At 67.4% G+C, this 41,900-nt stretch carries 39 protein-coding genes (1 of these 39 cut by a window edge); 27 read left to right on the forward strand and 12 right to left on the reverse strand.

Annotated features, from left to right (window positions below; translation table 11 throughout):
- Positions 1-183, forward strand: partial view of a hypothetical protein gene (locus AB4Z37_RS10825; protein ID WP_441516725.1) — the 3' portion only. It extends 18 nt beyond the left edge of the window; only the last 183 of its 201 coding nucleotides appear in the window; its start codon lies off the left edge, out of view; the stop codon is at positions 181-183.
- 30 nt (positions 184-213) lie between these two features.
- Here the strand turns inward: AB4Z37_RS10825 and AB4Z37_RS10830 are convergent, their stop codons facing one another.
- Both AB4Z37_RS10830 and AB4Z37_RS10835 read right to left on the reverse strand, forming a co-directional pair.
- Positions 214-1,908, reverse strand: coding sequence for a cisplatin damage response ATP-dependent DNA ligase (locus AB4Z37_RS10830; protein WP_441516726.1), 1,695 nt, complete (start codon positions 1,906-1,908; stop codon positions 214-216).
- On the reverse strand, positions 1,905-2,957 hold the full coding sequence (locus tag AB4Z37_RS10835; RefSeq protein WP_441516774.1) for a ligase-associated DNA damage response exonuclease: 1,053 nt from the start codon (positions 2,955-2,957) through the stop codon (positions 1,905-1,907). The genes AB4Z37_RS10830 and AB4Z37_RS10835 overlap by 4 nt, the downstream gene beginning before the upstream one ends.
- Positions 2,958-3,012: 55 nt before the next feature.
- Between AB4Z37_RS10835 and AB4Z37_RS10840 the strand changes: the two genes are divergently transcribed.
- The 3 genes from AB4Z37_RS10840 to pdeM all read left to right on the forward strand — a co-directional run bounded on the left by AB4Z37_RS10840 (position 3,013) and on the right by pdeM (position 7,578).
- Positions 3,013-3,939: a methyltransferase domain-containing protein gene (locus AB4Z37_RS10840; RefSeq protein ID WP_441516727.1), complete on the forward strand. Its 927-nt coding sequence runs from the start codon at positions 3,013-3,015 to the stop codon at positions 3,937-3,939.
- Positions 3,940-4,237: 298 nt separating this feature from the next.
- Entirely contained in the window at positions 4,238-6,784 is a 2,547-nt protein-coding gene (locus AB4Z37_RS10845; RefSeq protein WP_441516775.1) for a ligase-associated DNA damage response DEXH box helicase, read from the forward strand.
- A gap of 95 nt (positions 6,785-6,879) precedes the next feature.
- Positions 6,880-7,578, forward strand: a complete 699-nt coding sequence (pdeM, locus tag AB4Z37_RS10850) for a ligase-associated DNA damage response endonuclease PdeM (RefSeq protein ID WP_441516728.1) — start codon at positions 6,880-6,882, stop codon at positions 7,576-7,578.
- Positions 7,579-7,778: 200 nt separating this feature from the next.
- Here the strand turns inward: pdeM and AB4Z37_RS10855 are convergent, their stop codons facing one another.
- Positions 7,779-8,642, reverse strand: a complete 864-nt coding sequence (locus tag AB4Z37_RS10855; RefSeq protein WP_441516729.1) for a LysR substrate-binding domain-containing protein — start codon at positions 8,640-8,642, stop codon at positions 7,779-7,781.
- 97 nt (positions 8,643-8,739) lie between these two features.
- Here AB4Z37_RS10855 and AB4Z37_RS10860 point away from each other — a divergent pair, with 97 nt between their 5' ends.
- Genes AB4Z37_RS10860 through AB4Z37_RS10875 form a run of 4 tightly spaced genes read left to right on the forward strand, consistent with a single transcriptional unit; the run spans position 8,740 to position 11,346 of the window.
- Entirely contained in the window at positions 8,740-9,690 is a 951-nt protein-coding gene (locus tag AB4Z37_RS10860) for a DMT family transporter (RefSeq protein WP_441516730.1), read from the forward strand.
- A complete protein-coding gene (locus tag AB4Z37_RS10865; RefSeq protein ID WP_441516731.1) occupies positions 9,687-9,842 on the forward strand; it encodes a hypothetical protein in 156 nt (51 codons plus the stop codon). The genes AB4Z37_RS10860 and AB4Z37_RS10865 overlap by 4 nt, the downstream gene beginning before the upstream one ends.
- A 57-nt stretch (positions 9,843-9,899) precedes the next feature.
- Complete coding sequence (locus tag AB4Z37_RS10870; protein ID WP_441516776.1) at positions 9,900-10,679, forward strand: IclR family transcriptional regulator; 780 nt, start codon at positions 9,900-9,902, stop codon at positions 10,677-10,679.
- A gap of 40 nt (positions 10,680-10,719) precedes the next feature.
- Entirely contained in the window at positions 10,720-11,346 is a 627-nt protein-coding gene (locus tag AB4Z37_RS10875) for a 2-dehydro-3-deoxy-6-phosphogalactonate aldolase (RefSeq protein ID WP_441516732.1), read from the forward strand.
- A 15-nt stretch (positions 11,347-11,361) separates the two neighbouring features.
- Here the strand turns inward: AB4Z37_RS10875 and AB4Z37_RS10880 are convergent, their stop codons facing one another.
- From AB4Z37_RS10880 to AB4Z37_RS10890, 3 genes are all read right to left on the reverse strand, one after another.
- Positions 11,362-12,150, reverse strand: a complete 789-nt coding sequence (locus AB4Z37_RS10880; protein ID WP_441516733.1) for a TIGR02186 family protein — start codon at positions 12,148-12,150, stop codon at positions 11,362-11,364.
- Complete coding sequence (locus AB4Z37_RS10885; RefSeq protein WP_441516734.1) at positions 12,147-13,073, reverse strand: sulfite exporter TauE/SafE family protein; 927 nt, start codon at positions 13,071-13,073, stop codon at positions 12,147-12,149. The genes AB4Z37_RS10880 and AB4Z37_RS10885 overlap by 4 nt, the downstream gene beginning before the upstream one ends.
- Positions 13,074-13,174: 101 nt before the next feature.
- Positions 13,175-16,714: a hypothetical protein gene (locus AB4Z37_RS10890; RefSeq protein WP_441516735.1), complete on the reverse strand. Its 3,540-nt coding sequence runs from the start codon at positions 16,712-16,714 to the stop codon at positions 13,175-13,177.
- Positions 16,715-17,085: 371 nt separating this feature from the next.
- On the opposite strand from AB4Z37_RS10890, the gene AB4Z37_RS10895 reads away from it, so the two are divergent.
- From AB4Z37_RS10895 to AB4Z37_RS10905, 3 genes are all read left to right on the forward strand, one after another.
- Positions 17,086-18,873 carry an acyl-CoA dehydrogenase C-terminal domain-containing protein gene (locus AB4Z37_RS10895; RefSeq protein WP_441516736.1) on the forward strand — a complete coding sequence of 596 codons (1,788 nt, stop codon included), beginning with the start codon at positions 17,086-17,088 and terminating at the stop codon, positions 18,871-18,873.
- Between the two features lie 72 nt (positions 18,874-18,945).
- The gene (locus AB4Z37_RS10900; RefSeq protein WP_441516737.1) at positions 18,946-20,154 is read left to right on the forward strand and encodes an acetyl-CoA C-acetyltransferase; all 1,209 of its coding nucleotides are present in this window, start codon (positions 18,946-18,948) and stop codon (positions 20,152-20,154) included.
- Positions 20,155-20,264: 110 nt separating this feature from the next.
- Positions 20,265-22,481 (forward strand): 3-hydroxyacyl-CoA dehydrogenase NAD-binding domain-containing protein, encoded by a 2,217-nt coding sequence (locus tag AB4Z37_RS10905; protein WP_441516738.1) that lies wholly within the window; start codon positions 20,265-20,267, stop codon positions 22,479-22,481.
- A gap of 75 nt (positions 22,482-22,556) precedes the next feature.
- Here AB4Z37_RS10905 and gstA read toward each other — a convergent pair whose 3' ends face one another.
- Positions 22,557-23,156, reverse strand: coding sequence for a glutathione transferase GstA (gene gstA / locus AB4Z37_RS10910; RefSeq protein ID WP_441516739.1), 600 nt, complete (start codon positions 23,154-23,156; stop codon positions 22,557-22,559).
- Positions 23,157-23,370: 214 nt separating this feature from the next.
- Between gstA and AB4Z37_RS10915 the strand changes: the two genes are divergently transcribed.
- The 3 genes from AB4Z37_RS10915 (at position 23,371) to AB4Z37_RS10925 (ending at position 26,096) form a co-directional block, all read left to right on the forward strand.
- Positions 23,371-23,865, forward strand: coding sequence for a MarR family winged helix-turn-helix transcriptional regulator (locus AB4Z37_RS10915; protein WP_441516740.1), 495 nt, complete (start codon positions 23,371-23,373; stop codon positions 23,863-23,865).
- 93 nt (positions 23,866-23,958) lie between these two features.
- Positions 23,959-25,329 carry a glutamate--cysteine ligase gene (locus AB4Z37_RS10920; protein WP_441516741.1) on the forward strand — a complete coding sequence of 457 codons (1,371 nt, stop codon included), beginning with the start codon at positions 23,959-23,961 and terminating at the stop codon, positions 25,327-25,329.
- A 206-nt stretch (positions 25,330-25,535) separates the two neighbouring features.
- Positions 25,536-26,096 (forward strand): PAN domain-containing protein, encoded by a 561-nt coding sequence (locus tag AB4Z37_RS10925; protein WP_441516742.1) that lies wholly within the window; start codon positions 25,536-25,538, stop codon positions 26,094-26,096.
- On the opposite strand, the gene AB4Z37_RS10930 is transcribed toward AB4Z37_RS10925, so the two are convergent.
- Genes AB4Z37_RS10930 through tldD form a run of 3 tightly spaced genes read right to left on the reverse strand, consistent with a single transcriptional unit; the run spans position 26,093 to position 28,668 of the window.
- A complete protein-coding gene (locus tag AB4Z37_RS10930; RefSeq protein ID WP_441516743.1) occupies positions 26,093-26,440 on the reverse strand; it encodes an MmcQ/YjbR family DNA-binding protein in 348 nt (115 codons plus the stop codon). The genes AB4Z37_RS10925 and AB4Z37_RS10930 overlap by 4 nt on opposite strands.
- 18 nt (positions 26,441-26,458) lie before the next feature.
- Positions 26,459-27,247: a signal peptidase I gene (lepB, locus tag AB4Z37_RS10935; protein WP_441516744.1), complete on the reverse strand. Its 789-nt coding sequence runs from the start codon at positions 27,245-27,247 to the stop codon at positions 26,459-26,461.
- On the reverse strand, positions 27,244-28,668 hold the full coding sequence (gene tldD / locus AB4Z37_RS10940) for a metalloprotease TldD (protein ID WP_441516745.1): 1,425 nt from the start codon (positions 28,666-28,668) through the stop codon (positions 27,244-27,246). The genes lepB and tldD overlap by 4 nt, the downstream gene beginning before the upstream one ends.
- Positions 28,669-28,830: 162 nt before the next feature.
- On the opposite strand from tldD, the gene AB4Z37_RS10945 reads away from it, so the two are divergent.
- Positions 28,831-29,322, forward strand: a complete 492-nt coding sequence (locus AB4Z37_RS10945) for a GNAT family N-acetyltransferase (protein WP_441516746.1) — start codon at positions 28,831-28,833, stop codon at positions 29,320-29,322.
- A gap of 12 nt (positions 29,323-29,334) precedes the next feature.
- Here the strand turns inward: AB4Z37_RS10945 and AB4Z37_RS10950 are convergent, their stop codons facing one another.
- Complete coding sequence (locus AB4Z37_RS10950; RefSeq protein ID WP_441516747.1) at positions 29,335-29,724, reverse strand: winged helix-turn-helix transcriptional regulator; 390 nt, start codon at positions 29,722-29,724, stop codon at positions 29,335-29,337.
- Positions 29,725-29,854: 130 nt separating this feature from the next.
- Here AB4Z37_RS10950 and AB4Z37_RS10955 point away from each other — a divergent pair, with 130 nt between their 5' ends.
- Complete coding sequence (locus AB4Z37_RS10955; RefSeq protein ID WP_441516748.1) at positions 29,855-30,349, forward strand: DsrE family protein; 495 nt, start codon at positions 29,855-29,857, stop codon at positions 30,347-30,349.
- A gap of 13 nt (positions 30,350-30,362) precedes the next feature.
- A complete protein-coding gene (locus AB4Z37_RS10960; RefSeq protein ID WP_441516749.1) occupies positions 30,363-30,986 on the forward strand; it encodes a TlpA family protein disulfide reductase in 624 nt (207 codons plus the stop codon).
- A gap of 7 nt (positions 30,987-30,993) precedes the next feature.
- On the opposite strand, the gene AB4Z37_RS10965 is transcribed toward AB4Z37_RS10960, so the two are convergent.
- The gene (locus AB4Z37_RS10965; protein ID WP_441516750.1) at positions 30,994-31,545 is read right to left on the reverse strand and encodes an invasion associated locus B family protein; all 552 of its coding nucleotides are present in this window, start codon (positions 31,543-31,545) and stop codon (positions 30,994-30,996) included.
- Positions 31,546-32,049: 504 nt separating this feature from the next.
- Between AB4Z37_RS10965 and coxB the strand changes: the two genes are divergently transcribed.
- The 10 genes from coxB to AB4Z37_RS11015 all read left to right on the forward strand — a co-directional run bounded on the left by coxB (position 32,050) and on the right by AB4Z37_RS11015 (position 41,766).
- Positions 32,050-32,889 (forward strand): cytochrome c oxidase subunit II, encoded by an 840-nt coding sequence (gene coxB, locus AB4Z37_RS10970; protein ID WP_441516751.1) that lies wholly within the window; start codon positions 32,050-32,052, stop codon positions 32,887-32,889.
- A gap of 64 nt (positions 32,890-32,953) precedes the next feature.
- On the forward strand, positions 32,954-34,570 hold the full coding sequence (gene ctaD / locus AB4Z37_RS10975) for a cytochrome c oxidase subunit I (protein ID WP_441516752.1): 1,617 nt from the start codon (positions 32,954-32,956) through the stop codon (positions 34,568-34,570).
- A gap of 117 nt (positions 34,571-34,687) precedes the next feature.
- Positions 34,688-35,623: a heme o synthase gene (locus AB4Z37_RS10980; RefSeq protein WP_441516753.1), complete on the forward strand. Its 936-nt coding sequence runs from the start codon at positions 34,688-34,690 to the stop codon at positions 35,621-35,623.
- A gap of 3 nt (positions 35,624-35,626) precedes the next feature.
- Complete coding sequence (locus tag AB4Z37_RS10985; RefSeq protein WP_441516754.1) at positions 35,627-35,806, forward strand: CoxF protein; 180 nt, start codon at positions 35,627-35,629, stop codon at positions 35,804-35,806.
- A 15-nt stretch (positions 35,807-35,821) separates the two neighbouring features.
- Positions 35,822-36,448 (forward strand): cytochrome c oxidase assembly protein, encoded by a 627-nt coding sequence (locus tag AB4Z37_RS10990; protein WP_441516755.1) that lies wholly within the window; start codon positions 35,822-35,824, stop codon positions 36,446-36,448.
- Positions 36,449-36,533: 85 nt separating this feature from the next.
- The gene (locus AB4Z37_RS10995) at positions 36,534-37,388 is read left to right on the forward strand and encodes a cytochrome c oxidase subunit 3 (protein WP_441516756.1); all 855 of its coding nucleotides are present in this window, start codon (positions 36,534-36,536) and stop codon (positions 37,386-37,388) included.
- A gap of 88 nt (positions 37,389-37,476) precedes the next feature.
- A complete protein-coding gene (locus AB4Z37_RS11000; protein ID WP_441516757.1) occupies positions 37,477-37,860 on the forward strand; it encodes a DUF983 domain-containing protein in 384 nt (127 codons plus the stop codon).
- Entirely contained in the window at positions 37,860-38,585 is a 726-nt protein-coding gene (locus tag AB4Z37_RS11005) for an SURF1 family protein (protein WP_441516758.1), read from the forward strand. Before AB4Z37_RS11000 ends, AB4Z37_RS11005 begins: the two co-directional genes overlap by 1 nt.
- 476 nt (positions 38,586-39,061) lie before the next feature.
- Complete coding sequence (thrC, locus tag AB4Z37_RS11010; RefSeq protein WP_441516759.1) at positions 39,062-40,480, forward strand: threonine synthase; 1,419 nt, start codon at positions 39,062-39,064, stop codon at positions 40,478-40,480.
- On the forward strand, positions 40,477-41,766 hold the full coding sequence (locus tag AB4Z37_RS11015; RefSeq protein WP_441516760.1) for a M16 family metallopeptidase: 1,290 nt from the start codon (positions 40,477-40,479) through the stop codon (positions 41,764-41,766). Before thrC ends, AB4Z37_RS11015 begins: the two co-directional genes overlap by 4 nt.
- Positions 41,767-41,900: the final 134 nt, after the last annotated feature.

Consider the following 41,900-nt stretch of genomic DNA (forward strand, 5'->3'; position numbering starts at 1 on the left):
ACCAGGGCACCGGCCGACCGGCTGTGGGCGTATGAATTCGTTGGCGTCTTCCGGTCGCTGCCGGAAGCGGAGGCGTCGGTTCATTTCAGCGCCGGCACCTACACCATTGCCGAGATGGAGGTCGGTCGGCGCTATGCCGGAGACGTGCGCAACATCGTGGTCATCGAAAAGGCGCTGAAGTAAGCAGCGCGCGATCGGCCGGGGCTCGGCCGCTCAATCGTCCGCGGGTGCAGCAGCGCGCTCGCCGCCAAACTCCCCGGCATCGTCTCCCGCCGTCTTCAGCATCCGCTCCAGCGTCTCCAGGCGATCGGCGTCGCGCGGCGGCTTGTCCCAGCGCAGGCGGCTGATGCGGGGGAAGCGCATGGCGATGCCCGACTTGTGCCGCGTCGAGCGCTGCAGCCCTTCGAACGCGACTTCGAACACCAGGCCCTCGTCGCCCTTGTGCACGACCTCGCGCACCGGGCCGAAGCGGTCGATGGTGTTGCGGCGGACATAGCGGTCGATCTGCAGCAGTTCCTCGTCGGTGAAGCCGAAATACGCCTTGCCGACCGGCACCAGCTCGTCGCCGGTCTCGCCTGCGGTCCACACCCCGAAGGTGTAGTCGGAGTAGTAGGATGAGCGCTTGCCGTGGCCGCGCTGGGCGTACATCAGCACGGCGTCGACGATGTGCGGGTCGCGCTTCCACTTCCACCACGGGCCCTTGGGGCGGCCGGGCAGGTAGGGCGCGCCGCGACGCTTGAGCATCACGCCTTCCACGGCCTCCGCATCATGGCCGGCGCCGGCCGCGGCCGGATCGGCGCGGGCGGCGGCGAGCTCGGCCCAGCTCGCGAACGGCACCTGCGGCGACAGGTCGACCCGCGCCGTGTTGAGGCGGGCGACGAAATCGACGAGGCGTGCGCGCCGTGCCTCAAACGATAGCTCGCGCAGGTCGTCGTCGCCGTCACCCAGCAGGTCGTAGGCGCGCAGGTGGATCGGAAACTCGCGGATCAGCTTCGGCGTCACCGTCTTGCGGTTCAGCCGCTGCTGCAGCACGTTGAAGCTCTGCACTCGTCCGTCGCGCACCACCAGCAGCTCGCCGTCGAGCGCGCCGGGCCGGTGCAGCGCCGGCAGCAGGTCGGGAAAGGCGGGCGTGATGTCTTCACCGGTGCGGGAGTAGAGCCGCGTCAGCGGTGCGCCGTCTTCGGTGCGGCCGGTTACCGCCTGCACGCGGATGCCGTCCCATTTCCATTCCGCGGTGAAGTCGGCGGCATCGAGCTTGTCGAAGTCGGCATCCTCGATCGCATGCGCCAGCATCACCGGGCGGAACGGCGCCGGATCGCGGCTCACCGGCTTGTCGGCGCCGCCATCGAGGCAGGCGAACAGCTCGAGATAGGGCGGCGCAAGGCCGGGCCAGATCAGCTCGACCTCGTGCGCGTCCTTGTCGCCGAGCGCCGCCGCGGCGGTCTTGGCGAGGCGCGCGGAGATGCCGATGCGCATCGCGCCGGTGACCAGCTTGAGCAGCGCCCAGCGCCCGGTGTCATCGAGATTGTCGAGCCAGCGCGCGAGCTGCGCCGGCAGCTCCTTCTTGGGCAGGGTGTCGAGGGTGGTGACGACCTCGGACAGTGTCGGCGGCGGCGGCATGTTGGTGGCGCGCGCATCCACCGGCCACATCAGCGCGACGGTCTCGGAGAGGTCGCCGACATAGTCGTAGGACAGCGCGAACAGCACGGGGTCGGTGCGAGCCGCAATCAGCTCGCGGATCATCGCCGGCTTGGCATGCCTGAACGACAGTGCGCCGGTCAGYGCCGCCAGTGCGTAGCCGCGGTCGGGATCGGGCACCTCGCGAAAATAGCCGGTGATCAGCCGCAGCTTGTTGTTGCGGCCGGGCTCGTCGGCGAGGCGGTCGAGCAGGTGGGCGAAGCGGTTCATGCGCCGGTGTCTCCCGCGGCAGCCTCACCCTCGGCCGTCGCATTCTCGGCGTCCTCATCGCCATAGCCGACCAGCGCCAGCGGCCGCGCGGTCAGGCCTTGCGTCGTGCACCAGTGCACCAGCGCGTCTTCCTGGCCGTGGGTGACCCAGACCTCGCCGGCGCCGGTCGCAATGATGGTGGCGCACAGGCCGTTCCAGTCGGCATGGTCGGAGATTACCAGCGGCAGCTCGACGCCATGCTGCCGGCCGCGCGCGCGCACCCGCATCCAGCCGGAAGCGAACGCGGTCACCGGATCGGGGAAGCGGCGGGTCCACACATCGGTGGTGGCGGAGGGCGGCGCCAGCGTGATGGTGCCGGCGAGATCGGCCTTTGCCACGCCCTTGGCGAGACGCACGTCGCCGAGATCGATGCCGCGGCTCTGGTAATAGCGGGTGATCGCCTCCATGGCGCCGTGCAGGTAGACCGGCGCGTCATAGCCGGCCTGCCGCAGCAGCGCGATGATGCGCTGCGCCTTGCCGAGCGAATAGGCGCCGACAAGGTGGGCGCGCTCCGGAAACAGCGCGACGGAGGCCAGCAGCTTACGGATCTCGGCATCGGCGCTGCCGTGCCGGAACACCGGCAGGCCAAACGTCGCCTCGGTGATGAACACGTCGCAGGGCACCACCTCGAAGGTCGCGCAGGTGGGATCGGGCACCTCCTTGTAGTCGCCAGAGGCGACGATGCGCGTGTCGCCATGGGTGACCGCGATCTGGGCCGATCCCAGCACATGGCCGGCGGGATGGAACGTGACGCTGACGCCGTCGAGCACGATCTCTTCGCCATAGCGGACCGCCTGGGTCGACCGCGCAAACCCCTCGCCATAGCGCAGCCGCATCATGTCGAGGGTTTCCTGCGTCGCCAGCACGGCGCCATGGCCGGGGCGGGCATGGTCGGAATGGCCGTGGGTGATCAATGCCCGCGGCACCGGGCGCACCGGGTCGATGTGGAAGCCCCCCGGCTTGCAGAACAGGCCGGCGGGCTGCGGCGTCAGGATGTCTTGCGGGCGCATTTTCGTTATATAGAGCCACTTTCGTCCCATTCGAGTATTTCCGCGTTCGGTTTCCATGTCCGCCCGTCTGTTCCTGTCGTCCGGCGACGTCATCGCCGACCGCCGCTTCGATTTCGCCCGCGACCTGCAGCTGCGCGGCGATCTGTTCGCCGCCGCCGAGCTGATGGAGCAGGCGGTCGAGCTGGCACCCAACTTCGCTTCCGCCTGGTTCGCGCTCGGCGAGCTGCGCCAGGAGCTCAATCAACATGATGCGGCGATCTCAGCCTATCGCCGTGCCTGTGCCACTGACCCGGACGACCGGCACGGCGCACGGCTGCGGCTGATCCGGCTTGGCGCCGAGCCGCTCGCCGAGATGTCGCCGGGCTATGTGAAGGCGCTGTTCGACCAGTATGCGCCGAAGTTCGAGACCGCGCTGCGCGGCGACCTCAGCTATCGCGGGCCGGAGATCCTGCAGCGTGCCGTGATCGCGGCCCGCCATGCGGCGCAAGAGCCTGCGACATTCCGCCATGCGCTCGATCTCGGCTGCGGCACGGGGCTCGCCGCCGGCGTCTTCGCCGCGATGGTCGAGCGCATCGATGGCTTCGACCTGTCACCGCGCATGCTGACGCAGGCGCGTGCGACGGGGCGCTATACCCGGCTGGTCGAGGCCGACATGGTGGCCGCGCTGCGCGGTGAGCCGGATGGCAGCGCCGATCTCGTGCTTGCCGCCGACGCCATGGTCTATCTCGGCGACCTCGCGCCGCTGTGCCGCGAGGTCGCCCGCGTGCTGGCGTCAGGCGGCCTGTTCGCCTTCACGGTCGAGGCCCATGATGGTGAAGGGGTCAGTCTCGGCGCGACGCTGCGCTATGCCCACAGCGAATCCTACCAGCGTGCCGTGATCGCGGCCGCGGGTCTTACGCTGCGCGATGTGTCGCAGGCCTCTATCCGCACCGATGGTGGTGTTCCGGTGCCGGGCTACGTGGCGGTTGCGGAAAAGCCGTGACATGTCGGGTTCCGCCGGATTTGTTCCAGTTGGCATTCCGCCGAAACGGCCTATAGTCATGTTTCCGTCAACAAACGAAAGGAGGTGATCCAGTGTCTCATTCGAAACGCTGTCACCTCGCTGGGGACGCCCGCTAGGCTCGGTTGAGAGCGGCAAACGGGCGCCCTCGGCGCCTGGACCAGCGAGATAGAAGGGAAGGGCGCGTTGCGGCTTTCGCGGCGCGCCCTTTTCTGTTCCGCAGTTTTCTGCTCCACCTGCGCCCTCGACGGTTCCGACAAGAAGGCCTACCTCTGTGGGCGTGAGTCTCCTCGACGATGATACGCGTCCGCAGGCGCTGCCCGATGCGTTCGCACGCTGGTTTGCGGCGCGCGGCTGGGTGCCGCGTGCGCACCAGCTCGCGCTGCTGGACAAGGCCGCGGATGGCAAGTCGTCGCTGCTGATCGCGCCGACCGGTGCCGGCAAGACCCTCGCCGGCTTCCTGCCGACACTGGTCGAACTCGCCGGCGGCGTGAGCCGCGGCCGCGTCGTCTCCACCGGCCGCGGCATCACCCGCAGCGACGGGCTGCACACCCTCTACATCTCGCCGCTCAAGGCGCTCGCCGTCGACATCGCGCGCAACCTCGAGACGCCGATCGCCGAGATGGCGCTGCCGGTGCGTGTCGAGACCCGCACCGGCGACACGCCGGTGTCGCGCCGCCAGCGCCAGCGCAAATATCCGCCGGACATCCTGCTCACCACCCCCGAGCAGCTCGCGCTGCTGCTGGCGTCGGACGATGCGCCCTACCTGTTCTCGTCGCTGCGGCGGGTGGTGCTCGACGAGCTGCATGCGCTGGTGACGTCGAAGCGCGGCGACCTGTTGTCGCTTGGCCTCGCGCGGCTGTTTCGCCTCGCGCCGCGGCTCGCCACCACGGGGCTGTCGGCCACCGTCGCCGATCCCGATGCGCTGCGCCGCTATCTCGTGCCGCAGGTGCCGGGCGAGCGCCGGATGGCCGACCTCGTCATCGCCGACGGCGGCGCGGCGCCGGTCGTGGAGATGCTGGACACCCGCGAGCGGCTGCCGTGGGCGGGACATTCGGCGCGGCATGCGCTTCCCGAGATCTATGATCTCGTCAAGCGCAACAAGACCTCGCTGATGTTCGTCAACACCCGCAGCCAGGCCGAGATGCTGTTCCAGGAGCTGTGGCGGATCAACGACGACGCGCTGCCGATCGCGCTGCATCACGGCTCGCTCGACGTCGCGCAGCGCCGCAAGGTCGAGGACGCCATGGCGGCGGGGCGGCTGCGCGGCGTGGTCTGCACCTCCTCGCTCGACCTCGGCATCGACTGGGGTGATATCGATCTCGTCGTCAATGTCGGCGCGCCGAAGGGGGCCTCGCGCCTGATCCAGCGCATCGGCCGTGCCAACCATCGTCTCGACGAGCCGTCGCGCGCGGTGCTGGTGCCGGCCAATCGTTTCGAGGTGCTGGAGTGCCGCGTCGCCATCGACGCCATCGCCGAGAATGCGCAGGATACGCCGCCGCTGCGCACCGGCGGGCTCGACGTGCTGGCGCAGCATGTCCTCGGCTGCGCCTGCGCGGCGCCGTTCCTCGCCGACGAGCTGTACGACGAGGTGCGTGCGGCGGCGCCCTATGCGGAGCTGTCGCGGCGGGATTTCGACGACGTCGTCGAATTCGTCGCCACCGGCGGCTATGCGCTCAAGACCTATGAGCGCTTCGCCCGCATCAAGCTCGACAAGCAAGGCCGCTGGCGCGTCGCCAACCCGGCGGTGCGCCAGAGCTACCGCCTCAATGTCGGCACCATCGTCGAAGAGCAGATGCTGAAAGTGCGGCTGATGCGCTCGCGCCACCGCGGCGGCGGCGTCACCGGCACCATCGCCCGCGGCGGCCGGCTGCTGGGCGAGATCGAGGAGTATTTCATCGAGGGCCTCGTGCCCGGTGACACCTTCGTGTTCGGCGGCGAGATCGTGCGCTACGAGGCAATGATGGAGGACGAGGTCTACGTCTCCCGCGCCAACGATGCCGATGCCAAGGTGCCATCCTATGCCGGCGGCAAGTTTCCGCTGTCGACTTATCTAGCCGAACGGGTGCGGCTGCTGCTCGCCGATCAGCGTGCGTGGCGCGGCCTGCCGGACCAAGTGCGCGAATGGCTGCAGCTGCAGCACAAGCTGTCGCGGGTGCCCGGGCCGCGCGAGCTGGTGGTGGAGACGTTCCCGCGCGGGCGGCACTACTTCGTGTGCTATCCGTTCGAGGGCCGCCTTGCGCACCAGACGCTCGGCATGCTGCTGACAAGGCGGCTGGAGCGCGCGCGCATCCATCCGCTCGGCTTCGTCGCCAACGAATATGCACTGGCGATCTGGGCGGTTAACGACATGTCGGCGGCGGTCGCGCGCGGCGAGCTCGATCTCAATGCGCTGTTCGATCCGGATATGCTTGGCGACGACCTCGAGGCCTGGCTCGCCGAATCGGCGCTGATGAAGCGCACCTTCCGCAGCTGCGCCATCATCTCCGGGCTGATCCCCCGCCGCTTCACGGGCGAGGACAAGAGCCGCCGCCAGGTGCTGTTCTCGACCGATCTCGTCTACGATGTGCTGCGCAAGCACCAGGCCGACCATGTGCTGCTGCGTGCGGCGCGCGCCGACGCTTCGGCCGGGTTGCTCGACCTGCGCCGACTCAGTGATATGCTGCTGCGGATCCAGCGCCACATCACCCACCGCGCCCTCGACAAGGTGTCGCCGCTCGCGGTTCCGGTGATGCTGGAAATCGGCCGCGAGGCCGTCTATGGCGAAGCCTCGGACGAGCTGCTGGCGGAAGCGGCCGAGGACCTGGTCAGGGAAGCGATGTCGTAAGGTCACATGCGGCGAACGGGATGCGGGCAGACGATGGGAACAGTTGCGGCCTTCAGTCGGGCACAGGCGCGCGCCTGCGCCGCGGAGCTGCGGCCATGACCGCGAGCGCCGCGCTCACCCATCGTCCGCCGGCGACGATTCATGTCGCGGGCATCGACCTCGTCGCCGACGTGGCCGGCGTGTTCGTGTGGGAAGCGGAACGTCTGCTGGTCGTCTCCGACATGCATCTGGAGAAGGGCTCGAGCTTCGCCGCGCGCGGCGTGCTGCTGCCGCCCTACGACACCCCCGCGACGCTGGCGCGGCTCGCCGCCGTGGTGGCGCGCTACAATCCAAAAACCGTGATCGCGCTCGGTGACAGCTTCCACGATCGCGACGCCCACGAACGCCTTGCCGCCCCCGACCGCGCGACGGTCGATGCGCTGCAGGTCGGCCGCGACTGGATCTGGATCGCCGGCAACCACGATCCGGCGCTGCCACCGGACATCGGCGGCACGGTCGCGCACGAGGTGTCCATCGGGCCGCTGGTGTTCCGGCACGAGCCGACCGGCGCGGTCGGCGAGATCGCCGGCCATCTGCATCCCAAGGCGCGGGTGCCGACACGCGGCCGCGCCATCGACCGGCGCTGTTTCGCCTGCGATGGCCAGCGCGCCGTGATGCCGGCATTCGGCGCCTATGCCGGCGGCCTCAGCATCCGTGATCGTGCGTTCGCGGCGATCTTTCGCTCGCTGGTCTTCACGGCGCACGTGCTCGGGGACACCAAGCTGCACGCCATTGCCGCGTCGCGGTGTTATTGACGTTTCGAGCAGATTTCCCTGAGCCAGTTTCTGTCATTCCGGACGCCGCGCCGGCGGCGATCCGCAATCTCGCATTCTCCTTCGGGGCGAGGTCGAGATTCCGGGTTCGGCGCTGCGCGCCGCCCCGGAATAATGACGCGGAAAGGCGTGTTGCGCCGTTTCAACGTCAAACGTCTCGTCAACGTCGGACGTCTTGCCCCTCACGCCGCCTCGCGCTGCACCTCGTCGCAGAATTCGGCAAGGCGGTCGGCGAGGCGCAACGTCGCCGGGCTGGCGTTGGGCGCGGCGACCAGCGCGACCTCGGTCTTGTCGATCGGCGCAAAGCCGTCCTTCTCCGTCAGCACGCGATGCCCCGGCTGGATCGCGATCGCGGGCAGGATACTGAGCCCGAGCCCGGCGGCGACGGCGGCCTGGATGCCGGACAGCGACGAACTGGTATAGGCCATGTGCCAGGCGCGGCCGGCGCTCTCGATGGCGTGAATGGCACGGGTGCGGTAGAGGCAGCCCGACGGGAAGAAGATCAGCGGCACCGACTTCGCTTCGGGATCAATCGGGCTCGTCTTGCTGGTGACCCAGTGCACGCGCTCGGGCCATATCGCGATGCCGCCCTTCTCGCCGGCGTCGCGCTTGAGCAGCGCAAGATCGATCTCACCGCGCTCGAGATCGCGCCGCAGGATCGTGCTCTGGTCGGCGCGGACGTCGAGCCGCAGGCCCGGGCGTGCGCGGGCGAAGCCGGCGAGCAGCTGCGTCAGGCGGTAGGCGGCAAAATCCTCGGGGATGCCGAGCCGCACCGCGCCTTCGGTTTTCGGCCGGGTGAGAACGTCGCGGGCTTCCTCGGCGAGCGCCAGAATCCGCCGCGCATAGGACAGCAGTCGCTCGCCGTCCTCGGTCGGCGTCACGCGCTTGCCGACGCGGTCGAGCAGGATGCAGCCGAGCTCATCCTCCAGCCGCTTGATCTGCTGGCTGACGGTCGACTGGGTGCGGTGGACCCGTTCGCCGGCGCGGGTGAAGCCGCCGGCATCGACCACCGAGACGAAGCTGCGCAGCAGGTCGAGATCGAGCATGGAGTCCATCCATTCATTTTTCCACTGATGATGATTTTATCATTTAATTTCAAAATAGGTAGGCGGGAACCTAGATCAAGGGCGAAGGAGATCTGCCATGTCCTCGCCTGTCGTGCCCCGTCCCCGCGCCAACCTGCTGCCTCTCTACGTCACCGTGTTCTGCCTGCTGTGGAGCGGCGCCTTCGTCGCCGGCAAGGTCGGGGTGACCGACTGTCCGCCGCTGATCTTCCTCACCATCCGTTTTCTCGCCGCGGGCCTGCTGGTGTTCGGCCTCGCGGCGCTGCGCCGCGAGAGATGGGACCTGTCGCGCCGTGACGTGATGGCCTTCGCGGTGATCGGCATCGCCAACAACGCGCTCTATCTCGGCCTCGGCTATGTCGGCCTGAAGACCATCTCCGCCGGGCTCAACGCCCTGATCGTCAGCGCCAATCCGGTGTTCGTCGCCGTGCTGGCCTCGCTCGTGCTCGGCGAGCACATGACCTGGCGCAAGGCCATCGGCCTCTTGCTCGGTGTCGCCGGCGTCGGGATGATCGTCGCCCATCGCATCTCGGTCGGCTCCGACAGCCCCGTCGGCATTGCGTATTCGGTCGGCGCGCTCGTCGCCATCGTCTCCGGCACCATGCTGTTCAAGGTGCTGGCGCCGAAGGGCAACCTGCTGCTCGGCAACGGCGTGCAGAATCTCGCCGGCGGCCTCGCGGTGCTGCCGTTCGCGGCGATGACCTCCAGCCTCGATGACATCGTGCCGAGCGGCCGTCTGCTCGCTGCGCTGGCCTTCCTCGTCGTTCTCGGATCGATCGTGGCCTACATGCTCTGGTTCCACCTGCTCACGGTGTTCGGCGCCACGGCCGCCAGCGCCTATCACTTCGTGATGCCGCCGCTCGGCATGCTGTTCGGCTGGATGATTCTCGGCGAGCATGTCGCGGCTCGCGATCTGCTCGGCATCATCCCGGTGGCGCTCGGCATCTATCTCGTCACCCGTCCGGCACGACCGTCGAACGCCGTCCCATCTTCTGCTGCCAAGCCGTCCCAGGAAGGAGCTTCCGCATGATCTCGCGCATCACCCTGATGGGCGGCGGGGAGACCCCCATCGCCCTGATCGAGGTCGGCAGCCCCAGTGCCTCGATCGAACTCATCGCGCGTGAGGACCGGGCTTGCGGCGCGATGGATGCCCAATATATGGGTTATAAACTTATATATTGACTTGTGATCACACGCTCCTATCCTCCCTGAAAACTCAGGGAGGAGCTCGACGTGACGATGACGATCGAGAGTACGGCCGGCACCCAGACGCTGTTCCGAGGTCTCGCCGTGGTCGAGGCCGTGGCACGCGGTGTGCCGAACCTGCCGGCGCTGAGCCGCACGCTGGGGCTCAGCCGCAGCACCACCCAGCGTCTCGCGGCGGCCCTCGTGAAGGCCGGCTACCTGCGCAGCGAGGACGACACCTACACCCTCGGCGCCAAGCTGATCGAACTCGGTTTCACCGCGCGTGAGCAGGTGCCGCTCGCCAAGCTGGCGCGGCCCCATCTCGAGGCGTTGTCCGCCCGTACCCATGACACCGTGCATCTGTGCGTGCCCGAGGGCGCCGAAGTGCTCTACCTCGACAAGATTACCGGCCAGCGCGGCCTCGAGATGCGCTCGCGCATCGGCCATCGCATGCCGATGGCGCTGACCGGCGTCGGCAAGGCGCTGATGCTCGACATGTCCGAGGCGGAATGGCAGTCGCTCTACACCAGCGGCCTGTCGCACGCCGGCAATCGCGGCACGCCGCGCCCGTGGGACGCCTATCGCGGCGACATGCACAAATATGTGACGCAGTCGGCCGCCCTCGATCTTGCTGAAAACGAGATCGGCATTCACTGCGTCGCCGCGCCGATCCGTGACGCCGGGCGTCACATCATCGCGGCGATCAGTGTCACTTCGGCGTCGCAGTACATGCCTGAAGAGCGCATGCAGGCGTTGGCACCCGAAGTGATCGCGGTGGCGGAAGCGATTTCTGGCAGCCTCGGCTGGCGCGGCGGCGCATCGAGACTGATCTGATGCCCCCGCACGCCGAGACGCCTCGTACCGGATCCCGTCGATGACGCCGCTCGACACCGCGCTGGAACGGCTGCCGCTGGTCGCCATCCTGCGCGGCATCACGCCGGAGGAGGCGGTGCCGGTCGGCGAGGCGTTGATGCGCGCGGGCTTTTCCCTGATCGAGGTGCCGCTGAACTCGCCGCAGCCGTTCGACAGCATCCGCCGCCTTGCGACGGCGTTCGGTGAGGCGGCGGTGATCGGCGCCGGCACCGTGCTGTCGTCGCAGCAGGTGACGGAGGTGAATGCCGCCGGCGGCCGCCTCATCGTCATGCCGCATGCTGACCTGGCGGTGATCCGCGCCGCGAAGGCGGCAGGGCTGTGGTGTGTGCCGGGGATCGCGACCCCGACCGAAGCATTCGCCGCGCTCGCCGCCGGCGCCGACGCGCTGAAGCTGTTTCCCGCGGAGCTGCTGACACCGCCCGTCCTCAAGGCGATGCGCGCGGTGCTGCCGCGCGAGGTTCGCGTGCTGCCGGTCGGCGGCATCACGCCCATGCGGATGAAGGAATTTGTCGTCGCCGGCGCCGCGGGCTTCGGGCTCGGCTCGGCGCTGTACATGCCGGGCATGGATGCCGCCGTGGTCGGCGATCGCGCCCGGGCCTTCGTCGAAGCCTGGCGCGCGCTCGGCTAGCGAGCTGTGTTCGAGCTAGTCGCGCCGGAAGATCTCGGACGCCAGCCAGCCGGTGAGGAGCGCCATCATCACCGTGATCAGGCCGTAGAGCAGCGGCTGCTGCCGCGCGGCGGTGGCGACGAATTGCTCGAAGCCGACCTTGACGATCTCGAACGCGGTTTCGGTCTTGGTCACCAGCGCGCCGTCGGCGAGCAGCTTGATCTCGACATCGTAGCTGCCGATCGGCACCTCGGCCGGCAGCGGGATGGTGGTGCGGAACAGGGTCGGCGTCAGGAATGTGACCGCGTGGGTGTCCTCACGGTAGAGGCCGTGCTCGCCGCGCAGCCGCACATAGGCGCTGCGGAACGGATCGCTCGCCACCACGTCGGCATAATCCGGGCCGACCCGCTGGGTCAGCAGCACATGGTCGAGCCCGAGCTGCAGGCGGCGTTGCAGCTCCGGTGCGGCCATGGCGTCGAATGGCCGGTTGGCGAACACCGCGAGATACGACGGCACCTGCAGGAACTGGCGTGAATCGACATTGACCCAGATGCCGAACTTGCGCTCCTTGCGCCGGGTGACGAGGTCGGTGCGGGGGCCGCTGACCGTGACCACGAGATCGTAGCTGCTCCGCGCCGCCGGCGTCTGCGCGTCGCGCTCGACGGAGCCGAACAGCACCAGCTGTTCGCCGGTGTAGTTCGAGGTCACGGTGACGCGATGATTGGACACCGACACGATCAAACGTTCCGCGCGGGCCGCGCCGAGCGTCCCGAGGCCGAGCACGAATGCGGTGGCGAGAACCGCGAGCCGGCCGGCCCATGTCATTGTCCGCCCCCGATCTCGCGGATGGTGAACAGGTCCTGCGGGCGGATCACCAGTTCGACGGCAAAGCGGACGCCAACAGCGAGAATCAAAAGGCCGAGCAGCATGCGCAGATGCTCGCCGCGGATGCGCTGGCCGGCGCGGGCGCCGAACTGCGCGCCGGTGACGCCTCCGACCATCAGAATCAGGGCCAGCACGGCATCGACCAGATGGTTGGTCAGCGCGTGCAGCAGGGTAGCGATCGCCATGGTGGCGAGGGTCAGAACCTGCGCGGTGCCGATCACCGTGCTGGTCGGCACTCGCAGCAGATAGATCATGATGGGGATCAGCAGGAACGCGCCGCCGATGCCCATCACCGCGCCGACGAAGCCGATCAGGAGGCCGACCGCGGCGATCGGGATCACCGACAGGTAGATCTTGGAGCGCTTGAAGCGCATCTTCAGCGGCAGGCCGTGGATCCAGCCATGGCCGCCGGACCGGCGCAGCGTCACCTTTTCGCCGCGGCGCGCCCGCCGCATGGTTGCAAGGCCTTCCCACAGCATCAGGCCACCGACGCCGGACAGCAGCACCACGTAGGACAGCGCGATCATCAGGTCGAGCTGGCCGAGCGAGCGCAGCGTGGTGAACAGCCAGACGCCGAGCGCCGTGCCGAGGAGACCGCCGGTCAGCAGCACCAGCGCCAGCGCCGGGTCGATGGCGCGGCGGCGCCAGTACGAGATCGCGCCGGAAAACGACGAAGCGGCGATGTGGCTCGACACCGACGCCACTGCGACCGCGGGTGAGATGCCGACGAAGATCAGCAGCGGCGTCATCAGGAAACCGCCGCCGATGCCGAACATGCCGGACACGAAGCCGACCGCCATGCCCATCGCCAGCAGCAGGAACATGTTGACCGGCAGGTCGGCGATCGGAAGGTAGATCTGCACGCGCGAGGGCCCTTGGCGGCGCAGCCGGGGCGCCCCCGGCCTGCTCAGCGGCAACCGATAGCAGGTCGGGCTAAAGATTCCATGGATGAGATCGGCGCGGGTTAGCGCGCCGCCGTGGTCAGCGGCTTGGCAGCCGGCTTGATGTGGCGCTTGGCGGCGGCCGGCGCCGGCGCCGGCGCGGGGGCGCTGGAGACTGCATCCCAGCCGCCGGCGGGCGCAGGCACGTTGATGGCGTCGCCCGGCTGGATCTCCGGGGTGAAGGTCTGCAGCGCGAGCTTGGCGGCGGCCAGCGACTGCGGGTCGAGGCGGCGCGCCACGTCGTCGCGCTTGCGGCTGGAGTCGGCGTCGCCCTGCGAGGCGGCGAGGCTGAACCACTTGTAGGATTCGGCGAGATTCTGCTCCACGCCGATGCCGCGGGCATAGAGGATGCCGAGGTTGTACTGGCTGTCGGAGACGCCATAGTCGGCCGCCTTGCGGAACCACTGCGCCGCGCTCTTGTAGTTCGGGCCCTTGCTGCCGCCGTCGGCGTCGAGCACCGCGAGGTTGTGCATTGCCTTGGCGTTGCCGTGCTCGGCCGCGCGGATGTAATAGCGGCGGGCGGCATCGACGTCCTTGGCAACGCCGAGGCCCTTCTCATACAGCGTGCCGAGGCGGAACATGGCCGGCACGATGCCGCCGTCGGCGGCGCGGTCGTACCACTTCACCGCCTCGTCGTAGTTCACCGCCACGCCCTTGCCTTCGGCATAGCGCACGGCGACCTCGTAGGCCGCGGCCGGGTCGCCCTTCAGCGCGGCGCTGCGCAGCACCGGACCGCCGATCGCGGCCGGCAGCGGCTCGGATACCGGGTTGAGCGCCATCGGCTTGTAGGGAGCCGCGGGCTTCGCTGTCGCGGCTGGCGGCGCGGAGATGCTGCCGGTCACGTCGGGTGGCGCGGTCTTGTCGTCGGCGGGCGGAGTGGCGGCATTGCTGTCGGGCGTGGCCTGGGCCGGTGCAGCCGCGGGGGCGATCGGCGCCATCGAGCTGGCCTGGCGGTTGATCGGGGTCGGCGAGGTCATCGACGGCAGCGTCAGTTGCTGCTGCGGCTGCGCGCGGTTGGGATCGAACAGCACAGGCGGCGTGGCGTCGCTGGATTTCTCCAGCGGCTTGTCGGCGGGCTTGTCCACGGCGGCGGCGGGCGGCGTGTCGTGGCCGCCGCCGTCGAACATGTTCATGGCCATGCGGAAGCCGCTGAGCACGATCACCACCACGCTCGCGCCGACCAGCAGCGAGCGGATGCGCGACGACATCTTGGTCTCGCCCTTCGCCGCCTGGGCGGTGCGCGCGGCATTGTCGAGCGCTGCGACCCGGCCCGACTTCTCCTTGGCCTTGTCCTTCGGCTTGTCCTTGGCGGGATTGGCGGCGGCCTGGGCGGCGCGCCGTGCCGCGGCGATGAAGCTCGAGGTGCTGGCCGCCTCGCGCGCGGGGTTGGGAATTTCGTTCAGCACGCTTTCGGATGCGGCGATGCGCTGCGACGGCGTCACCGGCGGCGCGGCGCGCTCCTGCGGCCGGGTGCCCGGCTCGAGCGGGAAATCCGGCGGCAGGTCAGGATCGATCGGGCGTGCGGCCTGCGCGGCCGGGGCGCCCTGCGGCGCGGCTGCCGTGGCCGGGCGTTCGGGATGGGCGGCTGCGCTGAGAATCTCCTGGACCGCTTGCGGAGCCGGGCCCGGGGTCGGCGCGGGCCGGTCGGCGGCGACCTGCAAAGCGGCCGGGTTGGGCAGCTCGGGACGCGGTGGCGGCGCCATCACCGGCCGTGACGGCGCCGGCATCGGCGCGGAGATCGCGGTCGACGACAGGATCGGGGCGAGCGGCGGCGCCGCGTCGCGCGCCAGCGGCATCGGCATCGGCTCGGTGAACACGGGCTGTGCCGGCCGATCGGGGAATGCCGACTTGTCCGGCGTCGCCGCGCGCGCGGTGCGGCTCTCGCGCAGGTCGGTCTCGATCATCGCCAGACGATCGACCACATGGCCGAGGGTGTTGTGCACGCTTTCCAGCGCATCCTGGGTGTTGCGATCGGTCTCCGACTGGCTGTGCCGGAGATCGGCGATCTCGCGCCGGATCACGCCGACCGCATCCTGCTCCATCGCCGACGCTGCGCTGCGATGGTCGCTGAGCGCGGCAAAGCTGAGCCGCTGGTCCTCGAGATGGCGCAGGATGTCGGCAAGGCCGCTCTCGACGCGGCTGAAATTCGCGGTGCGCGAATCCACCATCTCCAGCCGCTCCATCAGCTGCTGGATGCGCTGCTCGACATGGGCGAAGGCGGACGACGTGTCCTGGCCGACCTGCAGGTGGTCGATGCGGTCCGACAGCAGCCGCACCGCGGCCTCGAGCTGGCTGCAGTCTTCGGCCGGCCGCTCGCGGCTCTCGAGCGCGGTGGTCAGCACGGCGATGCGCTGCTCCAGCGCGGCCAGCGAACCGGCGAAGCCGGCATGGGTGGCCTGGTCCTGCGAGACCTGGTCGATCTTCGTCGCGAGACCGTGGACGTCGTCGCTGAGCCGCGCCAGCGCCTCGTTGGAGGCGACATTGGAGACGATCGCGCGCAGCGCGCCGATCGCGCCCTCGAGCTGCTGAACCGATCCGGTGTCCGGACTGGCGCGCACCAGCAGGTCCATCTTGTCGCCGAGGTTGCGGATCGCCTCGTCGAAGCCGGTAAGCTGCTCGGCGGGCGTCAGCTTCTGCAGCGTCCCGTGAATGTCGCGCAGCGCGTGCTCGATGTTCTGCAGGGCCTGCCCGTCGACGCCGCTCTGGCGGCTTTCGTCGATGCGGCGCGCCACCGCGCGGATCTCGTTCTCGAGCGATTCCAGCGCGCGGCGCGGCAACGCCTCGGTGATGATGCTGCGAATCTCGGACAATTCGTTGCGGAACGCGGCGATCGCCTGCTCGGCGCCATCCGGCCGGCGCAGGCTCTCGATCTGGCTGGTGAGGTGCTGCAACTGCCGCTCGAACGCGGACATGTCGGGGACTGCAGGCGCCTCCACGGCCGCGGCGGCCGGCGCAAGGGCTGGAGCAGGTGTCGGGGCCGGGGCGGGAGCCGGCTGCGCCAGCGCGGCGGCGGCCGCGGCGGACAGGCGTGCCGGCGGCGCCTCGCTGTTGAGCTCGGCCTGGCGTGCGCGGATCTCTGCGATGTCGAAGTCGAGCAGCTCGGGGATCGTGGTCGCGGCGCGGCGCGGCGCGGGCGCGCTCTCCGGCGGTGGCGCGGCCTCGGCTGCCGCGCGGCGCGGCGGTTCGGGCTGCAGCGGGGCGGCGTCCTGGCGCGGCGGTGCAGGTGGCGGCAGCGGTGCGGCGGCCGGCGCGTTGATCTGGGCGATGCGCGCATCGAGGCGGGCGATTGCGTCGTTGAGCTCGCGCGCAGCGCCAGGCGTTTCCGATTTCGGCGCTGTGGCCGCAGCCTGCGAGATCCGCTCAATCTGGCGCGTGATGGAATCGAGGCGGTGATGAATCTCGGCGACGTCGGCCGCCGGGCTCCGCGCAGCGGCCGGCTGCGTGCCGCCGGTGGTCGCCAGCCAGTCGTTGAGCGACATGCCCGCGCGGCGCGCCGCGGCCTCCGCCCGGTCGTGGGCGGACGGGTCGATCGCTTCAACGCTTCTCGGTACGCGAGATGTCATGCCAAGGTCCGGTGTTCACCGGCGCTTTCCAGCGCCCTCGGGCTCGCCGCGCTGTCCTTGAAGATAAAAGCGAATTTCGCGGCAGCGTGCCCGTTTCCAGACCTGACTTTTTCGCGTTACGGTAAACAACGGGTTAAGGCTCCGCCCGCCAGGGCCGAAAAATTCTCGAACCGGGACAGATATTTGCCGGCCGCGACCGGCGCCGGATGTGATCACCGCCAGCGTGAGACGGCTTGCCTGGAAAACAGGCAGGGCTGCCGCCCCCGTTCTTTCGTCTGATTTTTTCTGTCAGTTCCAAAATGGTATTGCTGCGCTGCAAAATTTTTCTTAATGAGTCTTCCAAGATTTCGAACCAAGGGAGAGTAACGCACATGCCAAGCTACCGGGCGCCCGTCGAAGACATGACCTTTCTGCTCAACGACGTTTTCCAGTTCGACCGCTACAACAACCTGCCTGGCTTCAGCGATGCGTCCGCGGATGTGCGCGAGGCGATTCTCTCCGAAGCCGCCAAGTTCAGCGAACAGGTGCTGCAGCCGCTGAACCGGGTCGGCGACCTCGAGGGCTGCACCCGCCACGACGATGGCCGCGTCTCGACGCCGAAGGGTTTCAAGGAGGCTTATCACCAGCTCGGTGATGGCGGCTGGATCGGCCTTGCCGGCCCGGTGAGCCATGGCGGCCAGGGCCTGCCGGCGACGCTGGCGCAGAGCGTCAACGAATTCATGATCTCGGCCAACATGGCGTTCTCCATGTATCACGGCCTCACCCTCGGTGCCGTTGCGGCACTGATGGTCCACGGCACCGAGGAGCAGAAGAACACCTTCGTGCCGAACATGCTGGCCGGCAAATGGGCCGGCACCATGAACCTGACCGAGCCGCACTGCGGCACCGATCTCGGGCTGCTGCGCACCAAGGCGGTGAAGCAGGCCGACGGCAGCTACAAGATCTCCGGCACCAAGATCTTCATCTCGGGCGGTGATCAGGATCTCACCGAGAACATCGTGCATCTGGTGATCGCCCGCATCGAGGGCGCGCCGGCGGGCGTCAAGGGCATCTCGCTGTTCGTGGTGCCCAAGCGCCTCGTCAATGCCGACGGCACGCTCGGCGCTGCCAACGGCGTGACGTGCGGCTCGATCGAGCACAAGATGGGCATTCACGGCAATTCCACCTGCGTGCTGAACTACGACAACGCCACCGGCTGGCTGGTCGGCGAGGAGAACAAGGGCCTCAACGCCATGTTCGTGATGATGAACGAGGCGCGGCTCGGCGTCGCCGTTCAGGGGCTTGCGCAGTCGGAGGTCGCCTACCAGAACGCGGTGGCCTACGCCCGGGAGCGCCTGCAGGGCCGTTCGCTGTCGGGCGCCAAGGCGCCGGACAAGCCCGCCGACCCGATCATCGTGCATCCGGACGTGCGCCGCACGCTGCTGACCATCCGCGCCTTCAACGAAGCGGCGCGCGCGCTGGTGCTGTGGACCTCGCTCAAGAGCGATGTCGCCCATCGCTCGGACAACGCCGCCGACCGCCAGGAAGCCGACGACCATATGAGCCTTCTCACCCCGGTGCTGAAGGGCGTGCTGACCGACATCGGCTTCGCCAATTCGGTGGCGGCGCAGCAGATGTTCGGTGGCCATGGCTACATCGCCGAGTGGGGCATGGAGCAGTTCGTGCGCGATGCCCGTATCGCCATGATCTATGAAGGCGCCAACGGCATCCAGGCGCTCGACCTCGTCGGCCGCAAGCTGCCGCGCGACGGCGGCCGCGCCGTGACGGCGTTCTTCAAAGAGGTCGGCTCCTTCGCCAAGGAGAACGGCGACGAGGCGATGAAGCCCTATGTCGCGCCGCTCAGCACCGCGCTCGGCCACCTGCAGCAGGCCACCATGTGGCTGATGCAGAACGCGATGGGCAAGCCGGACAATGCCGGCGCCGGCTCCGCCGACTACATGCATCTCTTCGGCCTTGTGGTGATGGGCTACATGTGGGCGCGGATGGTCAAGGTGGCGCAGGCCAAGATCGCCGCCGGCGACACGTCCACCCACGTCGCCACCAAGCTCGTCACCGGCAAGTTCTTCATGGAACGGATGCTGCCGGAGACGGCGACCCACCTGGCGCGTATCCAGGCCGGTGCCGCAACCGTGATGGAACTGCCCGCCGAGGCGTTCTGACGACATCTGCAAGGCCGCGCCCGATGGCGCGGCCTTTTTTTCGGAATCAAGATGGATCGAAGGGAGGGCATCATGCCTGAAGCGTTTATCTACGATCACGTCCGCACGCCGCGCGGCAAGGGCAAGTCCGATGGTTCGCTGCACGAGGTCACGGCGCTCGCGCTCGCGACCGTGCCGCTCAAGGCGCTCAAGGAGCGCAACAATCTCGGCAAGGACAGCATCGACGACGTGGTGCTCGGCGTCGTCGATCCGGTCGGCGAAGCCGGTGGCGACATCGCGCGTTTCGCCGCCATGAACGCCGGCTTCGGCACCTCGGTGCCGGGCGTGCAGATCAACCGCTTCTGCGCTTCGGGCCTCGATGCGGTGAACTTCGCCGCCGCCCAGGTGATGTCCGGCCAGCACGAATTGACCATCGGCGGCGGCGCCGAATCGATGAGCCGCGTCGGCATCATGTCGTCGGGCGCGGCGTGGCCGATGGATCCGTCGATGGCGATCCCGACCTATTTCATGCCGCAGGGCGTCGCGGCCGACCTGATCGCGACCAAGTACGGCTTCTCGCGTGACGACGTCGACGCCTATGCGGTGCAGAGCCAGCAGCGCGCGGCCAAGTCGTGGGAGGAAGGCCGCTTCAAGAATTCGGTGGTGGCGGTCAAGGACATCAACGGCCTCACCATTCTCGACAAGGACGAGCACATGCGTCCGTCGACGACCATGCAGTCGCTGGCGCAGCTGCAGCCGTCGTTCGCGGTGATGGGCGCGATGGGTGGCTTCGACGCGGTGGCGGTGCAGTCGCATCCCGAGATCGAGGGCGTCAACTACGTCCACCATGCCGGCAACTCGTCGGGCATCGTCGACGGCGCCGGTGCGGTGCTGCTCGGCAACAAGGAAGCCGGCGTCAAGCATGGCCTCAAGCCGCGTGCCAAGATCCGTGCCTTCGCCAACATCGGCTCCGAACCCGCGATGATGCTGACCGGTCCGGTCGACGTCACCAAGAAGGTGCTCGAGCGCTCCGGCATGAAGCTCTCCGACATCGACCTGTTCGAGCTCAATGAGGCGTTCGCCTCGGTGGTGCTGCGCTACATCCAGGCGTTCGACATCGACAATGACAAGATCAACGTCAATGGCGGCGCCATTGCGCTCGGGCATCCGCTCGGCGCCACCGGTGCGATGATCCTCGGCACCGTGCTCGACGAACTGGAGCGGCGGCAGCTGTCCACTGCGCTGGTGACGCTGTGCATCGGCGGCGGCATGGGCACCGCCACCATCATCGAGCGGGTCTGATTTTCAACCTGGACGCCGGCCGCTCCCCGCGAGCGGCCGACGCCGGAGCGCGCCGCGGCTCGCTGCCGCCGCGCCCGGCGATTGAACCGAGGGATTGAAGGAGCTTTCAAATGGCATTCAAGAATTTCAAGGTCGAGACCGACGCCGACGGCATCGCGCTGGTGACATGGGACATTCCCGGCCGCTCGATGAACGTGCTCGATCAGACGTCCGTCGAGGAACTCGCGGCGATCGTGCAGCAGACCACCGCGGACGCGGCGGTGAAGGGCGTGGTGATCACGTCGGGCAAGGAGGCGCTGTCCGCCGGCGCCGACCTCACCATGCTCGAGAGCATGAACCGCACCTACCTGGAAACGCTGAAGCAGAAGGGTGAAGTCGCCGCCAACCAGCTGCTGTTCGACGAGAGCCGCAAGCTGTCGCTGACGCTGCGCGGCATCGAGACGTCCGGCAAGCCGTGGGTCGCGGCCATCAACGGCCTCGCGCTCGGCGGTGCGTTCGAGCTGACGCTCGCCTGCCACTACCGCGTCGCGGCGGAGAATCCCAAGACCCGTCTCGGCCTGCCCGAGATCAAGGTCGGCCTGTTCCCCGGCGCCGGCGGCACCCAGCGCCTGCCGCGCATCATGCAGACCCAGGACGCGCTGCAGCTGCTGCTCAAGGGCGATGCCGTCGATCTCGCCAAGGCCAAGTCCATGAAACTCGTGGATGCGGTGGTGCCGGCGGCCGACCTGATCAAGGCCGCCAAGGACTGGATCAAGGGTGGCGGCAAGGCGGTGGCGCCGTGGGATGAAAAGGGCTTCAAGCTGCCGAACGGTCCGGTCTATTCCAAGGCCGGCACCATGACCTTCCCGCCGGCCAACGCCATCCTGCGCCGCGAGACCTACGATAACTATCCGGCGGCGCGCGCCATCATGCAGTGCGTCTATGAGGGGCTGCAGCTGCCGATCGACGCGGCGCTGCGTGTCGAGTCGCGCCACTTCGCCAACATCCTGCGCAGCAAGGAGGCGGCGGCAATGATCCGCAGCCTGTTCGTGTCGATGCAGGAGCTCAACAAGGGCGCCCGCCGGCCGGAGAACGTGCCGCCGACCAAGGTCAAGAAGCTCGCCGTGATCGGCGCCGGCTTCATGGGCGCGAGCGTCGGCTATGTCTCGGCCAAGGCCGGCATCGAGGTGGTGCTGATCGACCGCGACCAGGACAGCGCCGACAAGGGCAAGGCCCACGCGAAGTCGGTGATCGACGGCCTCGTCGCCAAGGGGCGCGCCAAGGAGGCCGAGCGTGACGCGCTGCTGGCGCGCATCACCGCGACCGCCGACTACTCCGTCATCAGGGATTGCGACCTCGTGATCGAGGCGGTGTTCGAAGACCGCAAGGTCAAGGCCGAGACCTACGCCAAAGCGCAGGAATTCCTGCGGCCGGACGCGATCTTTGCCTCCAACACATCGACGCTGCCGATCAACTCGCTGGCGGAAGAGTTCAAGGACCAGGGCCGCTTCATCGGCATCCACTTCTTCTCGCCGGTCGAGAAGATGATGCTGGTCGAAATCATCGTCGGCAAGAACACCGGCGATGTCGCGCTCGCAACCGCCCTCGACTACGTTCGCCAGATCAGCAAGACGCCGATCGTGGTCAACGACTCCCGCGGCTTCTTCGCCAACCGCTGCGTGCTGCGCTTCACCGCGGAAGGGCTGGAGATGCTGATGGAGGGCGTGCCGCCGGCGATGATCGAGAACACCGCCAAGATGGCCGGCATGCCGGTCGGCCCGCTGTCGCTCAGCGACGAGGTCGCGCTCGACCTCGTGCTCAAGATCATGAAGGCGACGGAAGCCGACCTCGGCCCCAACGCCATCGACCAGTCGCAGAAGAAGCTGATGGTCGAGATGGTCGAGAAGGAGGGCCGCTTCGGCCGCAAGAACGGCAAGGGCTTCTACGACTATCCGGAGAAGGGCAAGGGCCAGAAGCGGCTGTGGAGCGGTGTCGCGCCGCTGCAGCCGAAGTCGCTCGATCCCGACACGCTGGATGTCGAGGAGCTGAAGCAGCGCTTCCTGGTGGTGCAGGCGGTGGAAGCCGCGCGCACGGTCGAGGATCATGTCATCACCGATCCGCGCGAGGCGGATGTCGGCTCGATCCTCGGCTTCGGCTTCGCGCCGTTCACCGGCGGCACGCTGTCCTACATCGACTTCATGGGCACCAAGAACTTCGTCGCGCTGTGCCACAAGTTCGAGGCCAAATACGGCTCGCGCTTCACGCCGCCGAAACTGCTGGTCGAGATGGCTGAGAAGGGCGAGACCTTCTACGGCCGCTTCCCGCCGAAGAAGTCCGCGGCAGCCTGACGGCCGTTCGCCACGAACAAAACGAAAGAGGCCGGATCACCGATCCGGCCTCTTTGTCATTGGACTGCGGGAGGCTCAGGCCTCGGCCTGCACCGCCGCCTGGACCTGCGGACGGGCGGCGACACGCTCCTTGTAGGCCGTGAGGTGGGGGAAGGCGGAGAGGTCGACCTTCATCCGATCGGCCCAGCGCAGCATGGTGTAGAGATAGCCGTCGGCGACGGTGAACTGCTGACCCATCAGGAAGTCCTGGCCGGCTAGCTTGCTGTCGAGATACCTGAATTTGCCGGCGAGACGGTCGCGAAACACCTGCTTGGCTTCGTCCGTCAGCGCCGGGTTGAACAGCGGGCTGAAGGTCTTGTGGACCTCGGCGCTGATGAAGGTCAGCCACTCCTGCAGGCGGTAGCGCTCCGGCGTGCCGTTGGCCGGCGCGAGCTTCTTGTCGGCGGCCTTGTCGGCGATGACCTGCACGATCACCGGACCTTCCGTGAGCAGGTCGCCATTGTCGAGCGCGAGCGCCGGCACCTGGCCCTTCGGGTTGATCTTGCTGTAGTCCTCGCCGCTCGCGAGTGTCTTGGTCCTGAGGTCGACCTTGACGAGCTCATGGGGAATTCCGGCTTCCTTCAGCGCGATGTGGGGCGAGAGTGAGCAGGCGCCCGGTGTATAGTAGAGTTTCATGTCGTCCTCCTTGTTCCGTGCTGTTCCTCAGCGGACCCGGGGTCCTTGGGTCGGGTATTGGGCCTGGCCTCGCGCTCAGCCCTGAATTTAGTCTTGGCCCGGATCCCGGCCCAGCGTGCCCGCGGTGGCCGAACTACATGCGTTTGCATGAAATTGTCAATGTTGATGCAGATGCATTCAGTGACGTATAGTCCGGCCCGAGGGACTATCGCGCATGAAACGGAAGCCGTCGACTGAAGCCACTGCCGCCTGGATTCGCCTGATGCGGGTCCAGAGTCGTGTGCTGGACGCGGTCGAGCAGGATCTGAAGAAGGCCGGCTTTCCGCCGCTGGCGTGGTACGATGCGCTGCTGGAACTGTCGCGCGCGCCGCGGGGAGAGCTGCGGCCGGTCGAGCTCGAGCGGCAGATGTTGATTCCGCAGTATTCGACCTCGCGCCTGATCGACCGTCTGGTCGATGAGGGCCTGGCGCTGCGGCGGGAGTGCGCAGCCGACCGGCGTGGCCAGTTCGTCGAGATCACGGAGGCGGGCCGCGAGTTGCAGAAGAAAATGTGGGGCGCCTATTCGGCCGCCATCGAGCGCCATGTCGGATCAAAGCTCACCGACGGCGATGCGATGAAGCTGTGCGGCCTGCTCGACCGGCTCGGCTGCTCCTGCGCCGAGGCGCAGCAGCAGGTGATCGGCAGCAAAGAAGTCGCGCCCGCGCGATGATCCTCTCTTCACCTTTTGCCGCTACCGCAGGCGGCAATCCTTGTTCCTGTCCGCGTGCGTGCAATGTCGCCGCGGCTTTGCTTCGGACCTCTTATGGCGCGTGACCAGATTGATATGACGCCGCTGCACTCGCGCGACGAACTCGTCGCGTGGCTGGCAGCCGGCGTGAAACCGAAGGACGCATTCCGGATCGGCACCGAGCACGAGAAGACGCCGTTCACGCTGGAGGGGCACCATCCGGTGCCCTATGCCGGGCCGCGCGGCATCGAGGCGCTGCTGCAGGGCATGCGCCACCTGCTCGGCTGGGAGCCGATCATGGAGCAGGGCAACATCATCGGCCTCTATGACGTCACCGGCGGCGGTGCGATCTCGCTGGAGCCGGGCGGCCAGTTCGAATTGTCCGGTGCGCCGGTCGAGACCGTGCACCAGACCACGGCCGAGGTGATGGCCCACCTCGCCCAGGTGCGCGAGGTGGCGACGCCGCTGGGCATCGGGTTCCTCGGCCTCGGCATGACCCCGACATGGTCGCGCGAGCAGATTCCGGTGATGCCCAAGGGGCGCTACAAGATCATGACCAACTACATGCCGAAGGTCGGCCGCTACGGCCTCGACATGATGTACCGGACCTGCACGGTGCAGACCAACCTCGACTTCTGCTCCGAAGCCGACATGGTGCTGAAGCTGCGCACGTCGCTGGCGCTGCAGCCGGTGGCGACGGCGCTGTTCGCCAACTCGCCGTTCACCGAAGGCAAGGCCAACGGGCTGTTGTCGTTCCGCTCCGAGATCTGGCGCGACACCGACAATGCGCGCGCCGGCATGCTGCCGTGGGCGTTCGAGGACGGCATGGGCTTCGAGCGTTGGGTCGACTATGCCCTCGACGTGCCGATGTATTTCGTCAAGCGCGGCGATGACTACATCGATGTCGCCGGCTCCTCGTTCCGTGACTTCTTCGACGGCCGCAATGCGCGTCTCCCCGGCGAACGGCCGACGCTGTCGGATTGGGCCAACCATCTCTCGACCATCTTCCCCGAGGTCCGCCTCAAGCGCTATCTCGAGATGCGCGGTGCCGACGGCGCGCCGTGGGACCGCCTGCCGGCGCTGTCAGCGTTCTGGGTCGGCCTGCTCTATGACGACGACAGCCTCACCGCCGCATGGGACATCGCCCGGCGCTGGACCGCGGAGGAGCGTCAGCAACTGCGCGACGACGTGCCCCGCCTCGGCTTCAAGGCCAAGATCGGCAACCGCTACCTGTTCGAGATCGCCAGGGAGTGCCTGGTGCTGGCGCATGCCGGTTTGCGGCGGCGGGCGCGCATCGATCATCTCGGCCGCGACGAATCGCGCTACCTCGAACCGCTCGACCGCATCATCGAATCCGGGCGCACGCCGGCAGAGGATATGTTGCTGAAATTTAATGGACCGTGGGGCGGCAGCGTCGAGCCGGCCTATGATCAATACGTGTTCTGAATCAGCGCGTTGATGCCGTTGCGTGGCACACGGGCACCGTTCATCTGCCGTACAGAAATCTGATACTTTAATGGGCAGCGCGGCGGCGCGTGCGATCGTTCGTTTTCTGCGGGCGGTCGGCGGTGCGGTCGTGTGTGTTCGATCGCAGAACTGTGCGTGCCGGCGATGTCCCTCGCGGCAGCGATCTTGATGGAAAGTTGTCCGGCATGGTCCGTGCCCGTCGCCTGAGAGCCTGCCTCGCGGCTGTTGCCGCTTTTGCCGCTCTGATCGTCGCGATGCCGCAGTCGCTGCTGGCGCAGACCAATTTCGATCGCCCGGGAGGGGATTACATGCACTCGCCGGTGCCGTCAGGCGATCCGGCGGACTGCGCCCTGCAGTGCGAACGCGACCGCCGCTGCCGCGCCTGGAGCTTCAACTATCCGACCTATGCGGCGGCCGAGGCGGTGTGCTGGCTGAAGAGCAGCGTGCCGCCGCGCGTGGCCAACAATTGCTGCGTGTCGGGCGTGCGCGGCGCCGGCGTGCTCGAGCAGCGCACCGGGGCGGTCGAGATGTCGACCGACCGGTTCGGCGGCGACTACCGCAGCTTCGAGCTCAAGGGCAGCGAGCACGACGACGCCTGCAAGGAGGCCTGCGAGGCCGACAACAAATGCCGGGCCTGGACCTATGCGCGCCCTGGCTATATCGGCAAGGACGCGCGCTGCTTCCTCAAGAGCCAGATCAAGCCGCCGCACCGCAAGCCGGGCTTCGTCTCCGGCGTCGTGCGCTAGCCGCCGTTCTCCCGCTCATAGGCCTTGAGCGCGGCCTTGGACGCCAGTGCCTTCCAGCGCCGCCGCAGCAGCGGCTCGAGCACACCGCGCGGGCAGGCGGACAGGCGCACGAGAACGTTCGGCCAGTCGCGATAGTGCTCGGTGATGTAGAACACCCGCGGCCGGGCCTCCATCATCATGGCCCGCTCGTCAGGCTCGATGCCGGTCAGCACCAGGCTGTCGTTGTCTTCTTTCAGCCGTGCCAGCAGCTTGGTACGAACCTTGAGCGCAGGCGTGCCATAGGACGTGCCGTCAGCGACGTCCGGCCAGGTCAGGGCAAAGGCGCGGACGTCGTCAAAGGTCATGGCCGGGCCCCTCGGGCGTCAGTTGACGCCTGTCATGAAGCGGGAGGGGCGCAGGCCCGACAGCCAGCTCGTGATCGGGCGCTGGCTCATGGCGAGATCCCACGATCCCAGCACCGCTTCGACACGGCCCACCAGGTTGGCGGCAGGCAGCATGCCGACGCCGCCGTCGGCGACCGGCACCCGGCTGTCAGCGGAGTTGTCGCGATTGTCACCCATCACGAACAGGTGGTCGGGTGGCACGGTCATCTCGGCGGTGTTGTCGTAGAAGCCGTGGGCGCGCAGTTTGAAGATCGGGTGGCTGCGATTGCCGGGCAGCGTCTCGATATAGCGCGGCGCCGGGACGTCGGCGCCGTCCTCGGTCTCGGCCTTGCCGATGCCGTCGGATTGCAGTGCCGCGGCGACGCCGTTGATGAAGAGCTGGCCGTTGCGCATCTGGATACGATCGCCAGGCAGGCCGACCACCCGTTTGACCCAGACCTGGGAGCGGTCGCCGGGCCAGCGGAACACGACCACGTCGCCGCGCTCCGGCAGCGCGCCCAGTACGCGCGCGGTCGAGGGCAGCGCAATGTTCAGCGGCACCGAGGCGGCGCTGTAGCCATAGGGATATTTGCTGGCGAGCAGTGCATCACCGATCATCAGCGTCGGCTCCATCGAGCCCGACGGGACATAAAAGGGCTCGGCGAGCGCGCCCTTCGCCGCCATCACCACCGCAAACACGGCGGCCATCTGGGTGATCGCGCTCGCCCAGGAGGCTGCAGTCTTCTTCATCGTCGAGGCCTCGTGCTGAGGGAGAGTGTTGTCGCTCATGCGCCGGTGCCTCCGACCGTGATGCGGTCCATGCGCAGCGTCGGCTGGCCGACGCCGACCGGGACGCCCTGGCCGTTCTTGCCGCAGGTGCCGATGCCGGCATCGAGCTGCAGGTCGTTGCCGACCATGGTGATGCGGTGCAGGTCGGTCGGGCCGTTGCCGATCAGCATGGCGCCCTTGACCGGCGCGCCGAGCCTGCCGTTCTCGATACGGTAGGCCTCGGTGCACTGGAACACGTACTTGCCGGAGGTGATGTCGACCTGGCCGCCGCCGAAATTGGCCGCGAAGATGCCGTTCTTCACCGAGGCGAGGATCTCCGCAGGATCGTGCCCGCCGGCCAGCATGTAGGTGTTGGTCATGCGCGGCATTGGCACATGGGCGTAGCTCTCGCGGCGGCCGTTGCCGGTCGGCTTCATGTTCATCAGGCGGGCGTTCTGGCGGTCCTGCATGTAGCCGACCAGGATGCCGTCCTCGATCAGCACGGTGCGGTTGGTCGGCGTGCCCTCGTCGTCGATCGACAGCGAGCCGCGGCGCGCCGCGATGGTGCCGTCATCGACCACGGTGACGCCCCTGGCCGCCACCTGCTGGCCCATCAGCCCGGCGAACGCCGAGGTCTGCTTGCGGTTGAAGTCGCCCTCGAGGCCGTGGCCGACCGCTTCGTGCAGCATCACGCCGGGCCAGCCCGGGCCCAGCACCACGTCCATCTCGCCGGCCGGTGCCGGCACCGATTCCAGGTTGATCAGTGCCTGGCGGATGGCGCCGTCGGCGGCCTCACGCCACGCCTTGGTCTCGATGAAGCGGGCATAACCCTCGCGGCCGCCATAGCCCTGACTGCCGGTCTCCTGGCGGTCGCCGGCGCCCGCCACCACCGAAATGTTGACCCGCACCAGCGGGCGGATGTCGCGGTAGCTCTCGCCGTCGGGCCGCAGGATCTCGACCACCTGCCAGGTGGCGCCGAGGCTGACCGAGACCTGGCGCACCCGCGGGTCCTTGTCACGGACATAGGCGTCGATTTCGGCGAGCAGCTTGACCTTGCTCTCGAAGGCCTCGCCATCGAGCGGATTGTCGTCGCCGTAGAGACGGATGTTGGTGTGGGACGGCGCCGCCGCGTAGGTACCTGCGTAGCCGCCGCGAACGGCATGGACCGCATCGGCGGCCCGCGCCAGCGCCGCCAATGAGACGTCGGAGGAATGGGCGTAGCCGACCGCATCGCTCTTCACCGCGCGCAGCCCGAAGCCCTGGGCCGTGTCGTAGGTCGCCTGCTTCAGGCGCCCGTTGTCGAACATCAACCCCTCGGACTGGCGGTATTCCAGGAACAGCTCACCGTCGTCGGCGCCGTCGAGGCCGCGGGCGACTTCGGCACGAACCGTGTCGCGGTCGAGGCCGGCGCGGTCGAGCAGGGAAGATGTTGCGAGAGTCATGAAAAGGTCCATTGTGGGTGTCGCGCGGCCGTCACTTTGCGCACGGCGGATGGAATAAAGATAGGGGGCGGTACCTTGTTTCGCGAGGGGCGCGTGCGGCGGCCCGGAACCGGTCGCGACCCGCGCGGCGAAGCGGCCGGACACATGCTATAAGACGGTCAAATGCCGATTGAGATCAAGCAGATCGAGCCTCACCACATCGAGGGCTTCCATGCCGTGCTCGATGCGGTGGCGCGCGAGCGGCAGTATCTGGCCTTTTTGGAGGCGCCGCCGCTGGAAGCGGCGCGGATGTTCGTCGAGACCAACCTCGCCCGCGGCACGCCGCAGCTGATCGCGTTGTCCGAAGGGCGGGTGATCGGCTGGTGTGACATCACCAAGCCGAACCGGCCGATCTATTCCCATTGCGGTGTGCTGGGTATGGGCCTGCTGCCGGAATTCCGCGGCCAGCGCATCGGCACCCGGCTGATCCGCGCCGCGCTGGATGACGCGCGGCGGATCGGCCTGCACCGCGTCGAGCTGACCGTACGCGAAAGCAATGCGCAGGCGATCGCGCTCTACAAGGCGATGGAATTTCGCATCGAAGGCGTCAAGCGCGACGGCGTGCGGGTGGACGATCGCTACGAGAATCTCCTGATGATGGCGGTGCTGTTCTGAGCGGCGCCGGCCCTACGGCGCGCTGCGCCGTGGCGGCTTTGGTCTGCGATCAGGGAAGCGGTGCGCCTGCGACCACTTCAGCAACTCGTCGAATACCGGCCGCAGCGCCTCGGCCGCCGGCGTGATCTCGTACTCCACCCGCGGCGGCACCTCGGGATAGACCGTGCGCTTGATCAGTCCGTCGGCCTCGAGATCGCGCAATTGGGTGGTCAGCATGTGCTGCGTGACGCCGGGAATCGACCTGCGCAATTCGCCGAAGCGGTGCTTGTGCTGGACGAGCTGCCACAGGATCTCGCCCTTCCACTTGCCGGCCAGCGTCGCCAGCGCGCGCTGAAACTGCCTGACCACCTCGTCGCTCGTGCAGAACTCGTCGGCGCTGCCGGCATTGGTCTTGTTTTCCATACTACACCAGAAGAACCATCCTACTTGTCCTATCCGTCATAGTTCCGGCATTTGAGTGGCGAAAGCAGAGCCAACGGCGCGAGGGATCGAGATGCCGATGCGGATCGTTCGTGCCCCGCGAAGACGTCCCTTGTGGATCGGCGCGGGGCTTGTCGTCGCGTTCGCCGGGCCGCTGCTGCTCACCCTTGCGCTGACCGCGCCCGGAGAGGCGACGCCCAGGGAGGAACGGGAGGCAGCCAAGGCCGTGGTGCGCAGCAAGTCCCATCGCATCGTCTTCCAGGTCAACTCCGAGGAGCCGACTACGATGCGGCACGCCATCACCAACGCGCTGAATGCGGCCAGGAGCTATGGTGAGAACAACGAGCCGGTGGCGATCGAGATCGTCGCATACGGTCCCGGCGTGCACATGTTCAGGGCGGATACCTCGCCGGTCCGCGACCTGCTGCAGCTGCTGCGCACGAGTGTGCCCAGCGTGGTGTTCAGCGTCTGCGGCAACACCAGGATGCTGATGGAGCGCGCCGAAGGGCATCCGTTGTCGCTGGTCGAGGGCGCGCAGGTGGTGCCGGCGGGCATTGTGCGGCTGACCGAGCTGCAGGAGGCCGGCTGGACCTACATCCGTCCATGAGATGCCCGTCATCATGACCATCGAGCGTCCCACGCCATTGACCGCCGGTCCGCTGTCGCGCCGCTGGCTGCTCGGCGGCGCCCTCGCGATGCTGGCCGCGGCTCGCACGGCATCGGCCGCGGCCGGCGCGCCGTTCGGCAATGTCCGGCACCAGTTCACCTGGCTGCGACCGGTCAGGCCCGTCCCGCCGCTGCCGCTGCGGCGCCTCGACGGCGTCGTCGGCAGTCTCGGGGCGCTGCGGGGCAACATCGCGGTGGTGAATTTCTGGGCGACCTGGTGCCCGGCCTGCCGCGCCGAACTGCCGGCGCTGGAGCAACTGCAGCGCGAGATGGCGGGAGCGGGTGTCGAGGTGGTGGCGGTCGCGGTGGACCGCGACCCGGCGGTGGTGGCGCCGTTCCTGCGGCGGCTCGGCATTCGCCGCCTGCCGGTCTACACCGATCCGAACGGTGCAATCTGGACGAAAGATGGTGCCAGCGAGGCCCCGTTCATCCTGTACGGGATGCCGATCTCATATCTGGTCGCGCCCGATGGCGGGATCACAGGGTATCTCGCCGGGGAGGCCGACTGGTCCTCGGCGGCGGCGCGAGGGCTGATCGCCGGCCTTGCGGCACCGGCGGCGGGTGACCGCCCGCGGTAGGGCCCGATCAGGGCAGCTTGTCGTAGCCCTCGCCGATGCCCTTGAGGCTGAGCGGGAAGCCGATGCCTTCTTCCGGCGTCTCGAAGATGATGAAGGTCGCGGTCTTGGCGGTCTTGAGCTGGTTGAGCAGGTTGTCGTCCATCACCACCTCGGCGACGCAGCCATTGGGCAGGCAGCGGACGAAACCGGCGCGGCCGACATCGGCATTGTCGAGCTTGAGCCCGAGCCCGGAGGGCAGCAGCACCCCGAGCGGAGCCACCACCCGCATCAGCTTGCTCTTCTGGTCGGCGGTCTTGAGGATGATCACCGTGAGGCCGGCATTGGAGCGGTCCTCGGCGACCACGCTCTGGATCAGGGCGCACTGTTCGGCCTGGGCCCCGGGCGGGGTGTCGCAGCGGATCTGCCAGTCGCCGTGGACCGACTTGACCGCACCCTGGGCGCTGGCGCCGCCGGCCGAGGCGAACAAGGCCAGAACGACCGTGACGCAGGTCGCGAGCAGGGGGGCGAGGCCGGCGCGGCACGCCGCGGCAGTCGGTTTATGGGGTCGTGAAGCGCCCATCAGGGTCGATCCTTGGTCATCTATCCGTGCCGATATCCTTGCCGCCGCCACAGCCCTCAAGGGCGTGCGGAAGGCTGACATGGCAATGACGGCGCCTTGAAGGCGATCCCGGGGCCGCGACGGCGTCCCGGACCGGTCGGTTCTGGTGTCCCGCCCATATGTCCTGCACATGGCGGAGCCCGTCCCCGGCAGCGCGAATCGCGGTCCCGTCAGGCGTCCGGCCCGTGGGTACATCGCGTAATCTGCCTGTCAAGCATTGTCCGCTGCAGAAGCCGCCTGCGCGCCGGATTTTTCGCGGGGCGAGCACGAAGCGGCGGTCGGCCGGGGACGCGGCCGAAAACTGCATAATCCTGCATTGCGATAGCCCTGGAAGTATGGTTTGAGAGGCGGGAATCTCGACGCGTTCTAACCTGCCGGACGACGGCCGCAGAGCGGGTACGGGGCCGCCGGTCACGTCGTTTCGGCCTGCCGGCTTTGACGTTCAGGACAAGGAGCGGGAGCGGCATGAAAATGTCGAGGGGACAAATGGTCCGCCGGGCGCTGGGGCTCGCAGTGGCCGGAAGTGTGGTGGCGTTCGCCGGGGCGGCGTCGGCCGGATTGGGGCAGCCGACCCCGTGGGAATATACGCTGCAGCACTCGGCGTCGCCGGTGATGGACAACATCATCTGGTTCCACAATTTCCTGCTCTGGATCATCACCGCCATCACGCTGTTCGTGCTGCTGCTGCTGGTGACCGTGGTCATCAAGTTCAACGCCCGCTCCAACCCGGTGCCGTCGAAGACCACCCATAACACCCTGATCGAGGTCGCCTGGACCCTGATCCCGGTGCTGATCCTGGTGTGCATCGCGGTGCCCTCGTTCCGTCTCCTGTTCCAGGAGCTCGAGGTGCCCAAGGCCGACGTCACCATCAAGGCGACCGGCAAGCAGTGGTACTGGAGCTATGCCTATCCCGATAACGGCAAGTTCGAGTTCGACTCGCTGATGGTCGCGGACAAGCAGCCGCGCCTGCTCGGCGTCGACAACGAGATGGTGGTGCCGGTCAACAAGGTGATCCGCGTCCAGACCACCGGAGCCGACGTCATTCACTCCTTTGCCGTGCCGTCCTTCGGCATCAAGATCGACGCCATTCCGGGGCGCCTGAACGAGACCTGGTTCAAGGCCACCAAGGAAGGCATGTATTACGGCCAGTGCTCCGAGCTGTGCGGCAAGGATCACGCCTACATGCCGATCGCGGTGCGCGTGGTCAGCGAGCAGGAGTTCGCGGCCTGGATCGAGCAGGCGAAGAAGAAGTACGCGGCCACTGGCGCGAAGACCTACGCGTCGGCCGGAGCGGCCGCGCAGTAAGCGCGGCTGCATTCGCTTCGAGACTTAAGAGACGACGAACCACCTCGGTTCAAGGGATCTGAAAATGGCCACTGCTGCACCCTCCGCTCACGCTGATCACGACGATCACGCTCACGACCATCCGACTGGCTGGCGGCGCTATCTCTACTCCACGAACCACAAGGACATCGGGACGATGTACCTGATCTTTGCGGTCGTGGCGGGCATCATCGGTGGTGCCATGTCGGTCGCGATCCGGATCGAGCTGATGTATCCGGGCGTGCAGTTCTTTCATGAGAGCCACACCTACAACGTGTTCGTCACCTCGCACGGCCTGATCATGATCTTCTTCATGGTCATGCCGGCGATGATCGGCGGGTTCGGCAACTGGATGGTGCCGCTGATGATCGGCGCGCCGGACATGGCCTTCCCGCGCATGAACAACATCTCGTTCTGGCTGCTGCCGGCGGCGTTCGCGCTGCTGATCATCTCGACCTTCGTCGAGGGTGAGCCGGGCGGCAACGGCGTCGGTGCCGGCTGGACGATGTATGCGCCGCTGTCGACCTCGGGTCACCCCGGCCCGGCCGTGGACTTCGCCATCCTGGCGCTGCATATCGCCGGTGCGTCGTCGATCCTCGGCGCCATCAACTTCATCACCACCATCTTCAACATGCGCGCGCCGGGCATGACCCTGCACAAGATGCCGCTGTTCGTGTGGTCGATCCTGGTGACCGTGTTCCTGCTGCTGCTGTCGCTGCCGGTTCTGGCGGGTGCCATCACCATGCTGCTGACCGACCGCAACTTCGGCACCTCGTTCTTCGCGGCCGACGGCGGCGGCGATCCGCTGCTGTTCCAGCACCTGTTCTGGTTCTTCGGCCACCCCGAAGTGTACATCCTGATCCTGCCGGGCTTCGGCATGATCAGCCACATCGTCTCGACCTTCTCGCGTAAGCCCGTGTTCGGCTACCTCGGCATGGCCTACGCCATGGTCGCGATCGGCGGCATCGGCTTCGTGGTGTGGGCGCACCACATGTACACGGTCGGCATGTCGGCCGCGACGCAGGCCTACTTCGTCGCCGCCACCATGGTGATCGCGGTGCCGACGGGCGTGAAGATCTTCTCGTGGATCGCCACCATGTGGGGCGGCTCGATCGAGTTCCGCGCCCCGATGCTGTGGGCCGTGGGCTTCATCTTCCTGTTCACCCTCGGCGGCGTGACCGGCGTCGTGCTGTCGAACGCGGGCGTCGACCGCGTGCTGCAGGACACCTACTACGTGGTCGCGCACTTCCACTACGTGCTGTCGCTCGGCGCCGTGTTCGCCATCTTCGCCGGCTGGTATTACTGGTTCCCGAAGATGTTCGGCTACATGTACAGCGAGGGCATCGCCAAGCTGCACTTCTGGGTCACCTTCGTCGGCGTCAACCTGGTGTTCTTCCCGCAGCACTTCCTCGGCCTGTCGGGCATGCCGCGCCGCTATATCGACTATCCGGATGCCTTCGCCGGCTGGAACCTGGTGTCGTCGATCGGCTCCTACATCTCGGCTGTCGGTGTCCTGATCTTCATCTACGGCGTGATCGAAGCCTTCGCCCGCAAGCGTCAGGCCGCGAACAACCCGTGGGGCCCCGGCGCCACCACGCTGGAGTGGACGCTGACCTCGCCGCCGCCGTTCCATCAGTTCGAAGTGCTGCCGCGCATCCAGTAAGCGCGGCGCTTCGGCCAGAAATTGCGCGGTGCGGTGGCTGCACCGCGTGAAGACGAAAACGGTCGCCGGCGATACCATCGCCGGTGATTGCCGAACCGGAAGAAAGCAAACGCCCTCGTGTCGACGATCGACCATCACTCGCTGGACATGCCCCACATCTCCGAGGCAGGGGTTGGCGACTACATCACCCTGCTCAAGCCGCGGGTGATGTCGCTCGTCGTGTTCACGGCACTGGTCGGCTACCTGATGGCGCCGGGCCACGTTCATCCGGTGATGGCGATCACCTCGATCCTGTGCATCGCGGTCGGCGCCGGTGCGTCCGGCGCGCTGAACATGTGGTATGACCGCGATATCGATGCGTTGATGTCGCGCACCGTCAACCGCCCGATCCCGCGCGGCCGTGTGACGCCGCCGGAGGCGCTGACCTTCGGCATGACGCTGTCATTCTTTTCGGTGGCGACCCTCGGCATCCTGGTGAACTGGATCGCCGGCGCGCTGCTCGCCTTCACCATCTTCTTCTACGTGGTGATCTACACCATGTGGCTGAAGCGCTCGACGGTGCAGAACATCGTCATCGGCGGCGCCGCCGGCGCGCTGCCGCCGGTGGTGGCGTGGGCCGCCGCGACCGGCTCGCTCGCGGTCGAGCCGCTGCTGCTGTTCCTGATCATCTTCCTGTGGACCCCGCCGCATTTCTGGGCGCTGGCGCTGTTCCGCAGCGACGACTATGCGCGGGCCAATGTGCCGATGCTGCCGGTGGTGGCCGGCGCCGACGCCACGCGGTTGCAGATCCTGCTCTACACCGTGGTGCTGGTCGCGGTGGCGACCGCGCCCTGGCCGCTCGGCTATTTCGGTCCTGCCTACGGCGTGGTCTCGATCGTGCTTGGCGCCTGGATGCTGTGGCTGGCGATCGACGTGTTCCGCCACCGCACCGACGCGATGGCCAAGCGCGCGCCGCGCCGTCTGTTCGCCTTTTCGATCGTCTATCTGTTCGGGCTGTTCGCGACCCTGCTGGTCGAGGCCATGCTGCCCGCCGTGACGCGGCTCGTGTGGTAGGGGATGCGTGACACTTTGACCGACGACAACAAAGAGCCGCAGGGCATTGTCCTCACCGAGGAGCAGAAGCGCCGCCGCCGCGAACGTTCGCTGGCGATCGCCTGGGCGCTGGGCATCCTGGTCGTGCTGTTTTTTGCCGTGACCATGGTCAAGGGGCCGGCGGTGCTGCACCGGCCGTTGTGATCGGAAAGTAAAGCCATGAGCGCAACCCAGCCTCCCGCCGACCAGCCGCCGCGCACACCGCGCGGGCCGCGTCGCGACATCGTGGTGGCGTCGGTGTGCGGTTTCGTGGTGGCGCTGATGGTCGGCGCGTCCTATGCGGCCGTGCCGTTCTACAACTGGTTCTGCCGCGCCACAGGCTTCAACGGCACCACCCAGGTCGCGACCTCTGCGCCGGCCGGCAGCCTCGAGCATCAGGTCGCGGTCCGGTTCGATGCCAATGTCAACGGCGGCCTGCCCTGGAAGTTCGAGCCGGAAAAGACCGAAATCAACGTCAAGATCGGCGAGGTCGTCACCGCCTATTACAAGGTGACCAACCAGGCCGCGCGCCGCACCGCCGGCATCGCGGCCTATAACGTCGCGCCGCTGACCGTCGGGGCCTACTTCCAGAAGATCAACTGCTTCTGCTTCAACGAGCAGATCCTCGGCCCCGGTGAGACCCGCGAGATGGCGGTGGTGTTCTATGTCGATCCGGCGATGATGGCCGACGACGACAACAAGGGCACCAACACCATCACGCTGTCCTACACCTTCTATCCGGTCAAGGATGCCGACCCGAAGCCGCTGGCGGCCGGGGAGGGCGACACCCGGAAGGGGAATTTGTGAGTTTCGCGGCTCCTCGGAGCCGCGGGGGATGATTGAGAGACGAACACGGGCCGGTTAACAACGGTCCTGCGAACGGAGAACGGTAATGGCTACGGGGCAAGTGAAACACCACGACTACCATCTCGTCGATCCGAGCCCGTGGCCGGTGGTCGGCTCGTTCTCGGCCTTCATCCTGGCGGTGGGTGCGGTGTCCTGGATGCACCACATGTACGCCGGTGCGCCGATTGTGTTCGGCGTCGGCCTGATCGGCGTGCTCTACACCATGGCGAGCTGGTGGGGCGACGTCATCCGCGAAGCCCAGCACGGTGACCACACCCGCGTGGTGCAGCTGCATCACCGCTACGGCATGATCCTGTTCATCGCCTCTGAAGTGATGTTCTTCGTTGCCTGGTTCTGGGCCTACTTCAACTCGGCGCTGTTCCCGGCTGATCCGGTGCATGTCGCCCGCGAGGCGCTGTTCGGCGGCGTCTGGCCTCCGAAGGGCATCGAGACCTTCGACCCCTGGCACCTGCCGCTGCTCAACACCCTGATCCTGCTGACCTCGGGCACCACCGTGACCTGGGCGCACCATGCGCTGCTGGAAGGCGACCGCCAGGGCGTCAAGCAGGCCCTGATCCTGACCGTGCTGCTCGGCGCGGCGTTCTCCTGCGTGCAGGCCTTCGAGTACAGCCACGCGACGTTCAGCTTCGCCGGCAACGTCTACGGCGCCACCTTCTTCATGGCGACCGGTTTCCACGGCTTCCACGTGCTGGTCGGCACCATCTTCCTGCTGGTCTGCCTGCTGCGCGTCTATGCCGGCCACTTCACCCCCACGCAGCATCTCGGCTTCGAGTTCGCTGCCTGGTACTGGCACTTCGTCGACGTGGTGTGGTTGTTCCTGTTCATCTGCATCTACGTGTGGGGCCACGGCGCCGAGACCATGGCGCATGCCGCCCACTGAGGCAGACGGATCTCAAGCAGGGGGCGGCCTGGTGGCCGCCCCTTTGCGTTTTGAGCGGGCATGGCAGCCCGCGCGGAAGGGAGTGCAGATGACCAACGACAATCGTGCCGTCTCCCCGTTCGTGGCCGGCCTCGGCTGCAAGTGCCCGCGCTGCGGCCAGGGCAAGCTCTATGCGGGCTTCCTGCGCCTCGCGCCGCGCTGTGAGGTCTGCGGGCTCGACTACACCTTCATCGATTCCGGTGACGGTCCGGCGGTGTTCATCATCATGATCGCTGGCTTCATCGTGGTCGGCGCCGCGCTGGTGGTGGAGATCAAGTACCAGCCGCCATTCTGGGTGCACGCGGCGCTGTGGCTGCCGCTGATCCTCGCCACCACACTGCTGCCGATGCGCGCGATGAAGTCGCTGCTGATCGCGCTGCAGTATCATCACAAGGCGTCCGAAGGCCGCCTGATCGATCGCGAGCCGAAGTGATGGCGGCGTCCCCGGCCAGCCGCCTCGGCATGGCCGTCATCACCCTTGTCATGTTGACCGTGCTGGTCGGTCTCGGCGTCTGGCAGTTGCAGCGCAAGCAGGAGAAAGAGGCGCTGATCGCCACCCTGCACGAACGTCTCGCTACCGCGCCTGTGGCGTTGCCGCCGCCTTCGGCCTGGGCTGGACTGACCGCCGCGCATGACGAGTTTCGCCGGGTGAAGGTCACCGCGCGCTTCGATGCCGGCCCCGATGCGCGGGTCTACACCTCGGGCTCGGCGCTGCGGCCTGATGTCAGCGGCGTCGGCGTCTGGGTGTTCGCACCGGCGCGCCTCGCCACCGGTGAACGGATCGCGGTCAATCGCGGCTTCCTGCCGGACGGGATGACATCGCCGGACGCTGCGGCGGCGGCCGCGCCGACCGATCTCGTCGGTTATCTGCGCTTTCCGGAGAGCCCCGGCTGGTTCACGCCGGCGGCCGATGTTGCCAAGCGGCTGTGGTTCGCGCGGGATCCGGCGGCGATGGCGCAGGCGCTGAACTGGGGAGCGCTGGCGCCGTTCTACATCGACCTCGCGGCGCCGTTGCCGGCATCGGGGTTGCCGAAGGCGGGACCGCTCGACGTGCAGTTGCGAGATCAGCATCTGCAATACGCCATCACCTGGTTCGGACTCGCCATCGTCGTCGCCGCGGCGGCTCTGGTGTGGTTCAGGAGCCAGCGCCGCGCTTGACGTCATCACGGTGCGCTGACCCTGGTGTCCCGAATCCGAAGTTCGCACGATCTCGCGGCGAACTCTGTTGCGAACTTCGGATTCGATAAGGACACCAGCAAGATATTATTCTCTAGTGGTCCGATTCTAACATTCGCATCCCATATCGGCAGGCATCATTGCGAATGTTAGAATCATCAGGACCACTAGCAAATATATGTTTCTAGTGGAGCTTTTGGATTTGACATTCGCGTCGTGACCGCGCGGCCAGGTGGGACGCGAATGTCAAATCCGCTCCACTGGTGTCCTGATCGGTCCGCAAGTTCGTAACGAGGTCGCTGCAAGCGCAACTTGCGAACCGGGACACTGGGAAGCTGCGGAAATCCGGTTTCCACTTTCCGTGCCGATGCCGTAAGGTGCCCGGACGTTTTCGCATGAAAACTAAATAGTTAAAACTTATCAGAGGCTTGGAGAAGGCTCCGCCTTTGGAGGGTGTGTTGACGCGCTATATTTCGACCCGTGGTGAAGCGCCAAGCCTGGGCTTCTGCGACGTGATGCTGACCGGGCTCGCCCGTGACGGTGGGCTCTATGTGCCCGAGACCTGGCCATCGCTGTCGGCGCAGCAGATCGCCGGCTTCTTCGGCAGGCCGTACTGGGAGGTCGCGGTCGAGGTGATGCGGCCGTTCGTCGGCGGTGAGATTTCCGATGCCGATCTCGGGCGCATGGCGGTCGAGGCCTATGCCACCTTCCGTCATCCGGCGGTGGTGCCGCTCGATCAGATGAGCCCGAACCAGTTCATTCTCGAGCTGTTCCACGGTCCGACGCTGGCGTTCAAGGACGTCGCCATGCAGCTGCTGGCGCGGCTGATGGACCATGTGTTGGCCAAGCGCGCTGAGCGCACCACCATCGTGGTCGCGACATCCGGCGACACCGGCGGTGCCGCCGTCGATGCGTTTGCCGGGCGCGACAATGTCGACCTGGTGGTGCTGTTCCCCAACGGTCGCATCTCCGACGTGCAACGCCGGATGATGACGACCACCGGCGCCGCCAATGTGCAGGCGCTCGCGGTCGAGGGCACGTTCGACGATTGCCAGGCGCTGGTGAAGGGCCTGTTCAACAATCATCGTTTCCGCGACACGGTGGCGCTGTCCGGCGTCAACTCCATCAACTGGGCGCGGATCATCGCCCAGGTCGTCTACTACTTCACGTCCGCGGTGGCGCTGGGCGCCCCCGCGCGGACCGTGGATTTCACGGTGCCGACCGGCAATTTCGGCGACATCTTCGCCGGCTATGTCGCCAAGCGCATGGGCCTGCCGATCCGCCGCCTGAAGATCGCGGCCAACGTCAACGACATCCTGGTGCGCACGCTGTCGACCGGCACCTATGAGGTGCGCGGCGTGCATGCGACCGCCTCGCCGTCGATGGACATCCAGGTGTCGTCGAACTTCGAGCGCCTGGTGTTCGAGGCCACCGGCCGCGACAGCGCCGTAGTGCGTGGCCTGATGGCGTCGCTGACGCAGTCGGGCCGGTTCACGCTGCCGGACGCGGCGCTGGCCGCCGTGCGCCGTGATTTCGATGCCGGCCGCGCCGACGAGCAGGAGACCAGTGCGGCGATCCGGACGGCCTTCCGCGAGGCCGGCGACCTGATCGACCCGCATACCGCGGTGGCCGTGGCGGTGGCCGAACAGGAGGGAGCCGATTCGTCGGTGCCCAACATCGTGCTGGCGACGGCGCATCCGGCGAAATTTCCCGATGCGGTCGAGGCGGCCTGCGGCAAACGTCCGGAGCTGCCCGCATGGCTCGGTGACCTGATGAAACGGCCGGAGCAGGTCCGTGTCATCCCCAATGACCAGCCGGAACTGGAGCGGTTCGTGCTGTCGGTGAGCCGCGCCGCCAAGCAGGGAGCGGTCCGATGAGCGTCGAGATCACCCGCCTTCCATCCGGCCTCACCGTCGTCACCGACACCATGCCGCACCTCGAGACCGCCGCGCTCGGCGTCTGGAGCGGGGTTGGCGGCCGCGACGAAAAGCTCAACGAGCATGGCATTTCGCACCTGCTCGAGCACATGGCGTTCAAGGGCACGACGCGCCGCTCGGCGCGGCAGATCGCCGAGGAGATCGAGGCGGTCGGCGGCGACCTCAACGCCGCCACCAGCACCGAGAACACCGCGTACTTCGCGCGGGTGCTGAAGGCCGACGTGCCGCTGGCGCTCGACGTGCTGTCCGACATCCTCTCCAACCCGACCTTCGACGCCGACGAACTCGAGCGCGAGAAGAGCGTGATCGAGCAGGAGATCGGTGCGGCGCAGGACACCCCGGACGATGTGGTGTTCGAGCATCTCAGCGAGCTCGCCTATCCGGATCAGCCGATGGGCCGCTCGCTGCTCGGCACGGCCGAGACGCTGCGCGGCTTGAATCGCGACATGCTGCGCAGCTACCTGCTGACGCACTATCGCGCGCCGGACATGGTGATCTCGGCCGCAGGCGCGGTCGATCACCGCGAGGTCGTTGCCGAGGTGGAGAGGCGCTTCGGCGGCTTCGCCGGGCCGGAGGCCCCCAAGCCCCTGCCCGCGACCTTCGGCAAGGGTGGTACCCGCGTGGTGCGGCGCGATCTCGAGCAGGCGCATCTGACCATGGCGCTCGAAGGGCTGCCGCAGGCCGATCCGGCGCTGTTCAGCCTGAACGTGTTCGTCAACATCCTCGGCGGCGGCATGTCGTCCCGCCTGTTCCAGGAGGTGCGGGAGAAGCGCGGGCTCTGCTACACCATCTCGACCTTCCATATGCCGTATTCCGACACGGGTTTCTTCGGCCTCTACACCGGCACTGATCCCAGCGATGCGCCGGAGATGATGGAAGTCATCGTCGACGAGATCAACAATGCGGTGGAAACGCTGACCGAGGCCGAGATCGCGCGCGCCAAGGCGCAGATGAAGGCTGGCCTGCTGATGGCGCTGGAGAGCTGCAGCTCGCGCGCCGAGCAGCTGGCGCGGCACATCCTGGCCTATGGGCGCCCGCTCACCAGCGAGGAGCTGATCGGCCGCATCGAGGCGGTCAGCGTCGAATCGGCGCGCGCGGCCGGGCAGGACCTGCTGCACCGCAGCCGTCCGGCGGTGGTGGCGCTGGGAACCGGACGCGGGCTCGACGCCGCCGTGAGCCGGGCGGAAGGCCTGAGCCGGCCGGTGGCGCGGGCGCGCTATCACTAGTGTGGTGGATCTGACATTCGCTTCAGTATCGCCGCGAGTCCATCAAGCGAATGTCAGATCCAAAACCACACTAGAATCTTATATTTGCTAGTGTCCCTATGGTTCTAACATTCGCAAAGAGCCCGCCGCAAAGT

The organism is Bradyrhizobium sp. 2TAF24, assembly GCF_052115025.1.
Taxonomy (GTDB): Bacteria; Pseudomonadota; Alphaproteobacteria; order Rhizobiales; family Xanthobacteraceae; genus Bradyrhizobium_A.

Excerpts from the sequence above, each read along its gene's own strand:
- AB4Z37_RS10865 (WP_441516731.1), top strand. The coding sequence starts at position 9,687 with ATGATCTCGCGCATCACCCTGATGGGCGGCGGGGAGACCCCCATCGCC.
- AB4Z37_RS10840 (WP_441516727.1), top strand. The coding sequence starts at position 3,013 with ATGTCCGCCCGTCTGTTCCTGTCGTCCGGCGACGTCATCGCCGACCGC.
- AB4Z37_RS11005 (WP_441516758.1), top strand. The coding sequence starts at position 37,860 with ATGGCGGCGTCCCCGGCCAGCCGCCTCGGCATGGCCGTCATCACCCTT.
- AB4Z37_RS10870 (WP_441516776.1), top strand. The coding sequence starts at position 9,900 with ATGACGATCGAGAGTACGGCCGGCACCCAGACGCTGTTCCGAGGTCTC.
- AB4Z37_RS10875 (WP_441516732.1), top strand. The coding sequence starts at position 10,720 with ATGACGCCGCTCGACACCGCGCTGGAACGGCTGCCGCTGGTCGCCATC.
- lepB (WP_441516744.1), bottom strand. The coding sequence starts at position 27,247 with ATGAGCGACAACACTCTCCCTCAGCACGAGGCCTCGACGATGAAGAAG.
- AB4Z37_RS10915 (WP_441516740.1), top strand. The coding sequence starts at position 23,371 with ATGAAACGGAAGCCGTCGACTGAAGCCACTGCCGCCTGGATTCGCCTG.
- AB4Z37_RS10920 (WP_441516741.1), top strand. The coding sequence starts at position 23,959 with ATGGCGCGTGACCAGATTGATATGACGCCGCTGCACTCGCGCGACGAA.
- AB4Z37_RS10880 (WP_441516733.1), bottom strand. The coding sequence starts at position 12,150 with ATGACATGGGCCGGCCGGCTCGCGGTTCTCGCCACCGCATTCGTGCTC.
- AB4Z37_RS10925 (WP_441516742.1), top strand. The coding sequence starts at position 25,536 with ATGGTCCGTGCCCGTCGCCTGAGAGCCTGCCTCGCGGCTGTTGCCGCT.
- AB4Z37_RS10960 (WP_441516749.1), top strand. The coding sequence starts at position 30,363 with ATGACCATCGAGCGTCCCACGCCATTGACCGCCGGTCCGCTGTCGCGC.
- AB4Z37_RS10900 (WP_441516737.1), top strand. The coding sequence starts at position 18,946 with ATGCCTGAAGCGTTTATCTACGATCACGTCCGCACGCCGCGCGGCAAG.
- AB4Z37_RS10860 (WP_441516730.1), top strand. The coding sequence starts at position 8,740 with ATGTCCTCGCCTGTCGTGCCCCGTCCCCGCGCCAACCTGCTGCCTCTC.
- coxB (WP_441516751.1), top strand. The coding sequence starts at position 32,050 with ATGAAAATGTCGAGGGGACAAATGGTCCGCCGGGCGCTGGGGCTCGCA.
- AB4Z37_RS11000 (WP_441516757.1), top strand. The coding sequence starts at position 37,477 with ATGACCAACGACAATCGTGCCGTCTCCCCGTTCGTGGCCGGCCTCGGC.
- AB4Z37_RS10905 (WP_441516738.1), top strand. The coding sequence starts at position 20,265 with ATGGCATTCAAGAATTTCAAGGTCGAGACCGACGCCGACGGCATCGCG.
- AB4Z37_RS10895 (WP_441516736.1), top strand. The coding sequence starts at position 17,086 with ATGCCAAGCTACCGGGCGCCCGTCGAAGACATGACCTTTCTGCTCAAC.
- AB4Z37_RS10930 (WP_441516743.1), bottom strand. The coding sequence starts at position 26,440 with ATGACCTTTGACGACGTCCGCGCCTTTGCCCTGACCTGGCCGGACGTC.
- AB4Z37_RS10945 (WP_441516746.1), top strand. The coding sequence starts at position 28,831 with ATGCCGATTGAGATCAAGCAGATCGAGCCTCACCACATCGAGGGCTTC.
- AB4Z37_RS10985 (WP_441516754.1), top strand. The coding sequence starts at position 35,627 with ATGCGTGACACTTTGACCGACGACAACAAAGAGCCGCAGGGCATTGTC.
- AB4Z37_RS10965 (WP_441516750.1), bottom strand. The coding sequence starts at position 31,545 with ATGGGCGCTTCACGACCCCATAAACCGACTGCCGCGGCGTGCCGCGCC.
- AB4Z37_RS10990 (WP_441516755.1), top strand. The coding sequence starts at position 35,822 with ATGAGCGCAACCCAGCCTCCCGCCGACCAGCCGCCGCGCACACCGCGC.
- AB4Z37_RS10950 (WP_441516747.1), bottom strand. The coding sequence starts at position 29,724 with ATGGAAAACAAGACCAATGCCGGCAGCGCCGACGAGTTCTGCACGAGC.
- AB4Z37_RS10855 (WP_441516729.1), bottom strand. The coding sequence starts at position 8,642 with ATGCTCGATCTCGACCTGCTGCGCAGCTTCGTCTCGGTGGTCGATGCC.
- AB4Z37_RS10890 (WP_441516735.1), bottom strand. The coding sequence starts at position 16,714 with ATGACATCTCGCGTACCGAGAAGCGTTGAAGCGATCGACCCGTCCGCC.
- tldD (WP_441516745.1), bottom strand. The coding sequence starts at position 28,668 with ATGACTCTCGCAACATCTTCCCTGCTCGACCGCGCCGGCCTCGACCGC.
- ctaD (WP_441516752.1), top strand. The coding sequence starts at position 32,954 with ATGGCCACTGCTGCACCCTCCGCTCACGCTGATCACGACGATCACGCT.
- pdeM (WP_441516728.1), top strand. The coding sequence starts at position 6,880 with ATGACCGCGAGCGCCGCGCTCACCCATCGTCCGCCGGCGACGATTCAT.
- AB4Z37_RS10995 (WP_441516756.1), top strand. The coding sequence starts at position 36,534 with ATGGCTACGGGGCAAGTGAAACACCACGACTACCATCTCGTCGATCCG.
- AB4Z37_RS10835 (WP_441516774.1), bottom strand. The coding sequence starts at position 2,957 with ATGCGCCCGCAAGACATCCTGACGCCGCAGCCCGCCGGCCTGTTCTGC.
- AB4Z37_RS11015 (WP_441516760.1), top strand. The coding sequence starts at position 40,477 with ATGAGCGTCGAGATCACCCGCCTTCCATCCGGCCTCACCGTCGTCACC.
- gstA (WP_441516739.1), bottom strand. The coding sequence starts at position 23,156 with ATGAAACTCTACTATACACCGGGCGCCTGCTCACTCTCGCCCCACATC.